General features: G+C 39.0%; 50 protein-coding genes, 1 tRNA gene and 1 pseudogene (2 of these 52 cut by a window edge). 18 read left to right on the top strand and 34 right to left on the bottom strand.

Going from position 1 to position 57671, the window contains the following annotated elements; genetic code table 11:
• Window positions 1-592, bottom strand: the 5' portion of a protein-coding gene (locus tag B554_RS0104835) for a Nif3-like dinuclear metal center hexameric protein (RefSeq protein ID WP_019457175.1). Its footprint begins 167 nt before the window's first position; 592 of the gene's 759 nt are visible here — the first part of the coding sequence; its start codon is at window positions 590-592; its stop codon lies off the left edge, out of view.
• A 194-nt stretch (window positions 593-786) separates the two neighbouring features.
• Between B554_RS0104835 and B554_RS0104830 the strand changes: the two genes are divergently transcribed.
• Entirely contained in the window at window positions 787-1962 is a 1176-nt protein-coding gene (locus B554_RS0104830) for a S1C family serine protease (RefSeq protein WP_019457174.1), read from the top strand.
• A gap of 50 nt (window positions 1963-2012) precedes the next feature.
• On the opposite strand, the gene B554_RS0104825 is transcribed toward B554_RS0104830, so the two are convergent.
• The 6 genes from B554_RS0104825 to ahcY all read right to left on the bottom strand — a co-directional run bounded on the left by B554_RS0104825 (window position 2013) and on the right by ahcY (window position 11867).
• On the bottom strand, window positions 2013-3251 hold the full coding sequence (locus tag B554_RS0104825; protein ID WP_019457173.1) for a multifunctional CCA addition/repair protein: 1239 nt from the start codon (window positions 3249-3251) through the stop codon (window positions 2013-2015).
• 91 nt (window positions 3252-3342) lie between these two features.
• Window positions 3343-5613 carry an NADP-dependent malic enzyme gene (locus tag B554_RS0104820; RefSeq protein WP_004700400.1) on the bottom strand — a complete coding sequence of 757 codons (2271 nt, stop codon included), beginning with the start codon at window positions 5611-5613 and terminating at the stop codon, window positions 3343-3345.
• Window positions 5614-5849: 236 nt separating this feature from the next.
• Window positions 5850-8702, bottom strand: a complete 2853-nt coding sequence (locus B554_RS0104815; RefSeq protein WP_019457172.1) for a putative bifunctional diguanylate cyclase/phosphodiesterase — start codon at window positions 8700-8702, stop codon at window positions 5850-5852.
• Between the two features lie 134 nt (window positions 8703-8836).
• Window positions 8837-9559, bottom strand: a complete 723-nt coding sequence (locus tag B554_RS0104810; protein ID WP_019457171.1) for a 16S rRNA (uracil(1498)-N(3))-methyltransferase — start codon at window positions 9557-9559, stop codon at window positions 8837-8839.
• 18 nt (window positions 9560-9577) lie between these two features.
• Window positions 9578-10414 carry a methylenetetrahydrofolate reductase [NAD(P)H] gene (metF, locus tag B554_RS0104805; protein WP_019457170.1) on the bottom strand — a complete coding sequence of 279 codons (837 nt, stop codon included), beginning with the start codon at window positions 10412-10414 and terminating at the stop codon, window positions 9578-9580.
• 70 nt (window positions 10415-10484) lie between these two features.
• Entirely contained in the window at window positions 10485-11867 is a 1383-nt protein-coding gene (gene ahcY / locus B554_RS0104800; RefSeq protein ID WP_019457169.1) for an adenosylhomocysteinase, read from the bottom strand.
• A gap of 221 nt (window positions 11868-12088) precedes the next feature.
• Here ahcY and B554_RS0104795 point away from each other — a divergent pair, with 221 nt between their 5' ends.
• Window positions 12089-12625 carry a cysteine peptidase family C39 domain-containing protein gene (locus tag B554_RS0104795; RefSeq protein ID WP_019457168.1) on the top strand — a complete coding sequence of 179 codons (537 nt, stop codon included), beginning with the start codon at window positions 12089-12091 and terminating at the stop codon, window positions 12623-12625.
• Between the two features lie 38 nt (window positions 12626-12663).
• On the opposite strand, the gene B554_RS0104790 is transcribed toward B554_RS0104795, so the two are convergent.
• From B554_RS0104790 to lipA, 3 genes are all read right to left on the bottom strand, one after another.
• Entirely contained in the window at window positions 12664-13047 is a 384-nt protein-coding gene (locus tag B554_RS0104790) for a carboxymuconolactone decarboxylase family protein (RefSeq protein ID WP_000043121.1), read from the bottom strand.
• Between the two features lie 103 nt (window positions 13048-13150).
• Entirely contained in the window at window positions 13151-15616 is a 2466-nt protein-coding gene (locus tag B554_RS0104785) for an acyl-CoA dehydrogenase (RefSeq protein WP_019457167.1), read from the bottom strand.
• A gap of 279 nt (window positions 15617-15895) precedes the next feature.
• Complete coding sequence (gene lipA / locus B554_RS0104780; RefSeq protein WP_004700412.1) at window positions 15896-16909, bottom strand: lipoyl synthase; 1014 nt, start codon at window positions 16907-16909, stop codon at window positions 15896-15898.
• Between the two features lie 196 nt (window positions 16910-17105).
• Between lipA and sthA the strand changes: the two genes are divergently transcribed.
• Window positions 17106-18518, top strand: a complete 1413-nt coding sequence (gene sthA / locus B554_RS0104775; RefSeq protein WP_004700414.1) for a Si-specific NAD(P)(+) transhydrogenase — start codon at window positions 17106-17108, stop codon at window positions 18516-18518.
• A gap of 244 nt (window positions 18519-18762) precedes the next feature.
• Here the strand turns inward: sthA and B554_RS0104765 are convergent, their stop codons facing one another.
• The 4 genes from B554_RS0104765 to map all read right to left on the bottom strand — a co-directional run bounded on the left by B554_RS0104765 (window position 18763) and on the right by map (window position 23991).
• Window positions 18763-19977 (bottom strand): MFS transporter, encoded by a 1215-nt coding sequence (locus tag B554_RS0104765; RefSeq protein WP_019457165.1) that lies wholly within the window; start codon window positions 19975-19977, stop codon window positions 18763-18765.
• A 170-nt stretch (window positions 19978-20147) separates the two neighbouring features.
• Window positions 20148-21494, bottom strand: a complete 1347-nt coding sequence (locus B554_RS0104760; protein ID WP_019457164.1) for an MFS transporter — start codon at window positions 21492-21494, stop codon at window positions 20148-20150.
• 411 nt (window positions 21495-21905) lie between these two features.
• A complete protein-coding gene (locus B554_RS0104755; RefSeq protein WP_019457163.1) occupies window positions 21906-22961 on the bottom strand; it encodes an OmpW/AlkL family protein in 1056 nt (351 codons plus the stop codon).
• A gap of 205 nt (window positions 22962-23166) precedes the next feature.
• Window positions 23167-23991 carry a type I methionyl aminopeptidase gene (map, locus tag B554_RS0104750; protein WP_004700423.1) on the bottom strand — a complete coding sequence of 275 codons (825 nt, stop codon included), beginning with the start codon at window positions 23989-23991 and terminating at the stop codon, window positions 23167-23169.
• A 210-nt stretch (window positions 23992-24201) separates the two neighbouring features.
• Here map and rpsB point away from each other — a divergent pair, with 210 nt between their 5' ends.
• From rpsB to B554_RS0104720, 6 genes are all read left to right on the top strand, one after another.
• Window positions 24202-24954, top strand: a complete 753-nt coding sequence (gene rpsB, locus B554_RS0104745; protein WP_001982118.1) for a 30S ribosomal protein S2 — start codon at window positions 24202-24204, stop codon at window positions 24952-24954.
• Between the two features lie 137 nt (window positions 24955-25091).
• The gene (tsf, locus tag B554_RS0104740) at window positions 25092-25967 is read left to right on the top strand and encodes a translation elongation factor Ts (RefSeq protein ID WP_019457162.1); all 876 of its coding nucleotides are present in this window, start codon (window positions 25092-25094) and stop codon (window positions 25965-25967) included.
• A 65-nt stretch (window positions 25968-26032) separates the two neighbouring features.
• Window positions 26033-26515, top strand: a complete 483-nt coding sequence (locus B554_RS0104735) for a DUF3465 domain-containing protein (protein ID WP_019457161.1) — start codon at window positions 26033-26035, stop codon at window positions 26513-26515.
• Window positions 26516-26611: 96 nt separating this feature from the next.
• Entirely contained in the window at window positions 26612-27436 is an 825-nt protein-coding gene (locus tag B554_RS0104730; RefSeq protein WP_019457160.1) for an AraC family transcriptional regulator, read from the top strand.
• A 95-nt stretch (window positions 27437-27531) separates the two neighbouring features.
• Window positions 27532-28248: an AzlC family ABC transporter permease gene (locus tag B554_RS0104725; protein WP_019457159.1), complete on the top strand. Its 717-nt coding sequence runs from the start codon at window positions 27532-27534 to the stop codon at window positions 28246-28248.
• A 1-nt stretch (window position 28249) separates the two neighbouring features.
• A complete protein-coding gene (locus B554_RS0104720; RefSeq protein ID WP_019457158.1) occupies window positions 28250-28567 on the top strand; it encodes an AzlD domain-containing protein in 318 nt (105 codons plus the stop codon).
• Between the two features lie 38 nt (window positions 28568-28605).
• Here the strand turns inward: B554_RS0104720 and B554_RS0104715 are convergent, their stop codons facing one another.
• The 11 genes from B554_RS0104715 to B554_RS0104665 form a co-directional block, all read right to left on the bottom strand.
• Window positions 28606-29058: a DUF962 domain-containing protein gene (locus tag B554_RS0104715; RefSeq protein WP_019457157.1), complete on the bottom strand. Its 453-nt coding sequence runs from the start codon at window positions 29056-29058 to the stop codon at window positions 28606-28608.
• Window positions 29059-29629: 571 nt separating this feature from the next.
• Window positions 29630-30247: a septal ring lytic transglycosylase RlpA family protein gene (locus B554_RS0104710; protein ID WP_002052473.1), complete on the bottom strand. Its 618-nt coding sequence runs from the start codon at window positions 30245-30247 to the stop codon at window positions 29630-29632.
• A gap of 289 nt (window positions 30248-30536) precedes the next feature.
• Window positions 30537-31538 carry a lytic murein transglycosylase B gene (gene mltB, locus B554_RS0104705; RefSeq protein WP_019457156.1) on the bottom strand — a complete coding sequence of 334 codons (1002 nt, stop codon included), beginning with the start codon at window positions 31536-31538 and terminating at the stop codon, window positions 30537-30539.
• A gap of 19 nt (window positions 31539-31557) precedes the next feature.
• Window positions 31558-32700 (bottom strand): rod shape-determining protein RodA, encoded by a 1143-nt coding sequence (gene rodA, locus B554_RS0104700; RefSeq protein WP_019457155.1) that lies wholly within the window; start codon window positions 32698-32700, stop codon window positions 31558-31560.
• 126 nt (window positions 32701-32826) lie between these two features.
• Window positions 32827-33477 carry a hypothetical protein gene (locus tag B554_RS0104695; protein ID WP_019457154.1) on the bottom strand — a complete coding sequence of 217 codons (651 nt, stop codon included), beginning with the start codon at window positions 33475-33477 and terminating at the stop codon, window positions 32827-32829.
• A gap of 23 nt (window positions 33478-33500) precedes the next feature.
• Entirely contained in the window at window positions 33501-34313 is an 813-nt protein-coding gene (gene queF / locus B554_RS0104690) for an NADPH-dependent 7-cyano-7-deazaguanine reductase QueF (protein WP_004700447.1), read from the bottom strand.
• Window positions 34310-35083 carry an ABC transporter permease gene (locus B554_RS0104685; RefSeq protein WP_019457153.1) on the bottom strand — a complete coding sequence of 258 codons (774 nt, stop codon included), beginning with the start codon at window positions 35081-35083 and terminating at the stop codon, window positions 34310-34312. Before B554_RS0104685 ends, queF begins: the two co-directional genes overlap by 4 nt.
• Complete coding sequence (locus B554_RS0104680) at window positions 35080-36015, bottom strand: ABC transporter ATP-binding protein (RefSeq protein WP_004700452.1); 936 nt, start codon at window positions 36013-36015, stop codon at window positions 35080-35082. The genes B554_RS0104685 and B554_RS0104680 overlap by 4 nt, the downstream gene beginning before the upstream one ends.
• Window positions 36016-36132: 117 nt before the next feature.
• Window positions 36133-36209, bottom strand: a tRNA-Arg gene (locus tag B554_RS0104675).
• A gap of 102 nt (window positions 36210-36311) precedes the next feature.
• Window positions 36312-36935 carry a hypothetical protein gene (locus B554_RS0104670; RefSeq protein WP_019457152.1) on the bottom strand — a complete coding sequence of 208 codons (624 nt, stop codon included), beginning with the start codon at window positions 36933-36935 and terminating at the stop codon, window positions 36312-36314.
• A gap of 149 nt (window positions 36936-37084) precedes the next feature.
• Window positions 37085-37771, bottom strand: a complete 687-nt coding sequence (locus B554_RS0104665) for a putative quorum-sensing-regulated virulence factor (RefSeq protein WP_019457151.1) — start codon at window positions 37769-37771, stop codon at window positions 37085-37087.
• A gap of 250 nt (window positions 37772-38021) precedes the next feature.
• Here B554_RS0104665 and B554_RS0104660 point away from each other — a divergent pair, with 250 nt between their 5' ends.
• Window positions 38022-39251, top strand: a complete 1230-nt coding sequence (locus B554_RS0104660; protein WP_019457150.1) for an alpha/beta hydrolase — start codon at window positions 38022-38024, stop codon at window positions 39249-39251.
• Window positions 39252-39358: 107 nt separating this feature from the next.
• On the opposite strand, the pseudogene B554_RS19090 reads toward B554_RS0104660, so the two are convergent.
• Window positions 39359-39436: pseudogene (locus B554_RS19090) on the bottom strand (hypothetical protein); the annotation flags it as partial.
• 60 nt (window positions 39437-39496) lie between these two features.
• On the opposite strand from B554_RS19090, the gene glyA reads away from it, so the two are divergent.
• Window positions 39497-40750, top strand: a complete 1254-nt coding sequence (gene glyA / locus B554_RS0104655) for a serine hydroxymethyltransferase (RefSeq protein WP_019457149.1) — start codon at window positions 39497-39499, stop codon at window positions 40748-40750.
• A 42-nt stretch (window positions 40751-40792) separates the two neighbouring features.
• Here glyA and B554_RS0104650 read toward each other — a convergent pair whose 3' ends face one another.
• The 3 genes from B554_RS0104650 to adeF are packed head-to-tail and all read right to left on the bottom strand — an operon-like array spanning window position 40793 to window position 46660.
• Window positions 40793-42241 carry an efflux transporter outer membrane subunit gene (locus B554_RS0104650; RefSeq protein WP_019457148.1) on the bottom strand — a complete coding sequence of 483 codons (1449 nt, stop codon included), beginning with the start codon at window positions 42239-42241 and terminating at the stop codon, window positions 40793-40795.
• 12 nt (window positions 42242-42253) lie between these two features.
• Complete coding sequence (gene adeG / locus B554_RS0104645; protein ID WP_019457147.1) at window positions 42254-45433, bottom strand: multidrug efflux RND transporter permease subunit AdeG; 3180 nt, start codon at window positions 45431-45433, stop codon at window positions 42254-42256.
• 6 nt (window positions 45434-45439) lie between these two features.
• The gene (gene adeF / locus B554_RS0104640; RefSeq protein WP_019457146.1) at window positions 45440-46660 is read right to left on the bottom strand and encodes a multidrug efflux RND transporter periplasmic adaptor subunit AdeF; all 1221 of its coding nucleotides are present in this window, start codon (window positions 46658-46660) and stop codon (window positions 45440-45442) included.
• 197 nt (window positions 46661-46857) lie between these two features.
• Here adeF and B554_RS0104635 point away from each other — a divergent pair, with 197 nt between their 5' ends.
• The 5 genes from B554_RS0104635 (at window position 46858) to B554_RS0104615 (ending at window position 51124) form a co-directional block, all read left to right on the top strand.
• Entirely contained in the window at window positions 46858-47886 is a 1029-nt protein-coding gene (locus tag B554_RS0104635) for a LysR family transcriptional regulator (RefSeq protein WP_019457145.1), read from the top strand.
• 175 nt (window positions 47887-48061) lie between these two features.
• Window positions 48062-48847 (top strand): ABC transporter substrate-binding protein, encoded by a 786-nt coding sequence (locus B554_RS0104630; protein WP_019457144.1) that lies wholly within the window; start codon window positions 48062-48064, stop codon window positions 48845-48847.
• A 91-nt stretch (window positions 48848-48938) separates the two neighbouring features.
• The gene (locus tag B554_RS0104625; protein ID WP_019457143.1) at window positions 48939-49628 is read left to right on the top strand and encodes an ABC transporter permease; all 690 of its coding nucleotides are present in this window, start codon (window positions 48939-48941) and stop codon (window positions 49626-49628) included.
• A complete protein-coding gene (locus B554_RS0104620; protein ID WP_019457142.1) occupies window positions 49625-50338 on the top strand; it encodes an ABC transporter permease in 714 nt (237 codons plus the stop codon). Before B554_RS0104625 ends, B554_RS0104620 begins: the two co-directional genes overlap by 4 nt.
• Window positions 50339-50347: 9 nt before the next feature.
• Window positions 50348-51124, top strand: coding sequence for an ABC transporter ATP-binding protein (locus tag B554_RS0104615; RefSeq protein WP_019457141.1), 777 nt, complete (start codon window positions 50348-50350; stop codon window positions 51122-51124).
• A 74-nt stretch (window positions 51125-51198) separates the two neighbouring features.
• Here the strand turns inward: B554_RS0104615 and abeS are convergent, their stop codons facing one another.
• The 4 genes from abeS to B554_RS0104595 form a co-directional block, all read right to left on the bottom strand.
• Window positions 51199-51528, bottom strand: coding sequence for a multidrug efflux SMR transporter AbeS (gene abeS / locus B554_RS0104610; RefSeq protein ID WP_004700493.1), 330 nt, complete (start codon window positions 51526-51528; stop codon window positions 51199-51201).
• 247 nt (window positions 51529-51775) lie between these two features.
• Entirely contained in the window at window positions 51776-52027 is a 252-nt protein-coding gene (locus B554_RS0104605; RefSeq protein ID WP_019457140.1) for a YfhL family 4Fe-4S dicluster ferredoxin, read from the bottom strand.
• A gap of 2 nt (window positions 52028-52029) precedes the next feature.
• The gene (gene yegQ / locus B554_RS0104600; protein WP_019457139.1) at window positions 52030-53400 is read right to left on the bottom strand and encodes a tRNA 5-hydroxyuridine modification protein YegQ; all 1371 of its coding nucleotides are present in this window, start codon (window positions 53398-53400) and stop codon (window positions 52030-52032) included.
• Between the two features lie 56 nt (window positions 53401-53456).
• On the bottom strand, window positions 53457-54923 hold the full coding sequence (locus B554_RS0104595; RefSeq protein ID WP_081400298.1) for a PLP-dependent aminotransferase family protein: 1467 nt from the start codon (window positions 54921-54923) through the stop codon (window positions 53457-53459).
• A gap of 230 nt (window positions 54924-55153) precedes the next feature.
• Between B554_RS0104595 and B554_RS0104590 the strand changes: the two genes are divergently transcribed.
• Window positions 55154-56023, top strand: coding sequence for a PhzF family phenazine biosynthesis protein (locus B554_RS0104590; RefSeq protein WP_019457137.1), 870 nt, complete (start codon window positions 55154-55156; stop codon window positions 56021-56023).
• A 55-nt stretch (window positions 56024-56078) separates the two neighbouring features.
• Here the strand turns inward: B554_RS0104590 and B554_RS0104585 are convergent, their stop codons facing one another.
• Window positions 56079-56858 (bottom strand): ferredoxin--NADP reductase, encoded by a 780-nt coding sequence (locus B554_RS0104585; RefSeq protein WP_002118187.1) that lies wholly within the window; start codon window positions 56856-56858, stop codon window positions 56079-56081.
• Between the two features lie 104 nt (window positions 56859-56962).
• Between B554_RS0104585 and tsaA the strand changes: the two genes are divergently transcribed.
• Window positions 56963-57671 carry the 5' portion of a tRNA (N6-threonylcarbamoyladenosine(37)-N6)-methyltransferase TrmO gene (gene tsaA, locus B554_RS0104580; RefSeq protein ID WP_081400301.1) on the top strand. The gene runs 20 nt beyond the window's last position, so 709 of the gene's 729 nt are visible here — the first part of the coding sequence; its start codon is at window positions 56963-56965; the stop codon falls past the right edge of the window.

Below are 57671 nucleotides of genomic sequence, written 5' to 3'. Positions count from 1 at the left end.
CAGAAATATAAGCATCACAGTTTTGTAAAGCCGCTTTAGAAATATAATCTTGAGCGCCCCCTGTACAAAAGCCTATTTTTTGAATAGTTTGTTTTTCTGCTGGTAAGTGAATGACTTTAAAATCAAAGCTATTTTGTAGTTTTGTTTTAAATTCCTCTACAGAAAGCGCTTGTTCTAAATAACCGATATTACCAATCGGATGTTTTTCGGTTAAATCAAGAGGTTCTAAATTCTGTAAATTTAATTTCTCTGCAATCGCTGCATTATTGCCCAAAGTTGGGTGCGCATCTAACGGCAGATGGTAAGCGACTAATGAAATATTATTTTGAATGAGTTTTTTAATGCGATTACCGCGCATTCCTGTAATTGGGTACGGTTCGCCTTTCCAAAAATAACCGTGGTGCACGAGTAATAAGTCTGCGTTTTGAGCAATTGCTGCATCAATAGCATCTGCGGAAGCAGTAACGGCACAAACGATACGATTTACTTCAGTTGAACCTTCAATTTGCAGGCCATTTGGTGCGTAATCTTTAAATTCTGCCGCTTTTAAGGTTTGATCACACCACTGAATAATTTCATGCAAATTCGCCATGATATTTCCTGAATTGAGTAGTAAATAATTGCTAAAGCTATAGAAACATATTTTGTTGTGTAACTAAAGCTAGACAAATCTTTTTTGACTTTTTTATGTATATCGACATATTTAATTTAAAATGCGTAATTGAAAACTCTTTTTGTTCAATATATTAATTTAATTAAAAACTTCTTTTCGTAGAGGATATGAACGTGCGCCGCACCTTTACATGGTTACCTTGGGTGTTACTTATTATTGTAATTGCCAGTTTTATCGCATGGCAAAAATACCATCGGCCGAAGCCAACTGTTGCAGTTGATGGTGTGCAAATGCCTGCTGAGAAAGTTGAACCACTGGTGGATACTTCTCGAACGGGCGGGGTGGTGTCCTATAGCGCTGCTGTAAAAGTTGCAGCGCCGGCAGTTGTGAATATTTTTACGACCCAGAAAGTTAAACAAAATCATCCTTTATTGAGTGATCCTGTCTTCCGTGAATTTTTTGGAAATCAGGTTCCTGAACAACAACAGCAAAATGAAAATAGCTTAGGATCTGGTGTTATTGTTCGTGCCGATGGTTATATCTTGACGAACAATCATGTGATTGCTCAAGCCGACCAGATTGTAGTTGCTTTACATGACGGACGTCGTGCCGTAGCTACAATTGTCGGGACAGATCCTGATACAGATTTAGCAGTGATTAAAATTGATTTAGATAAGTTACCAGTATTGCCATTTAAATTGAGTGGTAATGAAGTTGGTGATGTTGTCTTAGCAATTGGTAATCCATTTGGTGTGGGTCAAACAGTAACTCAGGGAATTGTTTCCGCAACTGGTCGCTCAGATTTAGGTATAAATACTTACGAAGACTTTATTCAAACAGATGCTGCAATTAACCCAGGTAACTCGGGTGGTGCGTTAATTGATGTCGCAGGTAACTTGATTGGTGTAAATACTGCTATTTTCTCGCAATCTGGTGGTTCATTAGGTATTGGTTTTGCGATTCCTGCTAAAGTTTGCCAACAAGTACTCAACTCTATTTTAAAAGATGGTCGTGTAGTCCGTGGTTGGTTAGGTATTAGTTTACTTCCACCTACGCAAGATGATGTATTGGCACCAAAACAACAGGTCGGAGTTGTAGTTGCTGATGTATTGAAAAATGGTCCAGCAGCTTCAGCTGGTATTAAAGTTGGTGATAAGATTGTTCAAGTAAATAATGAACAGATCACTTCAGCTTCTCACTTAATTAACTATGTGGCTTTACAAGCACCAAATAGCGAAATTAATGTACTGGTTGAACGAGATGGTAAACAACAAAACTTTGTTGTGACTGTAGGGGAGCGTAAAGCGCAAAATACCCAATCTCAGTATATTCCGCTACCAAAGCGTTAAAATCTAAATAAAAAAAGCCTCGTAAAGAGGCTTTTTTTTATGATTACTCATTAGGAATGACTAACACTTTGATGCTGATTTTTAAATTCAGTTAAAGCTTCAATTCGATATTGAATGAGCATTTCACCAATTTCAGCACCTTTAATATTTTCAGGTAAATTCTGAACTTTGATTGAGCGAACGATTTGCATAGCTTCAAGCATATATTGAGCTTGAGGATAAGGACGATCTTCTAATCCTAATCTTCCTTTTGCATCACATTCACACGCTTGTACAAAAGCTTCTACTCTTTCAGGACGACGTAAAACATCTAGGCGTTGTAGTAGACGCCATAAAGTGCCTGGTTTTAATGACATAATTTGGTGGCATTTTAAATGTTCTTTGCACACTGATAATGCCAACTGCTTGGTCTGAGTTGGAACTCGTAAGCGTTCACATAAATCAGTAACTGGTTTAATGCCACGCTCTTCATGCATGATATGACGAGGAAGCTCATCAGCAGGGGTCAATGCTTTACCAAGATCATGCACTAAAACAGCAAAACGTACATCGAGTGAATAATTGGATTTACAAGCTTGTTGTAATGACATAAGAGTATGAATACCACAATCTACTTCTGGATGATATTCAGGACGCTGAGGTACACCAAATAAAGCATCAATTTCAGGGAAAAGATGTTTTAACGCCCCACAATCACGCAGAGTTTGGAAGTAAATGTCTGCATGAGTTTCCATTAAAGCACGAGAAGTTTCCTTCCAAACACGTTCTGGCGTTAATGCATCTAGTTCACCTGACTCCGCCATAGTTTGCATAAGTTGCAAAGTCTCAGGAGCAATTTGAAAACCATATGGGAAATATCGTGCTGCAAAACGAGCTACACGTAAAACTCTTAAAGGGTCTTCAGCAAAAGCTTCTGAAACATGACGTAGAGTTTTATTCTCTAAGTCACTTTGTCCACCATATGGATCATATATTTTGCCGTCTTGATCCATGGCTATTGCATTAATGGTTAAATCACGACGAATTAAGTCATCTTCTAAGCTTACAGTGGTATCAGTAAAGAATTGAAATCCGTGATAGCCCTGACCTGACTTCCGTTCGGTTCGTGCAAGTGCATATTCTTCTTTGGTTTGGGGATGAAGAAACACAGGGAAATCTTTGCCTACAGGTTGAAAACCTTGGGCGAGCATGTGTTCCGGCGTTGCACCGACCACAACATAGTCTTTTTCTTGATAGGGATGCCCAAGTAAATAATCTCGAACAGCACCGCCTACTAAATACACTTGCATGAAAAAACCTCTATTCTTCAAGCAATCATGCTACAGAATAGAGGTTTTCTCAAGTCATTAGAAACGCTTTTCGTAAAAAGCAGTTTCTAAATTACTTTTCTTGTTGTTGAATTTCAGCAACAGTTAAAGCAGTCATATTGATAAGGCGGCGAGTCGTCGCTGTAGGTGTCAAAATATGAACTGGTTTAGCAGCACCTAGCAAAATTGGACCAATGGTAACGTTGTTACCAGAAGTTGCTTTTAGCAAGTTAAATGAAATGTTTGCTGCATCTAGGTTCGGCATAATGAGCAAGTTTGCTGAGCCTTTGAAGCGTGAACCTGGGAATGCAAATTGACGAATGCTTTCGTCTAATGCTGCATCACCATGCATTTCACCTTCAACTTCAAGCTCTGGAGCTTGCTCAGATAAAATACGATAAACTTCACGCATTTTTTGAGCGCTTGAATCAGTCTGGTCGCTGCCGAAACTTGAGTGAGAAAGTAAAGCTACACGTGGTGTAATACCAAAACGACGTACTTCTTCAGCTGCTAAAATTGTCATTTCAGCAAGTTGTTCAGCAGTCGGGTTAGTGTTTACATAGGTATCAGCAATAAACAAGTTACGGTCTTCAAGCATTAATGCATTGAGCGTGAAGAAGTTGTTCATACCTTCTTTAAGGCCAATAACGTTGCGTACGAAGTCTAGGTGAATGTTATAGCTACTGTAAGTACCACATAACATACCATCAGCTTTACCAAATTTAACCAGAAGTGATGCGATTAAAGTTGAACGACGGCGAGCTTCACGTTGAGCATATTCAACAGTAATGCCTTTACGTTGCATTGTTTGGTAGTAGTCTTTCCAAAACTCTTCGTACATCGGGTTTTGTTCTTGATCTACAATCTCAATGTTCACGCCATGTTGTAAACGTAGGCCTAATTTTTTGATGTTTGCTTCAATGACAGCAGTACGACCAACTAAAATTGGTTTAGCTAAATCTTCATCAACTGCAATTTGAACAGCACGTAATACGCGTTCATCTTCACCTTCAGCGTATGCAATACGTTTAGGATCTGTTTTTGCTTGAGCAAAGATTGGTTTCATCAAGAATGCAGAGTTATAAACAAACTCAGACAGTTTTTGACGATATGCAGCAAAGTCTTCGATAGGACGAGTTGCCACACCTGAATCCATTGCAGCTTTAGCAACAGCAGGTGCGATTTCTAAAATTAAGCGTTGATCAAGTGGACGTGGAATCAAGTAGTCACGACCAAATGAAGCAGATTTTTCGCCATAAGTAGCAGCATCAGCTTCTACGTGAGCCATACGTGCAATTGCATGTACACAAGCAATTTTCATATCTTCATTAATTGTTGTAGCACCTACGTCAAGTGCGCCACGGAAGATATAAGGGAAACATAAAGCGTTGTTTACTTGGTTCGGGTAGTCCGAACGACCAGTTGCCATGATGACATCAGGGCGTACTTCATGCGCGTGTTCAGGTAAAATTTCTGGATCTGGGTTTGCCAAAGCAAAGATAATAGGATTTTCAGCCATTAGTTTCACCATGTCTTTGGTGAGAATGCCAGCAGCTGAAAGGCCCAAGAACATATCTGCGCCAGCCATTACTTCATGTAATTGAGTCGCTTTAATGTCTTGTACATAACGTTTTTTAGATTCATCTAAGCCTTCACGTGAAGTCGTAAGAAGACCACGAGAGTCGGCAACAATGATATTTTCTTTATTTACGCCCAAAGCGCAAAGTAAATCTAAACAAGAAAGGGCAGCAGCACCTGCACCTGAAGCAACAATTTTGATTTCTTCAATTTTCTTGTTAACCAGTTGTAGAGCATTTAATAATGCTGAACCTACAATAATACTTGTACCGTGTTGATCATCATGGAACACAGGAATTTTCATGCGTTCACGAAGTTTCTTCTCGATATAGAAACATTCTGGCGCTTTGATATCTTCAAGGTTAATACCGCCGAAAGTTGGTTCTAATGAAGCAACAATATCAACGATTTTATCTGGATCGTTCTCAGCAATTTCAATATCAAATACGTCAACACCAGCGAACTTTTTGAAAAGAACGCCTTTACCTTCCATTACTGGTTTAGAAGCTAATGGACCAATATTACCTAAACCAAGAACCGCAGTACCGTTACTTACAACAGCAACTAAGTTGCCACGTGCAGTATATTTTGCAGCAGCTGAAGGATCACGTTCAATCTCTAAACATGGAGCAGCAACCCCTGGTGAATAAGCTAGAGCTAAATCTCGTTGGTTGACGAGTTGCTTACTAGGCGTGACGCTGATTTTCCCTGGATTTGGATATTCGTGGTAATTTAAAGCGGCCTGTTTTAAAGATTGATCGTCCATCTGAGTCTCTATTTGATACAAAAAAGCAAACTAGTCAAATCACTCATTTAGGGGGAGGCAATGTGATGCTCTTACTATGCTTTAATTTTTACCAATTAAGAGAATAGTAGACGAATTGCCAATAGCCCCATAGTGAGCTAAATGCTAAAGAATATAACACTACTTCTCTATTTCTCACAGTCAAAAACGCTCATTTTTGGAAAAACCAGTGCATGTAAAATAGACTGTTAAAACAATTATGAAATATGTGTATTTGATTGAAGATATTGCTTAATCTGATTTGGATGAAGTGGACGACTAAAGAAATAGCCTTGTAAAAAATCACATTGTTGTTTTTGTAGATAAATAACTTGCTCTTCGGTTTCAACACCTTCAGCCACCAGTTTTAATCCCATACTTTTGCCCATCGCAATCATGGCATTGACAATAGCTTCTTGTTTTTGATCGCCGATTTTTGAAATAAAGGCCCGATCAATTTTTAAAACATCGATTGGATATTCTGTCAGGTAAGCTAAAGATGAATAGCCTGTACCAAAGTCATCGAGTGCAATCGAAATATTGCGTTCTTTAATTGAATGCAATAATTTTTTCACATTATCAGTATTGTCTAATAAAGCCGATTCAGTAATTTCGAGTTCTAGATTTGATCCATCGAGTTGATATTTCTCTAAAACTTCATCTAAATCATTCAGTAAAAGTCCACGATGAATTTGTTGAGCAACAATATTTACAGAGACTTGAATATCTGAATAACCTGAGTTTTTCCACTCTTGTAATTGTTTGCCAACCTTATCTAAAACCACTTTACCAATATCGGAAATAAGGCTACTACGTTCGGCAAAAGGAATGAACATATTCGGCATGACTAATTCCTTGTCAGGATGTTGCCAGCGAATTAAGGCTTCAAAACCTTTAACAGATTTGTCATTTAAATTAATTTTTGGTTGATAATAAACAATAAATTCATCATTTTGGATAGCTTTGCGTAATTCTTGCTCTAAATCTGCGGTTTTATACGGATTGCTTGCTTTATTGAAATAGTAGCAAATGGTGTTACCACCTAAACGTTTTGCTTCAGATAGTGCTTGTTCGGCATGGTTATTGAGATGGTCAATTTGTCTACCGTGTTCTGGAAAGCAGGCAACTCCAATAGAGGCGGTAATAAAATACTCTTGTTGATCAATATAAAATGGAGTATTTAATGCTTGTAAAATATTTTGGCAATATTGCTCAATATTAGGATGAATTGGTGATATTTCATAAATAATTGCAAAATCATCACCATTTAAGTAAGCCACTAAAATGGCATTAATGTTGGTGAGGCGTAGACGTTGCGCAAACTGTTTTAGTAATTCGTCACCACTATCATTATTTAAAAACTCATTAAACGCTCTAAACCTATCAATATTAATACGTATTAATGCAAGATTTTTAAAGCTATAAGATGGATTAATTAAATACTGGTGTAATTGATTGTAATAATAAAAACGATTAGGAAGATGAGTTAAGCTGTCATAATTTTTTAAATAAGATAAATGTTGCTCTTGTCGCTTTTGTTCGGTTAAATCACGTGCAAAGCCAATATAATTAATAACTTGATTATGTTCATCTTTCACAGCATTAATATGGAGCCATAAGTGAACACTTTTACCTGATACAAACTTTTCATCAAACTGGCCCATATATTCGCCAGTTTTAAGTAGTTGCTGGGTAATCGAGTCATGAAACTCTTGTTGCTGTAATTTCTGATTTATTGTGATATTGAATAGTTGTTGATTTAACAATTCAGATTTAGAAAAACCAGTTAATTTTTCATAATAGGGATTAACATCAATATAATTCAGTTTATCATCTAAAATAAAAATTCCTTCTGCTGCTTGTTCAAGCACAATAGCGCAAAGTCTCAAATGTTCTTGATCTTTTTTTTCTTGATGAATATCTCTAGTCATTCCCACCATACGTAAAGCTTTATTGGTTTTAGGGTCACGGCTAATGACACGACCTACATCATGTATCCAACGCCAAGAACCATTACGCCGCAGAATACGAAAGGTAATATTGAAGTGATCAGATTTTCCATCTAAATGCTCTTTTAAACGCTCATCAAATAACTTTCGATCATTAGGATGGATACGTTCTAAAATTGTATTGAGGTGTAAAGATGTATTTTGCGTCTGCTTTTGTCGATCAAAAAAAGTAATTTCTAATTTTTGTTTTTCAATATCCCAATCCCATGGACGAATACCAGCAGTTTCATGAGCAAATGCCAAATTATGATGATGGCTTTCAAGCTTCTCATTCATTTTGGTTAAATCATAGGTTCTTTCACGTACTTTCTGTTCGAGCAAATGATTATTAAATTGAAGCTGTGCTTCAATATCTTTTGATTTATTTACTTCTTGTTGAAGTTGAATACATAATTCTTCAGCCCATTGCGTATGTTGTTCCGCAACTTGTACGAGTTGTTTATTTTTAAATAGGAGCTGAGAAATTTTTTGGTAGTTGCGTTGAGTTGCGTAAGCACAAAGTAGGGTAGCTAAGAAGGCTAAATTATACGCAAAGTAAAAGGGAAGTTGCGATGTCTGTACATGTGTAAACTGGCTAATAATAAGCGGAACTGTACTTGGAATAAAAAGTAAATAAAAATATCGGGGTTGCTGAGTTAAAAAGGTAAGGCCGATAATATGAGATGAACTAATAAATAATCCAATTAGAATATGAACATCAGAGATAGATATAATTGTAGAAGGAAGGGAGAAATGCAGAACAATTATATTCACTCCCATTAATATCCCTGATACCAAACAAATAGCTTGTAGTGTTAAATCAGTTTTTCTAATGAAATTAATGTCACGATAACGTGTTAAAAACTTTGGGATAAATAATAGACAACCAAGGCATAAAATAGTGAAACCAATTGACCAAATAAAATTTGTGATGTAAGAAGTAAAGTAACAAGTGAAAATAATGGCCGAAATTAAACAAAGTAATATTAAGCTAATCAGATACAAGCGAATATATTGAATTGAGAGTCGGAGCTGCTCAATCCTTGTTTGATGCTGTAAATATTCTTCCTGAAGGCCAGACATAAGATTTTTCTATCCTATTTTTTTACATTTATACAGAAAGAATCTGATTTATCAGTGGAAAAGAATTTAAATTAATATTCATACATTAAAAGTAAGTTAACTTTAATTGTTGATTTAATCAATGTTCAATTAGCTTATATGGATAAAAACCGATAATTTAAAATAGATAATGCAACAACAGGCGCAGTTTCGGTGCGTAATACACGGTCTCCGATACACCAGTTCATAAAACCCGCTTCATTGGCCTGCGTAATTTCATTTTCGCTTAAACCACCTTCCGGACCAATTAAGAGAGCGAGTTCTGGTTGGATCCCTGCTAATACATCTTTTTGTTCTTTTTCAGGAGCCAAAACAAATTTGGATGCAGGAAGATCAGAAGATTTTAGCCATTCATGAAGAGGGACGGGTGCTAAAACTTCGGGGACAAAGTTAAGCCCGCATTGTTCACAGGCTGCAATTGCAACAGCTTGCCAATGGTCTAATTTTTTTTGGTCGCGGTCGTATTTTAAACGCATTTCACAGCGTTCACTGGTTAAAAGCTGAATTTTGCTTACACCAAGTTCGGTGGCTTTTTGAATGGCATAATCCATTCGGTCGCCTTTACTCATGACCTGACCAAGAACAGCTTTAAAAGGGGCATTACGGTTGGCAGGATTAAAATTCTCAATGGCGACAAATGCATTTTTTTTATTAATTTCGGTGAGTGTCGCAAGATATTCGCCACCTTGTCCATTAAATAGAGTCGCTTGTTCTTGTAGTTGTGCGCGTAAAACACGCACCCAATGATGAAATACCGATTCAGTCAGTTGAATTGTTGAGCCAACTGTAAGTTCAGTTTCGATAAAAAAACGATTCATTGGGTACGCCTTACAAAATTAATTTAAACCAAGATCAACAACAAGTTGACGGGTTGGTTCGACTTGATTCATTGAATAAAAGTGTAAGCTTGGTGCACCACCTGCAATCAGGCGCTCGCATAACTTAACAACAACTTCATGACCGAAAGCTTTAATACTTTCACTGTCATCGCCGTAGGCTTGTAATTGCTTACGAATCCAACGAGGAATTTCAGCACCAGTACCATCTGCAAAGCGAATTAAGTTACTTGCATTGGTAATTGGCATAATACCAGGAGCCACTGGAAGGTTAATTCCTGCACTCTCCAAGCGCTCTATAAAGTAAAAGTACGAATCTGGATTAAAAAAGAATTGGGTAATTCCTGCATTAGCACCAGCTTGTACTTTTTCAATAAAACGTTGAATATCTGAATCAAGATTTTCAGCTTGAGGATGCATTTCTGGATAAGCCGCAACTTCAATATGAAAATGATCACCTGAGTGCTCACGAATAAAACGTACTAAATCTTGAGCATAAGGAAGCTCGCCAAGTCCAACCTGACCAGATGGTAAGTCGCCACGTAAAGCGACAATACGGTCAATACCTTGTGCCTTGTATAAGTCGAGTAGTTCAGCAATACGCGCTTTATCATCACCAATACAAGAAAGGTGAGGGGCAACAGGTGTACCTTTGCCATTGAAATCATCAATAGCAGCAAGCGTGCGTTCGCGAGTAGAGCCACCAGCTCCATAAGTAATCGAGAAAAACTCAGGGTTTAATAGCTGTAGTTCTTGGTGAACAATACGAAGTTTTTCAGCACCGGCATCAGTTTTTGGCGGGAAAAACTCAAAAGAAATAGGTGTACGTTTAGTCATGTCAAATCCTTGTAAACAGCGAAACATTTTAGAAAAAAGGGCAGTCGGTTCACCGTCTGCCCTTTAGTTCTTAGTATTTGTAAGCGTCAGACTTGAATGGTCCCTCAACAGCAACACCTAAGTAATCGGCTTGCTTTTGAGTTAACTGGGTAAGTACACCACCGAAACCTGCAACCATTGCCGCAGCAACTTCTTCGTCAAGTTTCTTAGGAAGAACTTCTACACGGATTTTTGCAGCTTTTTCGTTTGCAGGAAGGTCAGCAAATTTCTCTTGGAATAAGTGAATTTGACCTAAAACTTGGTTAGCAAAAGAACCGTCCATCACGCGTGATGGGTGACCAGTTGCATTACCTAGGTTTACAAGGCGACCTTCAGAAAGAAGGATAAGGTAGTTGTTTTCGTCTTCTGAACGATAAACTTGGTGAACTTGTGGCTTAACTTCAACCCACTTGTAACCACGTAAATAAGCTGTGTCGATTTCTGTATCGAAGTGACCGATGTTACATACAACTGCACCAGCTTTTAAGCTATCTAACATTGCAGCATCACATACGTGGTAGTTACCAGTAGTCGTTACAACAAGGTCAGTGTTGCCAAGTAAGTCTTGGTTAACATCTTCTTTTTTACCTGTTTGTACGCCGTTTTTGTATGGAGATACAACTTCATAGCCGTCCATACATGCTTGCATTGCACAAATCGGGTCAACTTCTGTTACACGAACAATCATGCCTTCTTGACGTAAAGATTGAGCAGAACCTTTACCTACGTCACCGTAACCAATCACAAGTGCACGGCGGCCAGATAACAACATATCTGTAGCACGTTTGATTGCATCATTTAATGAATGACGGCAGCCATATTTGTTGTCGTTTTTAGACTTAGTAACTGAGTCATTTACGTTAATTGCAGGTACTTTCAAAGAACCGTCTTTCCACATTTCGATAAGACGTTGAACACCTGTAGTTGTTTCTTCGGTAATACCGTGAATACGTTCTAAAAGAGCAGGGTATTTTTCATGAACAAGAGCAGTTAAGTCACCGCCATCGTCCAAAATCATGTTGGCATCCCAAGGTTGGCCATTAACATTGATTTGTTGCTCTAGGCACCATACATATTCTTCTTCAGTTTCACCTTTCCAAGCAAAAACTGGAATACCGCGAGCAGCAATTGCAGCAGCAGCGTGGTCTTGAGTAGAGAAAATGTTACATGATGTCCAGCGAACTTCAGCACCTAATTCAACAAGCGTTTCAATAAGAACCGCTGTTTGAATGGTCATGTGAATACAACCAAGAATTTTTGCGCCAGCAAGTGGTTTAGAAGCTGCATAACGTTTACGTAAGCCAATCAAAGCTGGCATTTCTGCTTCAGCAAGTTTGATTTCTTTACGACCGTAATCAGCAAGTGAAATGTCAGCAACTTTGTAATCTGTAAATGAAGCATTAACCGCGTTCATCAGGATCTCCTAGGAAAAAATAGTATTGATCATTCTGTTCGCGGATGCCGTTGTTGGTTAAAACGAGTGTTTAACCGATCGTCGAGCCTGGCAAATTGATCTTTAGTGCCGATCATTTGTCGCAGCATCCCTCGACTAGCGAAACATTGTACTTGGAAAAGCTTTTAGTGCCAATCCAGTTTTGTTTATTATCTGCTTAATTACGACTTTAGATTTAAATTATGGCCTTAAATATTCCCGAATCTTTGGCAAACCTCGAGGCAAACAGTGGTGTTTTTGCAGTTTGGATGGTACTAAAGCATTATGGGGTACAAATTGATGTTGCTGAGTTGATTAAAGTTTGCCGATATGAGCAAGATGGTACCTATACCATTGCTTTAGCTGTTGCTTTAAAAAAGTTTGGCTTTGATGTTTCATTTTATTCAGATAAAGACCCTAACATTAGCCCCAGCGAACGTATGAGTTATAAAGAGGCAAAGGTGTTGAAAATACCGACAGGGCCTGCTTTGAGCTATCAAGACATTCAAGGCGCAATTCAAAATGGGCAAATGGTAATCGTGTACTACGACACTTTAGAAGATGTTGGAAATCAGTCGCTCGTTTATTCTGTAGATTCAAACGAAATTTGCTTTTTCGATAGTTTTGAGCCGATGTCAGCAACAGTTTTTGAGAACCAGCGTAAAGCAGAAGGGATTTGTCGTCAGGCTATTGTAATTGGTGATCGTAATTTAAATATTTATTCGACTACATTAAATTAGGTCAAAGTGAGCCAGTAGAGTGCTGGCTCAGATTGAAGTTATTGTTGTTGATATTCTTGAATGACTTCTAAAGCAGCACGAAAAGCTTCTTGAGTAGCAGGCGCGCCGCAATATGGCAGACTATGCAATAAAGTTTCTTGAATCTCTTCAACTGTACAACCATTGTTGAGCGCGCCACGAACATGGCCTTTAAGTTCAGTTGGCGATTTAAGTGCTGTGAGCATTGCTAAAGTAATTAATGAGCGATATTTACGTGGAAGCACACCTTCACGTTGCCAAGTTGATCCCCATGCATGTTCATTAATCCAGTCTTGTAAAGGTTGGGTAAAGGGTACGGTATTTTCTTGGGCACGTTTTACAAAAGCTTCTCCCATCACTTCTGTGCGTACTTTTAATCCATTTTCGTAATCTTGCTTAGACATTAATTTCTCCTAAAAATAAAAGCGTCGAGTGACGCTTTTATGGCTATTTATTAATTAATGCGAATCAAAAATGATTGCAATAGTGAATTGGTGGAGGCACCAGTCACACTATTTGATGAGGGTTTGACAAAGGTAGATCCTTATCGAGTTTTTCATCAAAAACATCGGTAAGCATGCTGTCAAATCGAATTGCGTTGTATTGCAATAATTGTTGAGCTTCGTTTTCAGAAATAAAGCCTTCTTTTATCGCTTGTGCAATATTCTCTTCAAAAGTAAGACCAGTAAACTTGCCTTTGGATTCAGCTTTCTTAAACTTATCCCAAAGCGGTTCAAGGGTTCTTAAAATCTGGAACGTGTGCTCTAGACGGCCAGTAACATCGTTAGGTTCAGTTGAATAGTACACATGGCGTTTGAGTTGCTCTCTAAACGGATGTTCTTCCATCATGAGTTCAGCAACTTGCTGTTTTAACTCATCATCAGGTTTTGCAATCACACGACCTAGCGGGAAACAAATCCATTTCACTAAGGCTGCTGGAAGCTTGGCTGGGAAGTTGTCAAATAATCCCCAAAATGCTTCCTGAATATTTAAGAACGCTTTTTGTAATGCTAGTTTTGCATGCAGTTGTTCAGCTTCAGTTTTTTGTCCAGCTTCATAAAATTTTAAAATTGCAGTGGCAATAAACAAGTATGCATGAATATCAGCTAAACGTCCTGAGAGCATTTCTTTGCGTTTTAAATCCCCTGCAAGTAAACCTAGTGACATATCAGAAACAAGGGCGAAGTTGGCACTAAAACGGTTAATGGTTTTATAGTAACTTGCCGTGAATTGATCTGATGATTGAGGTGCATCACTTGAACCACCTGTCCAACCATAAGCAAATGATTTTGCGCCGCGATTAAAGGTATACGCTAAGTGTTTAAATAATAGGTCATCGAATTTTTGAACTGCATTGGCTTTGTCTTCAGACTGAAGTAATTGCAATTCTTCAAAAAGATAAGGGTGACAGCGCATTGAACCCTGACCAAAAATCATGAGTGAGCGGGTTAAAATGTTTGCACCTTCGACTGTAATTGCAATCGGGATGGCTTGATAGGTAAGGGCAAGGAAGTTACGAGGCCCAAGCTGAATACCACGTCCACCGGCAATATCCATACCGTGATTAATGACTTTACGCATAGTTTCTGTTGCATAGTATTTTGCCATGGCAGTCATCACGGCAGGAGTTCCGCCTTGATTTAGGCCACATGTTACTAAATAACGGAATGCTTCAAGCATATAGGCATCACTGGCAATTTCACTGCTTGCTTCTTGCACACCTTCAAATTTACCAACAGAAATATTGAACTGTTGACGAATTCTCGCAAAAGCACCTACGGTTAAATAGCTCATTTCACCTGCGGCTGTAGCTAATGCTGGAAGGGAAATACCACGCCCAACACCTAAACACTCCATCAGCATGCGCCAGCCTTTACCCGCATTTTCTTGTCCACCGATAATCCAGTCGATAGGAATGAAAACATCTTCACCCTCAACTGTTCCATTCATAAATGGAGAGCCTGGATAATGGCGTGCACCTATTTTTACACCCGCATGGCTTGCAGGAATGAGGGCACAGGTAATACCGTATCCGGTTTTATTTTTATCGCCGAGTAGACCTTCAGGGTCATAGAGCTTAAATGCTAAGCCAACTACTGTGGCAATCGGAGCAAGTGTAATCCAGCGTTTAGAGAAATTCATACGTAGGCCAAGGACTTGAGCGCCTTCATATTCGCCGTAGCACACCACACCCGAATCTGGAATGGCACCAGCATCTGAACCAGCTTCAGGGCTTGTTAAACCAAAACATGGGATTTCTTCACCTTTGGCAAGACCTGGTAAGTATTGTTGCTTTTGTGCATCTGTACCGTAGTGCATGAGTAGCTCACCGGGTCCCAGTGAGTTAGGAACCATACAACTTACTGCTGCAGTTAATGAGCGTGACGCAATTTTGCTCATAATGCGGCTTTGAGCAAATGAGCTAAATTCTTTACCGCCAAATGATTTTGGAATAATCAGGCCTAAGAAACCTTTATCTTTAATGAACTGCCAAACTTCAGGTGGAAGGTCTTTTAATTGATGATGAATTTCCCATTCATTGAGCATGCTACATAGCACTTCAACTTCATTATCAATAAAACTTTGTTCTTCTGATGAAAGTGTAGGATAAGGATACTTCTCAAATTGCGACCAATCTGGAGCACCCATAAATAATTCTTTTTCCCACCAACTTGTTCCTGCTTCTAAAGCCTCTTGTTCAGTGGTACTGATGCTCGGCATTGAGTTTGCCAGAGTTTTATAAGCAGGTTTTGTAATTAAACTAAACCGTAAAGGCTTAAACAAAATAATAATGCTAAGAGCAATAAGAGGAATCCCTAAAAGCAGTGACCATGGCGTTAAAATGAGTGCAGTAAGGATGGCTACAGCAATCGTAATAACACTACCAATGACTCTATTTAGGTTAAAAAAGAAAATTGCCCATATTGCAATAAGCTGAATGACAATACTTAAAACAAAGAGTAGGAAAATCATACTTGCTCCTTGCTAGATAAGCCCTCAAGTTAGACGTTACAAAAGGCGAGGAGAGATTTAAGGCTTAACTAGCTCATTTTTAATGCTGTTTAAATTTGATTTTTTATGTCGCAATTGATCTATATGCTAGAGCAGGGATATATCGTACTTTTAGGTATAAGATATTTTTGAGTGAAAGTGTAATAGCTTGTTTTATCTATTTGTCAAGAAATGTTATTGATTTTCTTATACAAATAAAAAGCCCTCAGTATTAGAGGGCTTTTTATAGAAATTTAATTTTTAAGCTTCGACAACTTGAACAGCGATTTTTTTAGCTGGATCTACTTTACGACGAACTTCTGGTACTGGCTCACCGTGGTATTGACGGTCAGCAAAGTAACTCGAACGAACCATTGGCGCAGACCAGATATTTCTAAAACCAAGTTTACGGCCATGCTCTGCATAACGCTCAAACTCTTCTGGTGTTACAAAACGGTCAATTGGTGCGTGTTGTTTTGAAGGTTGCAAGTATTGACCAATAGTCACATAGTCGACATCGTGAGCACGTAAGTCATCAAGCAATGCAATGACTTCTTCTTCAGTTTCACCAATACCTACCATCAAACCACATTTTGTCGGGATGTCAGGGCAGTATTCTTTAAACATTTTCAATAAGTTTAAAGAATGTTGGTAATCTGAACCTGGACGCATCGCTTTATAGAGACGAGGTACAGTCTCAATATTATGGTTGAAAACATCTGGCGGACATTCAGTCATAATGCGTAAAGCAATATCCATACGTCCACGGAAGTCTGGAACTAAAATTTCAAGTAGTGTGCTTGGACTAAGCGCACGAGCTTCCTTAATACAATCCACAAAATGTTGTGCACCGCCGTCAAGTAAGTCATCACGGTCAACCGAGGTAATTACTGCATATTTGAGTTTAAGATTGGCAATAGTCTCTGCCATGTGACGAGGTTCATCAGGGTCTAGTGCATTTGGACGACCATGTGCGACATCACAGAACGGGCAACGACGTGTACAAATATCACCCATAATCATGAATGTTGCTGTACCACCACCAAAACATTCTGGTAGGTTAGGACAAGCTGCTTCTTCACAAACGGTATGGAGTTTTTGAGCACGTAAAGTGGTTTTAATACGCTGAACTTCTTCTGGTGCCGTCATCTTGACACGAATCCAGTCAGGTTTACGCGGCACTTCAACCGTAGGTACAACTTTTACAGGAATTCTTGCGACTTTTTCTGCGCCACGAAGTTTTACACCCTGTTCAGGTTTACGGTGTTCTGACATATTTAACTTTTCCACTCGTTTATAGAGACATTGACATTGTATTATAGCCGAGTTCTTTGGTTAATAGCGGAAAATAACTATTCATATAATAAATGTGGTTATTCAGAAATATAGGGTTGAGAAATACATAAATTCACCGCATATTAGTCATAATCTATTATAAAATATGGTCATTCAAGAGAGGAAGGAGCTTTCAATGCCACGTAAAAAAGAGGTCGTTAGTGGGAATTTCGTTAAGTACGATGCGGTAGTTCTCGGTTCTGGACCTGCAGGTGAAGGCGCGGCAATGAAGCTTGCAAAAGCGGGTAAGCGTGTTGCAATTGTAGATGTGCGTGATCAACTGGGTGGTAACTGTGCTCACGTAGGGACTATTCCAAGTAAAGCATTACGTCAAACAGTTTCTAGTATTATTCGCTATCAACGTGACCCGATGTTTCAAAAAGTAGGTGAATGGAAACAGTTCACTATGAAACAGGTGTTGCGTAATGCTCACAAAGTGATTCAACAACAGGTTGATACACATACACGCTTTTATGACCGCAACAAAATCGGCGTATTTCATGGCCGTGCATATATTCAAGATAAAAATACAGTTTTAGTTTTTAGCCATGAAGGCATTAAAGAAACAATCATCTGTAAGCAAATCGTGATTGCGACAGGTAGTCGTCCTTATCATCCACAAGGTCTCGACTTTGACCATCCTCGTGTATTTGATTCAGACAAAATTCTTGATCTTGATTACTCAATTCAAAAAATCATTATTTATGGTGCGGGCGTTATTGGCTGTGAATATGCTTCGATCTTTATTGGTTTAGATCATAAAGTTGACTTGATTAATACTCAGCAAAAACTCTTAAGCTATTTAGATGACGAGATTGCTGATGCTTTGTCTTATCACTTACGTGAACAAGGTGTGTTAATTCGTCACAACGAACAAATGGATCATCTTGAAACATTTGATGACCACGTTGTATTACACTTACAAAGTGGTAAAAAAATCAAAGCCGATGCGATCCTTTGGTGTAATGGCCGTTCAGGTAATACAGAAGGCTTAGGTCTTGAGAATGTTGGGTTAGTACCAAACAACCGTGGTCAGCTTTCTGTAAATGATCAATACCAAACTGAAGTTGAAAATATCTATGCTGCTGGTGACGTAATCGGTTGGCCATCACTTGCTTCTGCTGCTTATGACCAAGGGCGCTGTGCTGGTGCAAACATGAGTGGTGAAGATGCGAAGCCAGTACGTGATATCCCAACGGGTATTTACACCATTCCGGAAATTTCATCTATTGGTAAAAATGAGCAAGAATTAACGGAAGAGAAAATTCCGTATGAAGTAGGTCAAGCTTCTTTCCGTCATTTGGCTCGTGCACAAATTACGGGTGATACAGTGGGTGAATTGAAGATTCTTTTCCATCGTGACACTTTAGAAATTTTAGGTATTCATTGTTTTGGTAATAACGCTGCCGAAATTATCCACATTGGGCAAGCAGTTATGCACAGCCCAAACAATACCTTGAAATATTTTGTCGAAACAACGTTTAACTATCCAACCATGGCTGAAGCCTACCGTGTAGCTGCACTTAACGGTATGAATCGCTTGTTTTGATTTTAAATAATTTTTTCAATAAAAAAGCCCGCAAATTTGCAGGCTTTTTTATTTTCATTAGACCATACGTTTTTTATATTTTTATGACAATGTACAGAGTGATTTCAGCGCGTCATCTTTCTAGTGTGCACAAAATGCTTGATTAAAATATTCAAATAAATCAGGTGTCTGTTTCCATAAAATGATGGAAATAACCAGAAGAGCTGCAATGAAGAAAGTCATAATTGTTTTCAAAAGTAAGGCATTATGCGTCATGAATAACAGCCTCCTCATTTACAAAGAAATGTACAATTACCCCTAATATACTCAAAGCTATTGAACATAGCCAAATCGCATTGTAATTACCTGTTAAGTCATGGTTAACGCCGCCAAGCCAACCACCAAAGAAAGAACCAACTTGATGGGTGAAAAACACAATACCGCTCAGCATTGAAAGGTATTTAACACCAAACATATTTGCGACAATGCCATTGGTGAGTGGAACAGTAGAGAGCCATAGAAGACCCATAACGACGCCAAAAGCATATACTGTATAAGGGTTTAAAGGTAATAGTAGAAAGGCAATGATCGCGATCCCTCGGCTACCATAAAGTGCCATTAATAATTTAGGTTTTGAGAAACGATCTCCCAGCCAACCCGCCCCATAAGTTCCCACAATATTAAATAAGCCAATTAAAGCCAGAAACACTGTACCTGTCGCCGCATCAAAGCCATGGTCGATTAAATAGCCTGGTAAATGTACCCCTAAAAATACAACTTGGAACCCGCATACTAAAAAACCTAAAGCTAACCACCAGAACGGCTTATGTTTTCTAGCAATATTCAGTACTTGTTTAAAGGTGAGCTGAGGTTGAGCGATTGCTTTTGGGGCTTGGTTGCTTGGCCCTTTTAACATCCATGCTAGAGGAATGATAAGAGCGATTAACAGCGCACTCACCATTAAAGCTGCGGACCATCCTACTGTTTTAAGTAAGAGAAGGGTGGAAGGCAGCATAATAAATTGACCAAAAGAACCTGCCGCACTGGCAATACCCATTGCCATACTTCTTTTTTCTGGTGGAGCAGCTCGGCCTACGGCACTCAGTAAAACCGTAAAAGAGGTTGCTGATAAAGCTAAACCAATAATAAGACCTAAGCTTAAATTTAAAATGAGTACACTGGAACTAAAAGCCATTAAGAGTAAGCCAAGGGCATAAAGTAATCCGCCAACAGCAACCACAATTTTACTGCCATATTTATCTGCGATCGCACCGGTAAAAGGCTGCACAGCTCCCCATATTAAATTTTGCATCGCGATTGCAAGACTAAAAACATGCTGCCCCCAACCAAAATCATGACTCATTGGAACTAAATAAAGGCCGAAACCGTGACGAACACCTAATGAAAGAGCCAAGATAAGAGCGCTACCAATTAACATGTATATAAGTGGCTGTGAGAACTGATTGCCTGTTTTAGTCATTGTGATTGGAAAATTATAGGAAAGTGATGAGTTATTGTAGAAGATGTATCGAAAGATATCGATATAGATGGTGGAATATTTAAGAAAAATTAAAAGGTAACAATGCTAGTCTCTTTATAACAAAAGCAAACCAGCAGAAATCATTTTGATTTCTGCTGGTTATAAAAAAATTAAGTTGCAGAATTACGCTCAAGTAGCGCTTGTTCAAAAAGGACTTGTTCTTTTTCTTTGTGCTCGGTTGTGAAGCGAATCAAAATCACGCTACAACCCGCAACCATAACCAGTCCACCTAAAATAAATAAGCAAGTTTGAATATCAAGTACACCTTTTAATAAAAAGCCAGCTGCAACTGCACCTGCATTACCACCCGCACCAATAATTCCTGCTACACCGCCTAATGCATTACGGTCAATAAATGGCACAAGAGCATATGTTGCGCCGCAGGCCATGTGTGTAAATAGTGCAAAAATAGTCATTGAAAGAATAGCGAGAGCGACACCATTCATTTGAGAGAAAAGGACTAAGAATAAACCTTCGCCTAAAATCATGATTACAAGTACTTTCGTGCGTCCATCTAGTCCTTTAGTAAGGGCGACTTTATCGGAAATAATGCCCCCTAGTGCACGTGCAAATAATGCAAGAAGACCAAATATTCCTGCCGTTAAACCCGCAGTTTTTAAATCCATTTTGAATTGATCAACATAGTACATGGCTGCTACATTATGAATAAAAATTTCGATACCAAAGCATGCACCATAAGCCAGAAATAAAATCCAGACACGGTAGTTACGCGCAGCCTGCATTAAAATTGCCATACCGCCTTTTTTGCCGCTGCCAACATCAATGCCTTGTGCACGAACTTCTTTAAAATCACCTTGAGGACAATCTTGAGTTAACTTCCAGTAAAGGACTCCCACAATCACCATCATCACACCCGGTACGATAAGAGCAATACGCCAGCCCATAGTTTGCTCAACACCGAACATGACAATTGCACCAAGTAATAAAGGCATTAAGGCTTGAGTTGCACCGCCGCCAGCATTACCCCAACCAGCCGCCGCTGCGTTTGCTGTACCTACAACATTAGGTGCAAACATAATACTTGTATGATATTGCGTAATAACGAAGCTTGCGCCAATTGCACCAATGAGTAAGCGGAAGAATAGAAATGATTCATAACTGTTGGCAGCAGCAACACCAAATACCGGAATACTGCCAAGTAAGAGTAGGGCTGTATAGGTAATTCGTGGACCATATTTATCGCAAAGGGGACCGACAGCGAGTCGCACTAAAATCGTAATTGCAACGGCGGCAATATTAATATTGGCAATCTGGTCTTTAGTTAAACCGAACTCACCTTTAATAACAGGCATTAAAGGAGCACAGGCAAACCATGCGAAGAAGCAGACAAAGAAAGCGAGCCAAGACATGTGAAAGGCACGCATTGCTGGAGTTGAGAAGCTGAATAATTTAATCTCAGTTGCTTTTTTTGCATCTAGATTGATATTTGAAGACATACGCCGTCCCTCTGAACTGAACGAATTTTTAATTTGCACGACAAAATAAATTGTCTATTTGCATACCGATCAGAGCGGACGTCTTTGGCCGTCTTGGTTTATCCATTGAATCGCCATTGATTCATCATGTTGTAGATAAAGCAAAGGCTGTGCCAAAAAATAATTTTTACTAAAAGGAAAATGTTAGCTTTTAATTTTATTCAGTTAGTTGGAATTTAATAAAATTAATTAACAAAATAAGATTAAGAAAAAAGCAAACCACAGAGATGGGACATGAGGTTCTCCTAATAATTTAATAAGAAATGCTCATTTTTTTAGCATATTGGTTTAAAAAAAAGCAGGATTGAACTTACCAATAAAAAAGCTATAAAAGCTTCAGTAAGGCTTTTATAGCTTGAGTATTTTAAAAAATTAGAAACGGTAGCCTACACCTACATAGGTAATAAGTGGGTCGATATCAATTTTGGTATTCGCTTTAATAAGCTCTTTACCTGTATTTTGATCTGTGACATAAATTTTTGCTTCATTATTCATTTTTGAATAAGAAACTGAACCGACGGCGAACCAGTTCGGATTGAAGTCATAGGTCGCTCCAACCGTAACAATCGGTGCGAAAGTATCGGTCGCTTCAAGTTTAACAATAGGGTTAGCTGAAGACGTTTTACCGTCTAATGCTGCACCCGCTTGACCATCATGAATATTTTGAATCATATGGCCTGCTTTGATTAAATCTGATTCAATCCCTGAATTCATTTTTAAATCATTGAAATAGGCATACATCACACCTGCACCAATGTATGGACGAAATTTATTTACACCAGATTTACCAAATTGGTAATGCAGTTCAACTGCTGGTAACCAAGCTCGTGCTGTGGCAGCTTTACCGCCTTGAGTAAGATCAGTGATATGAATATCTTCTTTTAGACCGATTGAACCAAGAGCTGTGTTTGCTGAACCAGATAATGGTGCATAAATATTTCCTTTACCTTTTATATCTACCTTTGGAGGAACGCCAGCTTTAATTTCCAGAGATAAATTATCTGTAAAATTATAATTTGCCATGATACCCAGAGTATCAACACTTTGAGCTTCTAAGCCCGTACCTTCACTTTGCCAATTCGATAACCCATTTACTGTTGCAGTACCTGTAAGAATGGATGGTAATGTATCTGTAGGTAGAATTTTAATTGCATCGTATAAGAGTGGATTGGAACTTCGATCCGCCGCATTTAAGACAGATTGTTTTGATACAGAACCTACTTTAGAGCTGGTTCCTTCAGCGACACTGGTATTAATGTTGACTGGATTTGCGCTTCCTTGTGGCATTGCATGTAACCAGCCGGCAGAGACTGAAAAGCGTTTAAAACCATCACCATCTTTTAAGCTAAAATATGGAGAAGCGGCGAAAGTGACTGTTGGCAGAGCAAAAAAGGCAGCTGTCATACAAAATAATGACTTTTTCATCATAAAGGACTCCATGTCCGACATTTGTTTACTGATTTTTATTGAGCCCACCTTAGCGCGTTTTATTAAATCGATTGTTTAATAAAAATTAATAATTGTAATTTTTTTGAAATATTTGTTTATATTTGGAAAGAATTATTAATAAAAAATACAAAATAAAAAACAAAAGGCTACTCAAAGTAGCCTTTTGTTAATGTTTATTAAATTATTAGTTGAAGCGAGAAAGGTCTTCTTCAGGACGAGCTGTCAATACTTCGATACCTGTTTGAGTCACTAAAATAGTGTGTTCATATTGAGCAGAAAGTTTATGGTCTTTAGTTACAACAGTCCATTTGTCACCAAGTAATTTGGTTTGCCAAACACCAGCATTGACCATTGGTTCAATCGTAAAGGTCATACCTGCTTCTAAGCGCATACCAGTGCCAGCTTGGCCATAATGCAACACTTGAGGTTCGTCATGGAAAACGGTACCAATACCATGACCACAATATTCACGTACTACGCTAAAACGTTCTGACTCAACATATTTTTGGATAGCATGGCCAATGTCACCTAGGTATGAACCGTCTTTAACTGTTGCCATTCCACGGTACATTGCTTCTTGAGCAACTTTACATAAACGGTTTGCCAAAATAGAAGTTTCACCTCCTACGACATACATCATGTTGGTGTCGCCGTGATAACCATCTTTAATTACGGTCACATCAATGTTAAGAATATCGCCGTTTTTTAAGATTTTATTTTCAGAAGGAATACCATGACACACGACATGGTTAACCGAAGTACAAATAGAATGTTGAAAAGCAGGGCGTCCTGGAGCACCACCATAACCCACACAAGCTGGGATAGCGTGTTGTACATTTTCAATATGATTACGGCAAATCGTATCAAGTTCGAGGGTGCTTACACCGGCCTTAATATACGGCTTGATCATCTCTAGAACTTCAGCCGCCAGTCGTCCTGCAATGCGCATTTTTTCAATTTCATCTGGAGTTTTGATTAATCGACGTGGAGCTGTATAAGTACTGTTCATGATCTCTAAAAACTTTTGGTAATTTACAAGCGTCTATGGTATAAATAGCCGCCCATTTTATCAAATGCTTTTCGTGAATATCTTTTACGAAGATTTTTGATAGGTGGAGTAAAAAATCCGCACATATATCGTCACATTACTCTGGGTGCCCGTAAAAAGGTGGAGAATGCGGATATATGGAGGCCTAACCCAACTTTTAAGGTAAAGAAAATGGCAGATTACAACGTAAGCATGCGCGACCTTCTTCAAGCAGGTGCGCACTTTGGTCACCAAACTCGTTTCTGGAACCCAAAAATGCGTCAATACATTTTTGGCGCGCGCAACAAAATTCACATCATCAACCTTGAGCACACTGTTCCTGCGTTAAATGATGCTTTGAACTTCGCTAACCAATTAGCAAGCAAAAAGAATAAAGTTTTGTTCGTTGGTACAAAACGTGCTGCTTCTAACATCATCCGTGAACAAGCTCAACGCGCTGGTCAACCATATGTAGACCACCGTTGGTTAGGTGGTATGTTGACGAACTGGAAAACACTTCGCCAATCTATCAACCGTTTAAAAGATCTTCAAACTCAATCTCAAGACGGTACTTTTGCTAAGCTTACTAAACGTGAAGCTTTAGAACGTACTCGTGAGATGGAAAAACTTGAGCGTTCTTTAGGCGGCGTTAAAAACATGGGTGGTTTACCTGACGCATTATTTGTAATCGACGTTGATCACGAAGCGATTGCAATTAAAGAAGCTAAGAACTTAGGTATTCCTGTTATCGGTATCGTTGATACAAACTCTAACCCAGACAACGTTGATTACGTTATTCCTGGTAACGACGATGCGATCCGTGCAGTAACTTTATATGCTTCAGCTATGGCTGACGCAATTCTTGCTGGTAAAGAATACGCTCAATCTCAAGCGAACGCTCAAGCAAAAGGCGATGACGCTGCGAAAGACGCTTCTGAGGCTTAATGCGTTTTGACGCAGGCTTGTCATTTTTGCGACATGTAATGGTGGCAAATTAAGCGTCGAGAGTGCAAACGGCCCAGAGTTTCTTTGGGCCGTTTTTGTTGAAAAGATTTATTTTCTACCGATTTTAGGAGATCAACATGACTGCAATTACTGCAAGCATGGTAAAAGAATTACGTGACCGTACTGGTCTTGCAATGATGGAATGCAAAAAAGCATTAACAGAAGCGAACGGTGACATCGAACTTGCTATTGATAACCTTCGTAAATCTGGTCAAGCTAAAGCTGCTAAAAAAGCTGGCAACATTGCTGCTGACGGTGCAATCACTATCGTTCAAGACGGTAAGAAAGCGATCTTAGTTGAAGTAAACTGTCAAACTGACTTCGTTGCTAAAGACGAAAACTTCTCTAACTTTGCACACGCAGTTGCTGCTGCTGCTTTAGCTGCTGGCGAAACTGATGCTGCTAAAATCGCTGAATTAAAATTGGCTGATGGCCAATCAGTTGAAGAAGCTCGTATTGCGCTTGTTCAAAAAATCGGTGAAAACATCCAAGTTCGTCGCGCGAAAATCGTTGAAGGCGAAAACTTGGCTATCTACAAACATGGTTTAAAAATCGGTGTTGTAGTTTCTTACACAGGTGATGCTGACACTGGTAAAGGTATTGCAATGCACGTTGCTGCATTCAACCCAGTAGCAGTAAGCGCTGAAGCTGTTCCAGCTGACCTTATCGCTAAAGAGAAAGAAATTGCTGAAGCGAAAGCGTTAGAATCTGGTAAGCCAGCAAACATCGTTGAGAAAATGGTAACTGGTTCTGTTGAGAAATACTTAAACGAAGTTGCTCTTGACCGTCAAATGTACGTTATCGACAACGACAAAAAAGTTGCTGACGTATTAAAAGCGACTGGTACAACTGTTGCTAACTTCGTACGTTTCGAAGTTGGTGAAGGTATCGAGAAAAAAGCAGAAATGAGCTTCGCTGAAGAAGTTGCTGCTGCTCAAGCTGCTGCGAAGTAATTCGTATCACAATAAAAAAAGCCCCATTGGGGCTTTTTTTATCTCAGTTAAATTAAGGTTATCGAATGACAAATAAAAAAAATCTAAGTATTGGCGGCATTATTGTCTTATTGATTGCTGCATATTTCGGTCTAGATTCATCTGGACATAAGAAGAATCAAACATCATTACCCACTCCTGTCACTCAGCATACTGAAACGGCGCTTTCAAATGATGGTGCGGATACCATAAAAACTGCTTATGATCGTAAACAAAGTAATGTTCAAGTGCAGGGAAGTGGTCGAGTAAAAGCAATTTTAAGAGAAGATAATGATGGGACAAGACACCAGAAATTTATTCTTGTATTAAAAAATGGTCTTTCAATTTTGGTCGCACATAATATTGATTTAGCACCAAAAATTGAAGATTTACACAAAGGGGATATTGTCGAATTTAATGGTGAATATGAATATAACGAAAAAGGTGGTGTATTGCATTGGACGCATCATGATCCACAAAATCGACATGAAAATGGTTGGCTAAAACATAATGGGCGTATTTACCAATAGAAAACGGGTATACATTTCTATCTAATAGCAATTTTGTTCTATGCATCTTTTTAAAACATGCTATGTTTTTTCTAGATAAATAGATGAGATGTATATATGTACCGCGAACAGGCTGACTACTTGCATTTGCGAGAGTTGGGCGGTTTAGAACTATTAAAAGCACATTACCACCAAACGCAATTTTCAAAGCATACCCATGAAGGATATTGTATTGGTGTGATTGAAGAAGGTGCACAGTCTTTTTTTAGGACGGGACAACTACATGTAGCCCCTAAAGGCGACATTATTTTGGTGAATGCAGACGAAATTCATACAGGTTCATCTGCTGTCGAATCGGGTTGGCGTTATCGAGCAATTTATCCTACACCAGAAATGCTTGCTGAAGTGAGTCAGGATTTTTTTGAGAATGGTCGTGGCGCACCTTGGTTTCCTCAAGCAGTTATTCAGGACTTAGGTTTGTCTCAACAACTTTGCTTGTTATTTGATTTATTAGAACAAAAAGATAATTTTTTGCTGAAAGAAACCATGTATCTGTCAACATTGGCGTGTTTAATGATGCGTCATGGGAAGTCGAGACATACCTTTTGTGAGTTACCAGAGGCTTATTCGAAAATCTTAAAAGTTAAAGATTTGTTGGCAGATATGCCTGAAAAGAATTTTTCTTTGCAGGAGTTGGCTGATATGGTTGGATTAAGCGCTTGGCATTTTTTAAGACAATTTAAAAAACATGTGGGTTTGCCACCTCATGCGTGGTTGGTACAGGCACGTTTGCAAAAAGCGAGACAGTTATTAAAGCAAGGTGATCAAATTGTGATGGTTGCACAGCAATGTGGGTTTTCTGATCAAAGTCATTTTAACCGTCACTTTAAAAAGGCAATGGGCGTTACACCTACCCAGTATGTAGCAAGCCTTAATCTCTAAAAATTTATTTTCATTTCTAACCGCAATTTTGTTCAAGAGAGTTTGGGCGAAATACAAGAAGCTCTATAAATACCTAATGTTATAGATGTCTAGAGATGAATGCTCACTTAAATCAATCTGTAAGATTTTCTAAAGGCCAACCTCCGTATCTTTTTTTACGAGGGGCGGTAGATATATTGCCATTATCTATTTCGGTTATTCCGTGGGCTATTTTGGCTGGTTCAATGGCAATTCATGCAGGTTTATCATTTTATAAAGGATTAGCAATGTCAGGAATTATTTTTGCTGGCGCTGCACAATTGGTCAGTTTGAGTATGGTGATGGAAGGTGCATCATTATTAACGATCTATATCACGATTTTCTTTCTTACTGCACAGCATTTTATTTATGCATTAACTTTAAGAAATGATATTTCTATTTTGTCTTTACCTAAACGATTAAGTTTAGGCTTTTTATTAACAGATGAATTGTTTGCTTTAAGTGCTCCGAACGAAAAAAGGCATCCTCATTATTTGTTAGGGGCGGGTATATGTTTTTATTTATTCTGGGTGGTTTTTAGTTTAGCCGGAATTTTATTGGCTACGGCGATTCCAGATTTATTGTCCTACCATTTAGATTTTTCGATTATTGCTATTTTTGTGGCCATGATTATTCCTATGTGTAAGGAAAAGCCTGTCATAGCTGGAGTTTTAATAACTTGTATTACTGGCTTTTTTCTCAAATTTTTAAACTTGGAAGGAGGTATTTTAATTTCTGGTTTATTGGGAATGCTTATTGCGGTTTTTGCAGAAAATAGAACAGGAGAAAAATAATATGTCATGGCTCATGATTTTAGGATTGGCTGCTATTGTGTTTTTTAATCGTTATTATTTTTTAGAACCGAATGTAAAAGTAAAATTACCCGTATTGATGAATAAAATGCTGAATTATTCAGCGCCTTGCTTATTAACTGCTATTTGTATACCAGTAATCTTTTTTGAGGGAAATGAACTAAGAGGTATTTTTGATAATCCTTACTTATACGCGACAATATTTTGTATTGTAATTGCTTTCTATTTAAAAAAAGTTTTACCAAGTGTGCTACTCAGCCTAGCATTTTTCTATTTTATAAATTTTCTAATAAATCAGTAAATTTAAGCTGAATCTAAAAGATTCAGCTTTTTAATAAATTATTGAGTAATCAATTTGTTCTGCCGACTTTTCCACTTTGGCAACATTTTTCCAAGATACGCATCCATACACCAAACTGGACCAATCAATAGAAATTGTAAATCTTTAAAGAAAGAAGGTTTTTTACCTTCAACTTTATGTCCGTAAAATTGTCCAATCCAAGCAATGACAAAAAGAGCAATATAAAATCCCACCCCTACAGGTAAGACATAAATAAGCCAAGCCATCACAACGAGAAGTGCAGCCATTGCTACTGCAAGTACAAGATCGAGTCGAGCATAGAAAATAAGAGTCAGTACAATGAGTAAAGCAGTGAGTAAGGCGCTAAAATGGGCGATGATTCCGATAATAGAAAACAAAATAGCTGGGACGCATACCCAGTGGATTTTCTTATTCGTTGGATTTTGATGGCTTTCACTGTATTCATCAAACCATTCACCAATAGATTTCATAGACCTTTTTCTCCATGTCTAATTTTGAATCATTCTTTTTATGCCTATATTTTAGCCTGTCGTTATGTGAGTAGACAAGAAAAGTTGCAAATCTTCCTTATCGTTCATTTATGTGATCTTAAAATTTAAGGATTCATCATCTGGAAAAAGCGGGTTGGAAAAGTTAAAAGCCGAACTTAAAAAAAGCGAATTCTATTTTAGAAAAATCTGGCTATTTATTTTTGGATTTTGAAGTCAGGAAATGACCCAAAAAAGCACTTTTTTATGAAAAGCCGGAAAATAACAGAAAAATACTCAACTCAACTGCTCTTAAAAGGCGATAAATAGCCCTTTTTAGACTAAAGTGGTACTAGGGTAGCGTAATTTTTTTAAAATGGCTCTAATCGAAAAATAGAAGAAAAAAATGAGAGGTATTAAAAAGATGTGTTTTTGGGTTAAAAATTAATCAATTTTGTAATTAAAAAAAGAGTGAAAACATAAAATTTTGAGCATGATTTTTATATTGGGGGGCTAAAAATTAAAAAGCCACAAATTAAATTGTGGCTTTTTCATGAACTCTAGGAGTAATCGCTTATGAAGTAGGACCGTCTACACGTTCAATACTTACTTTAGCAGTGCCTGCATTGGTAATACCAAGGCGTTTTGCTGCACCGTATGATAAATCAAGTACACGATTTGCATGGAATGGACCACGGTCGTTTACTTTTACTACCACACTTTTACCATTATCTTTGTTTGTCACCCGGATATAACAGTTCAATGGTAGACTGCGATGAGCAGCAGTAAGTGCATTCATGTCGAATGTTTCACCACTTGCAGTTTTACGACCGTGAAATTGACGACCATACCAAGATGCCATACCAGTTTGGCTAAACTTACGAACAGTATTTGAAGCTACTGTGTTAAGTTTTTCAATCACTGAAGGCTCATCTTCAGGGATTTCAATTTTAGCTGCGATAGCTTGACGACGAATTTGATCGCCAGAACGTTCAGTGATTGAAAGACTGTTAATGTTAGAAAAACGAGAATTAAAGCTTTGAGTATCTTTACTCAATACACGTGCAGCTAAATTTGCATTTGGACCATCTACATCACTGTTTAATGATGATGACTGCATCATTTCAGCGTGCAGTGGGGCCATGCTTAAACTAGCCGTCAGTGCAAGAATGTATTTCAGCGATAACTGCATTTATATAAACTCCTGAGAACATGCTCTTTTTCTTTTAGCAAAACGCTAAAAATTGAAGTGAACATGCCTAATTATTCACTTTTGCAATTGCTTGATTGGGGTGGATAATATTCATCGCTTACGGAGAGTGTCTAGTCTTTAACGAGAAATAGTTACAAAAAGGGCAAAAACTTACAGTTTTAGATTAAAAAATAATCAAATATGTAACAAGGTATTTAAAATGTGTGTATTGTGATCGATTTAACAAAAATATTTATTGACTTTTACAAAAACCCATCAAAAAGCTAGCCTATCGGCTAGCTACTTCTGTGCCTAACAACCATACTGCAGTCGCATACATTCGGCTTTTGTTATAAGTCGTAATCACTTGAAAATTTGGATAGGTTAAATAGTAAATCGGACCGTTATAGTCTTGTAATTGAATAACATTTACCATATCTAGATCATCAATTTTAACTAAAGGGTTTAATGGTGAAATCCCTTGAGTTTTGAGCACGCCATATGGAGAGGGCTGAGTTAGGTCTTTGGCAATGATATTTTCTGGATTTGAGCCAACATAACGAGCCATGAAGCCAATCGGTTGATCGCGTTGCCATCCTTGTTTTGCTAAGTAGTTTGCGATTGAACCAATTGCATCTTCTGCAGAGTTACGAAGATCAATGTGCCCATTACCGTCAAAATCGACTCCATACTTACTGATATTGCTTGGCATAAACTGTGGGTAGCCAATTGCTCCAGCATAAGAGCCAACAATACTATTGGTTGGATAGCCTTCTTTATAGGTCCATGCAATCAGAGCAGCTAACTCATCACTGAAATAATCAGCACGGCGCGGGTAACCAAATGCTAATGTCGCGAGCGCGTCACGAGTGATGAAAGAACCTTTATTGGCTCCATATCCTGTTTCAACACCTAAAATACCTAAAATGACAGCTTGAGAGACACCAAATTGCTGTTCAGCTCGGTTAAGTGCATCTGCATATTGGTTTTTAAAGCGGACACCACGCTGAATAGTACCTTCAACCAAAAACATAGAGCGATAGTCGTACCAAGGCTTACTTTCACCTGGGCGAGTCATAATATTTATAATGTTTGGTAAATTTTTTGCACCGCTCATCGCGGCATCTACTTGTACACTGCTTAAACCATAAGTATTCATGGCTTTTTGTTTAAAATTTAAATAATTAGGATCATTTACAAAATCATTGGCCTGAGCAAAATGACTTGTGCTCACTAGACCAGTACACAAAGCGAGTACTTTTAAAGTTTTATTAACAAATTGAGACAACATATCTTTTTTAAATTCCAAATTATCGATGTGTATGAATAGACATAACTAAACCAAAAGTGGCCATTAAAGTAATAATAGCGGTACCGCCATAACTCATAAAAGGCAAAGGAACACCCACTACAGGTAAAATACCACTGACCATTCCTGCGTTTACAAATACATAAACAAAAAAAGACAAACCAAAGGCGCCAGCAACCAAGCGTCCATAATTATGAAAGCTCTGTAAACCAATTTGGAATGTTCTAAAAATAATAGCTGAATAAAGAATAACTAATATAAGTACGCCAATCAGGCCAAATTCTTCGGAGTAAGCCGCAATAATAAAGTCAGTATGACCTTCTGGTAAAAAGTGTAAATGTGACTGTGTACCTTCAAGAAAACCTTTACCAGAGAAACCACCAGAACCAATAGCTGTTTTAGATTGAATAATGTTCCAGCCTGTTCCTAATGCATCTGCTTCTGGGTCAAGTAGCGTTAGAACACGTTGACGTTGATAGTCGTGTAAAAGGAATTCCCATGCAATTGGAATAACAATAGCGGCACAGGCTGCTGCTGCGCCGATCATACGCCAAGAAAGACCACTTAAAAATAGTACGAAAATACCACTGGCTAATACGAGTAGAGATGTTCCTAAGTCAGGTTGTTCCGCAATGAGTAAAAAAGGAACACCAATTAACATTAATGATAAAACAACTTGAGAAAAGCTAGGGGGAAGTGGTTTACGTGCTAAAAACCATGAAATCATCATTGGCATGCCAATTTTCATGAACTCACTGGGTTGCACACTTCCGAAACCAGGAATATCAATCCAGCGTTTAGCCCCCATACGAACTTCACCAAAGACCATAACTCCAATTAAGGAAAATAGTGCAAATAAATAAAAGTAGGGTGAAAAAGCTTGATAAACCTTTGGAGGAATTTGAGCCAGACCAATCATGACTAAAAAGCCAATACCAAAGCTCATAGCTTGTTTACTGACTAAGCCGACATCTTGTGCAGATGCACTATATAGTACCGTTAAACCTAACAGAGCATTTAGGAATAAAAATAGGCATAACCAAGGGTCAATATGGAGTTGCTGCCAACGTGAAGGTTGCATGGCAGTACTAAGACCATCTCGAGGAGCTTGGCGTAAAAATTTATATTGTGGACTAGGAGACATGCGGCTTTAACTAGGTCAATCAGTGCTTGGCGCATGCTAACATAAACGTGATTTATGGCAATGTATATCAATATTTTGCAATAAAAAAACCTGGCGTTTGCCAGGTTTCCGATAGTCTACTTTTTATTAGTTAAAGAATAGACCATCATGATATTCAGCCATCGCTTTCAATTCAGTGCGATTTAAACTTGGAATGAGTTTATCGATCGCGATATGAACCGCTTTAGTCACAGCAGCAGCGCCAATATCGGCTGCTTTACGCTTAATCATACCTAAATCTAATGTCTTGTTAAAATCAGACATAAAGTGTCTAACCATAGCATCACCAAACTGTTTATAGAGTTCCGCTAATGCTGCTTTATTAATGTCATTACCTGCCTGAAGCTCAGCAAAATTATGCTTCAAATTAGTCACTAAGCCAGCATCTAAAGCTACGCCAACTTTATATTGACCTTGTGGATCTTTAAATAAGCTTTTTTCTGAAAATTCAACTGACTGTTTAACAACATCATTTGGTGCTTTACCGAGTAATTGCTTTAAAAGTACGGCAACTGTAGATTTGACATAACCAGCAAGTTTTTCGGCAGTATCTCTTTTTTCACTCGCTGGGAAATGTTGTACTAACTGAATCAGTACATTATCAATAATTTCTTCATTGAGTTGTAAAGCAATTTTGTCTCGAAGTGGATATAGCGGTTCGCTAGAATTTTTATTCGCAATTCCAGTCTGCATATCGTTCAATAAGCCTTCAGAAGGGGTAAAACCAAAAAACGGCATGGTGTATCCTCAAATTATTCGTTTTATTGTCGTGCCAATCGAATCGGTTTTGGCATCCATGATAGATCCGATACTCGGCAAGGATTGATATCAAGTCCACCGCGGCGAGTATAAGTTGCATAAACCATCAGCTTTTCAGGCTGCAAATTTTGCCAAACATCTGCAAAGATTTGCTCAACACACTGTTCGTGGAAACCGTTATGCTGACGGTACGAGATAATATAAGCTAATACACTACGATAACAAGGTTTTTTGCCCTTAAAACGGATAAAAACTGTACCCCAATCCGGTTGTCCCGTGACTGGGCAGTTACTTCTCAAAAGATGAGAATACAGCTCAATTTCGACTTCTTCGTCAGACTCATCTAGTTTTAAAAGCGATGCATCGGGATGTTGTTCTAAACGTTCAGGTGTTAGATCATCAATACAAATGCCTTGTGGCTTGGAAATATCGAGATCATCTACTTGAAATAACGTGAGCTCAACTTTTGCACCTGCTGCAGCCGATAAATCTTTTTCAACTGTTTCAATGAATAACGCTTTAGAATCAAACTGAGTGAAGTTAAGACTATTGAAGTAAAGTTTTAATGACTTTGATTCAATCAAATTTGGTGAAGAAGCTGGCAAGGTAATTCTACCAATAGCAACCTGCGGAATACCGTGCGAGTTTAACCAAGATATTTCAAAAACATGCCACCAATCTTTACCTTGGGTAATGCCTTCAATATGTGAATAGTTTTCACGAGATTGAGCACGTGCAATTGGAAATAACACATCGGGTTGATAGCTAGTTGGATACTGGGTTTCTTTACCCAATAAAGACTGTTCGACACTCATTCACGCATTCCTGAACCACGAGCAAGTAAATAGTAAGCAACTCCGTAAAGTACAACACAACATAATGTCACAACGATTAAAGAGAACGTAACGTTCACATCACTGTGACCTAAGATGCCGAAACGGAAAGCATTAACCATATACACAATAGGATTAATTAAAGAAAGTTTTTGCCAAAAAGGACCAAGTGCACTAATGGCATAAAACACACCACCTAAATAGGTGAGTGGAGTAAGTACAAATGTTGGAATAATAGAAATATCATCAAAAGATTTTGCATAGACTGCATTAATGAAGCCGCCTAAGGAAAATAAAACAGATGTAATTAAGACTGTATATATAGTTACGAACCAATTATGTATAAAAAGGTCAGTAAAGAACATACTCATTGCAGTAACAATGGCCCCAACTAGAACACCACGACAAATACCACCAATCACATAGCCCCATAAAATAATATGTAATGGCACAGGGCTCATAATAAGTTCTTCAATGCTTTTTTGGAATTTCACACTAAAGAAACTGGAAGAGACGTTCGCATAACTGTTGGTAATAACAGCCATCATGATCAGGCCGGGCACAATAAACTGCATATAGCTTACGCCGCCCATTTGTCCAATACGTGAGCCAACCAAATTACCAAAGATGATAAAATACAAGCTCATGGTAATCGCAGGTGGTAATAAGGTTTGTGGCCAAATGCGAAGAAATCGTCGTACTTCTTTACGAACTAAAGTCCAGAGGGCAATTTGCAGTTGGTTAAAGTTCATTTTGCCTCTCCTTCAAGATTTTTCTCAACCATTTTGACAAATAGCTCTTCGAGGCGATTTGATTTGTTGCGCATACTACGAACACGAATACCTTGTGACTCTAAAAGTTGGAATAAGTCATTTAATGTATGAGCCTTATCCATGGTTACTTCTAAAGTGCTGCTATCAATTAAGTTGAATTTCACTCCAATAATGTTTAACTGGAGTGGGGCAATCGGTTCTGCTAAATCGAAAATAAAAGATTCTTCACTCAACTGGTTTAAGAAACTTTTCATACTGGTGTCTTCTTTGATGACACCGCGGTCAATGATGGCAATTTGACGACAGAGCATTTCCGCTTCTTCTAAATAGTGTGTCGTTAAAATAATAGAAGTGCCACTTTCGTTCATTTCGGTTAGAAAATCCCACATAGAACGACGTAACTCAATATCTACGCCGGCAGTAGGTTCATCTAAAATAAGAAGTTTAGGCTCATGCATCATGGCACGGGCAATCATTAGACGGCGTTTCATACCACCAGACAGCATGCGTGCTTGTATATTGCGTTTTTCCCACAAGCCAAGTTTTTCTAAATAATGTTCGGCACGTTTTTCGGCAATCTTTTTGTGAATGCCGTAATAGCCAGCTTGAGTGACTAAAATATCGAAGGCTTTTTCAAACTGCCCAAAATTAAATTCTTGAGGGACAACGCCAAGCTGTTGTTTTGCCAAGGATGGGTGAGTGTCGAGATTGTGCCCAAAAATCTCAACTGTTCCTGAGGTCTTTTTTGTGAGGGAGCTGATAATACCAATGGTTGTTGATTTGCCGGCACCATTTGGGCCTAACAACGCATAAAATTCACCTTCAGGCACAGTGAGGTTAATACCTTTTAACGCCTGAAAACCATTACGATATGTTTTGGACAAATCTTTTAATACCAAAGCATCAGTCATGAAATTCTCACATTATGAAAGAGGGGTATATTTTGAGCGATAATGATTAATAAACCAAGTAAAATAGTCGGAATTTTCTGAAATTGGAATAAATTTATGAAGTTATTATATATAAATTGGTGCGCCCGGCGGGGATCGAACCCACGACCCCAGGCTTCGGAAACCTGTACTCTATCCAACTGAGCTACGAGCGCACATGTGTGGGGCACATCATAGGAAAAAAACACCGGTAGGTAAAGCACGAAATACATACCAAGTGAGTTTAATGCTTATTTAAACAGCAGCTTGTTCTATTTTTAGATGCGTTGTTGAATAAGCTGAATTGAATAGTTAATAGATTGAAGTGTCTTTGCTAGCTCATGAGGTGGAATACGTGACTCTTGTAAGTGAGTAATCCATTGCATTTGACACATTTTAAGTTCTTGAAGTGTTTTGATTTGCTCTATTTTTTGAATAAGGGGTTTTGCCATAAGGCCACAGAACTGACCTAAGCTTTGTTTCATTAATAATTGTATTTCTTCAAAAGACAGTTGCTGAACTGGAATAGATGGCTGGTCATTTTCTATATTTGAAGAAGTTACAGACGTTGATTGGGGAACCTGAATCTCTCCAACTAAATCGTTACTTTTATTCTCATCAATATTTTTCGGATGTACTTCATTTGATGGTATAGATGACTCTTGCATAGATATTTGCTCGGTCAACTCTGAGTAACTTTCGTTAGAAGTAGCAATGAGTTTTAAATCAATCAGTTGTTGAATCAGCTCTGGAGGAGCAATACGCTTTTTAAACTCACTATTAAGGCTTTGAAAATCTTCATGATCAATGAGTAGAAGTAAACGTCTTTGTTTTGCATTTAACGTAATATTACGTTGTTGAAGCGCAACTCTTCCCAAATTGGTTCGATAAAAACCAGACATTGTATTTCCCCAATATAAAAATGAAGCAGACTGTTTAATTTTTATCAAACAGTACTGTTCTTAATAAAATATAAATGGGGTTAAAGATAAAACTCAAAAATGACAATATGATGAAGAATTTATGAATATCATCTATTTAAGTTAAGTCTTTAAAATGCACTTTCTAATGCCTTACGTAAATAGGCATCAAGTTCGTCTTGACGTAGAAGCCATTGAATATAATCTTTTGGCAGTTCAGCAATTGCTGTACCTTTATGCTTACCAAAGTTAATAGTCGTGGGGATACGGGCTTCTTCAGAAACTTGGTAAAGCTCTTCAATATCTTGAATATTTAAATGATAGATAATATGCATCAAAATATTGGCAGTTAAAATAATATCGGCATCGGCACGGTGTGCACCTTTGAGTAATTCTCGTGCTTTACTGCTGCCTTGAGAAATCATATAAATGAGTGCAGAAATATTATGAGCTTCTGCATCTGGCCAAGCTTTGCGTGCTAAAGCTAAAGTACAAATTGGTTTTATATGAGATACATCAACGCCACAACGAGCAATAGCTGCAATATCATAATCAATGTTGTGACCAATAATATAAGTTGTGCTATCAGGTAATTTAAATGTTTTATAGTGAGGCTGGTTTTCTAGGTCAGACTCCAAGATGTGATGCACCGCCATCGCAGCATAAGAGATCGGCGTTCCAACCTGATAGAGCTGATCAAATAATTTGCTTTTATCTAAAGTCAGTTTACCTGCATTAAGTTCAATGGGAGCGTATGCAATTTCAATAGGCAAACCATTTAGTGTATGAGTTTCTGTATCTAAAATAATGGCTTGCATCTTTTGAACCTTTAAACAATCACAAGTAACCGTCAATGTTAACAGTTGACTAGCGACTTTAAAACATAGAATAAGGTTAGATATAGCTATGAAATTTAATTTATGTTGAAAAGTAGAAAATCTCGCTACTTATTTTGATTAAATATCACTTGCGAAAAGTGAAGATTAGGCGTAATTGTTTGTAAGACATTTAAAATGTTCATTAAAAACTAAAGCACAACAAAAATCGAATTTAAGGGAAGATATACCAATGAAAATGAAACTGTTCATGACCAGTGTTCTTAGCACAAGTTTATTGTTGACGGCATGTGGTGGTGGAAGTAGTGATGACAGTCCAGCAACTACTGATCCATCTGGTACACCAGCCAATAATATTCAAAATCCAGTGGTTAAAGTCGATGCTTACACAAGTACTAACTTAGGGGCGGTTGCTGCTGAAAGTAGTATTTTGACTTATAAAATGTTAGGCCAAAGTGGACAAGAGGTTCAGGCAACAAGTTTAGTATTTACACCGACGACACCACCACCAGCAGGCGGTTGGCCAATTGTGGTTTGGGCTCATGGTACGACAGGGGTTGCAGATGCATGCGCACCAAGTAAATCGGCATTAACAGATAGTACTAAAGATTTAATTAGTAAACTTCTTGCGGCGGGTTATGTCGTTGTCGCACCTGATTATGAGGGTTTAGGAACCCCAGGTATACATCCATTCTTAAATGTTAAAAGTGAAGCTTATTCAATTACTGACGCCGTGGTTGCAACACGCAATTATTTATCTCAGCGTAATTTATTGACTTCGAATAAATGGGTCACTGTAGGTCACTCTCAGGGTGGGCATGCTGCATTGGGTGCTGCACAATATGCAAGTCGTGCACAGCTAAACTATAAAGGTACAGTAGCAGTAGCACCAGCTTCAAATCTAGGATTTATTTTAATTGCAGGTGAACAAGCCGTTGCCAATGCAACTTTGGATAAAAAGATCCCAATGTATGCACAGCTTGATACATATACTGCTTTAGTTACAGCTGGCATTCGAAATACACAACCAAGCTTTGATTATTCGCAGGTATTTACTTCACAAACCGCAAGTACTGCACAGCAGGCGGAAACAATTTGTGCAGGGCCATTGGGTCAAGCCTTTGGTGCAGGTATGACTAAGTATGCTACAGAGCATAATGGAACACTGGATGGATATACGCGTACTCAACCTAATTTTATGGCAGTACCTTTAGTTAAAACATTCTTAGATAAAGATTCTCAACCTTTACAGGCAAAAGTCACTACCCCGATTATTATTTATCAGGGCTTAGCAGATACAACAGTTCCGAAAGTAGCGACTGATATTTTGATATCTAATGCCACTGTGGTAGGTACAAAAATTAATAGCTATGTGACGGGTAACTGGGATCACGATTCAGCAATGAGTAGTAATGTAGATAACATTGTTGGAAATGTACAAAACCTATTGTCAGCTCAATAAGGGTAATGATATTTAAAGTTTTTTTGTTGCTATAAAAAGCTAAATTTAACTTTAGAAAATTATTAAATAAATGCTTTTTAAGTGTTTATAAATTATTTTAGATTTGATGGCTCATTTTTTATAAAAATTGAGCCATTTTTATTTAAAACTGAGCTAACTTGATTCTGTTTAATTATAAAGTTCATGCTACAATATGCCGCAATCTTAGCACGGCTTAAAAGCCCTAATTTATAGGACCCCCGCTAATGTTTGCCAATATTTCCATTTCTGAATTTGATCCAGAATTAGCTCAAGCTATTGCTTCTGAAGATGAGCGTCAAGAAGCACATATCGAGTTAATTGCATCTGAAAACTATTGCTCTCCTGCTGTGATGGAAGCGCAAGGATCAAAACTTACGAACAAATACGCAGAAGGTTATCCAGGCAAACGCTATTATGGCGGTTGCGAGTATGTAGATGTTATTGAGCAAATGGCGATCGACCGTGCTAAAGAACTTTTTGGTGCTGATTACGCAAACGTTCAACCACATGCTGGTTCACAAGCTAACTCTGCTGTTTATTTAGCACTTCTTAACCCAGGCGACACAGTTTTGGGTATGAGCTTGGCTCACGGTGGTCACTTGACTCACGGTGCAAAAGTAAGCTTCTCTGGTAAAACTTATAACGCTGTTCAGTATGGTTTAAACTCTGAAACTGGCGAGATCGATTACGAAGAAGTTGAACGTTTAGCGTTAGAGCACAAGCCACGAATGATCGTTGCTGGTTTCTCTGCTTATAGCCGTGTTGTAGATTGGCAACGTTTCCGTGACATCGCGGACAAAGTTGGCGCTTACCTTTTTGTTGATATGGCTCACGTTGCAGGTCTTGTTGCTGCTGGCGTATATCCAAACCCAGTTCAAATTGCTGACGTAACTACAACGACGACTCACAAAACACTTCGTGGTCCACGTTCTGGTTTAATCCTTGCGAAAGCGAATGAAGAAATCGAGAAAAAACTTCAATCAGCTGTATTCCCTGGTAACCAAGGTGGTCCATTAATGCATGCGATTGCTGCTAAAGCAATCTGCTTCAAAGAAGCAATGTCTGATGACTTTAAAGCTTACCAACAACAAGTTGTGAAAAATGCTCAAGCAATGGCTGAAGTATTAATCGCACGTGGTTATGATGTTGTTTCTGGCGGTACAGACAACCACTTATTCTTGTTATCTTTAATCAAACAAGACGTAACTGGTAAAGATGCTGACGCTTGGTTAGGTGCTGCTCACATTACTGTGAACAAAAACTCAGTTCCAAATGACCCACGTTCTCCATTTGTAACTTCTGGTATCCGTATTGGTACTCCAGCAGTAACAACTCGTGGTTTTGGTGAAGTTGAAGTTCGTGAACTTGCTGGTTGGATCGCTGACGTGATTGACAGCAAAGGTGACGAAAAAGTTATTGCTGATGTAAAAGCGAAAGTTGAAGCTGTTTGTGCAAAATTCCCTGTATATGCAAAATAATTTGTGTGTATAAAAAAAGCGCCGTAAGGCGCTTTTTTTATATCAGTTATTCCAACCCCCACCTAAAGCACGGATTAAGTTTACACTAGCAATGATTTGGCCACCTTTAAGCTGAGCTGCCAATTGTTCTTGCTGCAAAATAGTCCGGTCGGAGTCAATCACATCAAGATAGCTAATCGCACCTTCTCGATAGCGTAGATGAGACAGTTGATTTGCATGGCGAGACGATGAGAGTGCTTGGTTTTGAGCTTGAATTTGCTGATCAAGAATACGTTGATCGGACAAACCATTTTCAACTTCACGAAAGGCGTTTAGTACAGTTTGTCTATAGTTGGCAACACTTTCTTCATAAGCTGCTCGTGCTTGAGCAACACCTGCTTTATGTTGTCCGCCATCAAATAATGGTAAAGATAAAATAGTACCTGCGACTGGACCAAGCAAGAAGGTACGGCTCGACCATTTACCTAACTCGCTTAAACTTGAAGATTCATAACCTAAGGCACCCGTTAGATTAACTTTCGGGAAAAAAGCTGCACGGGCAATTCCAATACGTGCATTATCTGCTGCCATAGCACGTTCAGCAGCAGCAATGTCAGGTCGCCTTTCAAGTAAAATCGATGGTAATCCTGCTGGAAGACGAAGACTATTTGTAGTTAAAGGTTGGACAGCTAAGCTAAAGTCAGCTGGTGTTTTGCCTAACAATACTGCAAGTGCATGTTCAGCATTGGCTCTGTTACGAGCAATGCTCAGTGCATTGGTTTGAGCTGTAGCAAGTTCAGTTTGTGCACGAGAAACATCTAATTCACTGACTAAGCCATTTTTAAATCGGGTTTGAACGAGATCTCGTGTCTCACCAAGTAATTTAATAGTACGATTATAAATTGCTTGTTCAGCATCAAGCTGGCGAATGAGAAAATAACCTTGTGCAACATCGGCCTGTAACGCTAAAAGTGCCGACTGATATAACGCTTCTTGCTGTTGTAGATCCGCTGTTGCTGCATTGACACTACTAGCGATACGACCAAATAAATCGAGCTCATATGAAACATTTGCTTGAGCGCGCCATAAGGTTTGTGCAGATGTATGAGCATTGTCATCTAACCCCAATGAAGCAGGAGAGGTTTTTTGACGAGTTGGGCCAAAGCCAGCACCAATACTTGGCAAACGTTCAGCTTGTGCTGCCGAACGTATTGCGCGTGAAGCCTGAATATTAGCTGCCACCGCTTTAAGATTTTGGTTGCCGGCAATCGCTTGTTGTTCTACCTCATTCAATTGAGCATCATTAAAAACACGCCACCATTCACCTCGAACTTGCTGATCGGCAGGCTGGGCAATTTTCCAATTATTGTCTTCAAGTTTAGGGTCTGACTCTTTGAATTTGACAGGAACTATGACTTTTGCAGGTTGATATTCCGGAGCCAAAGAGCAGCCTGCAAGAAGCAGGCTCCCCATGAGTGAGGACAATAACAAGCTTTGTTTTGCTGTAGTCATTAAATGTCCTCCTTAATGATCGTGTGGGTTGGCTAATGGTGCTTCATGAACTGCTGCTGAATGCAATTTATGTTTGCTATTCAATGTACGAATCAGGACATAAAAGGCAGGGGTCAGGAATAAACCAAAGAAAGTTACCCCGATCATTCCGAAGAACACTGCAACACCCATGGCATGACGCATTTCAGAACCTGCGCCAGTTGAAGTAACCAGTGGGACTACACCCATAATGAATGCAATAGATGTCATTAAAATTGGACGTAAACGAAGACGACTTGCTTCAACTGCTGCTTTAAAAGCAGTTGCTCCTTGCATTTCGAGTTCCCGCGCAAATTCAACAATCAAAATGGCATTTTTACAGGCCAGCCCAACCAGTACCATCAGACCGATTTGGGTAAAGATGTTGTTATCTCCACTGGTGAGCCAAACACCAGTCAGAGCCGCCAAAATTCCCATCGGTACAATTAAGATGACTGCTAATGGTAAGGTTAGACTTTCATATTGAGCAGCTAAAACTAAGAACACCAGTAATACGCTAATTGGGAATACCCAGAGTCCTGCATTACCAGCCAAGATTTTTTGGTAAGTTAAATCTGTCCACTCAAACTTGATACCACGCGGCAAAGTTTGTGCAGCAATACGTTCAACCGCAGCTTCTGCTTGGCTAGATGAATAACCCGGCGCAGGACCGCCATTAATATCTGCTGCGGTATAACCGTTATAACGCACCACCATTTCAGGGCCATAGGTTTGAGTTACATTCACCAATGAAGATAATGGCACCATTTGTCCGGCACTATTACGGGTTTTAAGCTGCAAAATATCTTCAGGGTTGGCACGGAAAGGTGCATCTGCCTGTGCTCGAACCTGATAAACACGTCCAAAGCGGTTAAAGTCGTTAACGTACTGAGAACCTAAATAAATCTGCATGGTGTTGAAAACATCTGTCACGGCAACACCTTGTTGCTTAGCTTTCACGCGGTCCAAATCTACGTTGAGTTGAGGCACGTTAATTTGATAACTTGAGAACATTGGACCAAGTTCAGGAGCTGATTGTGCTGCTTTCATAAAGTTTTGAGCAGCATCATTCAAGGCTGAATAGCCTAAGGCACCTCGGTCTTCAAGTTGAAGTTTAAAGCCGCCCATAGTCCCTAAGCCCATCACAGGTGGTGGTGGGAAAACCGCAATATAAGCATCTTGAATAGCTGAGTATTTCTGGTTTAAGGCACCTGCAATAGCATTTGCAGATAAGTCTTTGGCCTTACGTTCATCGAATGGCTTTAAGGTCACAAAGACAATACCGGCACTTGAGCTATTGGTGAAACCGTTAATTGAGAGACCAGGGAAGGCAACCGCGCTTTCTACACCAGGTTGTTTAAGTGCCGTATCACTCATTTTACGAATGACAGCTTCGGTACGATCTAATGATGCGCCGTTTGGTAGCTGCGCAAAACTAATCAAATATTGTTTATCTTGAGCGGGAACAAAGCCACCCGGAACAATATAAGAAATACCAACAGTTAAACCTAAAAGTGCTGCATAGACACCCATTGCCGATGCTTTATGGGAGATAACACGACTTACGCCTTTACCATAGTTGTCTGATGCACGGGTAAATACGCGGTTAAACAGCGCAAAGAAACGTCCAAATACACGATTCATAAGGCGTGTTAATGCATCAGGTTTCGCATCATGTCCTTTTAGTAGCATGGCAGCTAAGGCAGGAGATAGCGTAAGGGAGTTAAATGCCGAAATAACCGTTGAAATGGCAATGGTCATGGCAAATTGTTTATAAAATTGCCCTGTTAAGCCTGTCATAAAGGCAAGAGGTACGAAAACGGCAACCAGCGTTAAGGCAATGGCAATAATCGGTCCGCTTACTTCTCGCATGGCACGATAAGTTGCTTCCCTTGGGTTTAGGCCTGCTTCAATATTCCTCTCTACGTTTTCGACGACGACAATCGCGTCATCGACCACAATCCCGATGGCAAGTACCATCCCGAACAGTGAAAGAGCATTGATCGAGTAACCAAAAGCAAGCATGAGCGCGAATGTACCAATAATTGAAACTGGTACGGCAAGTAATGGAATGATTGAAGCACGCCATGTTTGTAAGAATAAAATAACGACCACAACAACCAGTGCAATTGCTTCAAGTAAGGTATGAACGACTGCTTTAATACTGGCACGTACGAATTGAGTCGGATCGTACACAATGTCGTATTTAATTGAAGATGGGAAATCTTTTGAAAGTTCTTTCATTGTGCTACGCACTTGATCAGAAACTTGCAAAGCATTCGCGCCCGGTGCTTGGAAAATTGGAATGGCGACCGCTTGTTTGTTATCAAGTAATGAACGCAAGCCATATTGTGAAGCTGCAAGTTCAACGCGTGCAACATCACCCAATCGAGTGACCGCACCATCAGGAGCAGTTTTTAAAATGATATCTGCGAATTCTTGCTCAGTGGTTAAACGACCTTGAGCGTTTACCGAAAGTTGTAAAGGGGAATTACTTGGTGATGCACCAATGGTTCCTGCTGCAACTTGAATGTTTTGTTCGCGGATTGCACTGACAATTTCAGTGGCTGTGAGATTACGTTGCGCTACTTTCTGTGGGTCGAGCCACACACGCATCGCGTAGTCACCAGAACCAAATAAACCGACTTCACCTACACCTTGTAAGCGTGCCAAACGGTCTTTTACGTTTAGCACCGCGTAGTTACGTAAGTAAGTCATGTCATAGCGATTATCTGGTGAGGTCAGATGCACAACCATGGTTAAAGTCGGTGAGCTTTTTAAAGTAGTAACGCCTAAACGCTGTACGTCTTCAGGTAAACGAGGCAGGGCTTGAGATACACGGTTTTGAACCAATTGCTGTGCTTTATCTGGGTCGATACCGAGCTTAAAATTCACCGTAATGGTTAAATTACCGTCGCTGTTTGCCTGAGATTGCATATACAGCATGTCTTCAACGCCGTTAATTGATTCTTCAAGCGGAGAAGCAACAGTTTCAGCAATGACTTTTGGGTTTGCACCCGGATATTGAGCACGTACCACCACAGAGGGTGGAACAACTTCCGGATATTCTGAAATCGGTAATTTAAATACCGACAGTAAACCGGCAAGTAAAATCAGTACTGATAACACACCAGCAAAGATCGGCCGATCAATAAAAAATTTAGAGATATTCATATGTGATTAACCTTTTGCCGGAGTTGAAGTTTTTTCTGTTGGCTGAGGTTGAGGAGTAGTGCTGCTCGCAGTGATTTGTGCGTTTGGCATAGGTACAAGATGAGGTGTAACAGGGTCACCTGGACGAATCCGCTGTAAACCATTTACCACAATACGATCACCCGCTTGTAATCCGCTATTTACGATTTGCAAGCCATCTTGTTGTGCACCGAGTTTTACCTCACGGTAAGCAGTTTGATTTTTAGCGTCGACGACTACAACAAAACGTTTATCTTGATCGACACTAATTGCAGTTGGGCTAATCAGAATTGCTGAACGAGGTTGACCTCCACCTAAACGGATTCGTGCATATAAGCCTGGTAATAAAACTCCGTTAGGATTATCAAAAGTTGCGCGCACGCGAATCGTACCTGAGGTCGTATTCAGGTTGTTATCAATGGAGTTGATAGTTCCTTCACGAGAGAAACCTGTTTCATTGGCAAGCCCCATATAGACAGGAGCTTGTGCTGAATTACGTTGATTACTGATGTATTTGAGATAAGTTTGTTCATCAACGTCGAAAGAGGCGTAAAGGCGAGATACAGACACCAAGCTTGTTAAGACCTGTGCGCCATTACCTGCAGACACCACATTACCAACGGTTACTTCGGCACGGGAAATTCGGCCGCTGACTGGTGCAGTAATACGAGTGTACTCAAGATTTAAACGTGCAGACTGAACAGCGGCTTTAGCAGCTTGTAGGTTGGCATTCGCTGAACGTGCATCATTTTCAGCTAGATCCAGCTCTTGGCGTGATACAGCATTACTCTGAATTAAACGTTGAATACGAGAAAGGTTAGATCCCGTATAAGTGACTTGTGCCTCAGCCGAAGCAAGTTGAGCTTGAGCACGATTCAGTTCTGCTTGGAAAGGACGTGGGTCGATTGTAAAAAGTAAATCGCCTTTTTTTACAAGACTGCCATCTTTGAAGTGTACGGAAATGAGTTTACCTGAAACCTGTGGCCGAATATCGACTTGATCAATCGCTTCTAAACGACCGGAATATTCTTGCCAATCGGTAATCGTTTTGCTGATGACATTAGAAATATCAACTGTTGCAGCTTGTTGGGCACTGGTCGGTGCAGCTTTTGCATCGGCATTTTCATGTAAAAACATAAAACTACCCCCTGTAGCCAAAATGGCGACAAAGATGGCAGACAGTGCGAACTGTTTGCGGGAAAATGACATGAGGTGCTCCTAGTTATTTGGATACCTGTTTTCAGACTTTTAGTTGTGGTCCGTATGGGAGAAACAGGGTTTATGGGATGGACGGAGCATAAAAGTTTGTCAATCACGAATAAATATATTAAATTCGATAACACTATTCGTATTTTTATAACAATTGATGTGTTTGATTAAATAAATGCATTGATAGGAGCGTGCGTGTGGATCTATTTCATGCGATGAAAGTATTTAATAAAGTTGTCGAAACAAATAGTTTCAGTTTAGCGGCTGACAGTTTAGGACTACCGCGTGCTTCTGTGACGACAACTATTCAAGGTTTAGAAAAACATTTACAAGTTCGTTTATTGAACCGAACCACTCGTAAACTGAGTTTGACACCAGATGGCGCAGTTTATTATGAAAGGACTGCACGAATTTTAGCCGACGTAGAAGATGTAGAATCGAATTTCCATGATTCTGAACGTGGACCACGAGGTCGACTGCGCATTGATGTTAAAGCGTCAATCGGACGACTCATCCTTATTCCAATGCTTTGTGATTTTCATGCTAAGTACCCCGATATTGATTTGGTGATTGGAATGAGTGATCGTCCCGTCGATTTGGTTCAAGATGCAGTGGACTGTGTTATTCGTATTGGTCAATTGAAAGATTCAAGTTTAGTTGCACGTCGTATCGGAACAATTCAGTGTGTCACTGTTGCTGCGCCTCGTTATTTGATGGAACATGGCGAACCAAAAACCATTGAAGATTTACAAAAACATCAAGTCGTGCATTATTTTAATAGTCGTACTGGACGCAATATTGACTGGGATTTTATGGTGGATGGCGAGATTCATAGCGTTGGTGTGAAAGGGCGTGTTTCTGTCAATGATAGCGATTCATATATTGATTTGGCAGTGCAAGGTTTTGGCTTAATTCAATGTCCATATTATATGGCGGCAAAACATTTAGAATCTGGTGCGCTTAGAGAGGTATTGACTGAATGGTTACCTGCACCGATGCCAATATCAGTCGTTTATCTACAAAACCGTCATTTATCGCCTAAAGTTCGTGTATTTGTAGACTGGGTAGCTGAATTATTTGCAAGTTGTCCATTGTTGAGTGGTTGTTCAATGTCATGGGATTCGAAATGTGAATTTGCCAGCGCTAAAGAAAATAACCATGAATATACCATTCGGACTCTAGTTGAAAATGAAAATATGGCAGAAGCCTATACACTCAAAAACTAATTTAAAATTTGAGTGATTTTTCAACATTTAGATAGTTAATCCAATCCATTGTTTAGACATATTCATAAATCCTTAATTTACTGGTATAGAAATTGCAATTATTTCGGCAGAAGAGTAATTTAGAAATTGCTCAAGTTTTTATCACCTTATTTGGATTTTAAGGAGAAGCTTCAAGATGGCAAGCTTTATGAAAAAAATGTTCGTTTCAACAACCTTAGTTTTGGCTGCTGTTGCAACGAATGTTCAAGCAAAGGATTGGAAGGTGATTCGTTTTGGTACTGAGTCGTCTTATGCTCCATTTGAATATAAAACACCAGATGGCAAGTTAACTGGTTTTGATGTTGATTTAGGTAATGCCATTTGTGCAAAGCTTAAAGCCAAATGTGTTTGGGTTGAAAACTCTTTTGACGGTATGATTCCCGCACTTAAAGCGAAAAAATTTGATGGCATTCTTTCATCAATGACCGTTACTGATGAACGTGCGAAACAAATTTTATTTAGTAGCAAAATCTACAATACGCCAACGCGTATGGTTGCAAAAAAAGGCTCACCGTTATTGCCAACGCCTACTTCATTGAAAGGTAAGCGTGTGGGGGTACAACAGGGCACAATTCAAGAAACATATGCTAAAACCTATTGGGCTCCAAAAGGTGTGAGTGTTGTTCCTTATCCAACTCAAGACTTGATTTACCAAGATATGATGTCTGGTCGTTTGGATGCAACGTTACAAGATGCAATCATGGTTGATGGCGCTTTCTTAAAACAACCGAAAGGCAAAAACTTCGCTTTTGCTGGTGGCAATGTGGTTGATGTGAAAACATTGGGCGTAGGTGCGGCTATTGGTTTACGCAAAGAAGATGCAGATTTGAAAGCAAATATTGACAAAGCTTTGGCTGCAATCATTGCTGATGGAACATACAAGAAACTCGAGAAAAAATACTTCTCTTTTAGCATTTACTAATGATGTGAAAAATGTCGGCTAAGTGCCGACATTTTTAAATCTATTCTCATCTCATCAATATTAGATATTGTTTTTAAGGAGAAGATGAGTCATGTCTTTTTCTGGCTATGGGCCACTCCTTCTCAGCGGAACATGGATGACCATACAGCTTGCGCTGTTGTCACTCTTGCTTTCTGTCATTATTGGCTTAATTGGTGCGAGTTCAAAACTCTCTAATATTAAAGCTTTACGTTATATTGCGACCGCCTATACAACGCTCATTCGTAGTGTGCCTGACTTAGTGATTATGCTGCTTTTATTTTATAGCTTGCAGTTGGGTCTAAACCAAATTACTGAAGCACTGCAAATGGATCAGATTGATATCAACCCATTTGTGGCTGGTGTGATTACCTTAGCGTTCATTTATGGTGCATATTTTACCGAGACCTTTCGTGGTGCATTTCAATCGGTTCCAACGGGACAAATTGAAGCAGCAATGGCCTATGGGATGACGCCCTGGCAGGTTTTTCGACGTGTTTTATTCCCTCAAATGATGCGTTTTGCATTGCCTGGTATTGGTAACAACTGGCAAGTTTTGATTAAAGCGACCGCACTGGTTTCCATTATTGGCCTAACTGACATTGTAAAAATTACGCAAGATGCAGGTAGAAGTACCATGCAATTGTTCTTTTTCAGCATCGTCGCTGCTGCGATTTATTTGGCAATTACCACCGTGTCAAACCTGATTTTAATGTGGCTTGAACGTCGTTATTCTGCTGGTGTAAGGAAGGGGCAATTATGATTGAAATCCTTCAACAATATTGGAAGGCATACCTTTGGACCGATGGCCTACAAATGACTGGTGTCGCGATGACTGCTTGGTTATTGGTGCTTTCAATCGGTATTGGGTTTGTGCTTGCCGTGCCTTTATCACTCGCACGAGTATCAGAAAATAACTGGTTACGTGGCCCAGTTTGGCTGTTTACTTATGTGTTTCGTGGAACACCACTGTACATCCAATTGTTAATTATTTACTCGGGCATTTATAGCTTTGATTATGTCCATGAACACCAAGCACTCGATGCATTCTTTCGAGAGGGCATAAATTGCACCATTTTGGCATTTGCGCTCAATACTGGTGCATATACGACTGAAATCTTCGCTGGAGCGATTCGTTCTATTCCACATGGTGAGATTGAAGCTGCTCAAGCTTTCGGTATGTCAAAATGGAAACTCTACACACGGATTATCATTCCATCGATGTTGCGCCGTGCTTTACCGTTTTACGGCAATGAAGTCATTTTAATGTTGCATGCGACAACCATTGCATTTACTGCAACAGTTCCCGATATTTTAAAGATTGCGCGTGATGTGAATGCCGCAACCTATGACACTTTCAATGCTTTTGGAATTGCCGCGGTGTTGTATGCAGTGTTGGCATTTATTTTGATTTGGATATTCCGTAAGTTGGAAAAACGTTGGTTGGCATTTTTAAAGCCATCGAATCATTAGGAGACATAAATGGAACACGTTGCAAAACTAGTGATTCGTGATTTACACAAAACATTTGGCGATTATGAAGTACTTAAGGGGATATCACTTGATGCAAATGCTGGTGATGTAATTAGTATCATCGGTTCATCTGGTTCGGGTAAAAGTACCTTGCTGCGTTGTATTAACTTTTTAGAACAACCGAGCAATGGCACCATTAAACTCAATGGTGAAAAACTACGCACAATCTTTGATAAAAAAGGCAATTTAAAAGTTGTTGATCCAAAACAGCTACAAAAAATGCGTACTCAGCTCATGATGGTGTTTCAACACTTTAATTTATGGTCTCACATGACCGTGCTTGAAAATGTCATTGAAGGGCCAATTCATGTGCTTGGGGTGAAGCGGGCTGAAGCCGAAGAGCGTGCAAGAAAATATCTGCGTAAAGTTGGATTGCCTGAAAGTGTTGAAAGCAAATATCCAGCATTTTTATCTGGTGGGCAACAACAACGTGTAGCGATTGCTCGTGCTTTGGCAATGGAACCGGAAGTGATGCTATTTGATGAACCAACCAGTGCACTTGATCCGGAGTTGGTGGGTGAAGTGCTCAAGGTTATGCAGAGTTTGGCTGAAGAAGGCCGTACCATGATTGTGGTGACACATGAAATGGGCTTTGCACGTCATGTGTCTAATCAAGTGATTTTCTTACATCAAGGGAAAATTGAGGAACAGGGCCATCCTGATGAAGTACTCAACAATCCGAAAAGTGAGCGTTTAAAACAATTTTTGACGGGCAGTTTAAAATAAGCTGTTCATACCGAGTAAGGTGAAATTTTTTTAAAAAGAATTCGCATCTTACTCGGTTGCTTTTTAATTATATTTTATAGATGAGTATTTTTAGAAAACACATTAATAATGATAATACCTGCAATCATTAAAGTAAGACCAATACAGGCCGCCAAGTCTAAATGCTGTTTGTAAAATATCCAGCCAATTGCAGAAATTAAAATAATACCCGCGCCCGACCAAATGGCGTATGCAATTCCAATTGGGATTGTTTTTAGCGTCAGGGACAATAAATAAAAAGCAATCGCATAGCCCACAACTGTAACGATGGATGGAATGGGAACAGTAAAACCTTGAGATGCTTTTAAAGCTGAAGTTGCAATGACTTCACAAGCAATCGCAATTGCTAAATAAAGATAAGACATGGGGAAGTGCGCCAGAATGAGTTTTAATCAATCTATATGAAATGTTGAAATGGTTTGCCAGTTTTAACGATTGTGCAATTTTTTGGGTACAAAATTACCAGTAAACCAAACTGAACTGATAAATTGATTTTATCACTAGCCAATTGTTCTCAGCTATTTATTCATTTATTTAATTATTGATCTGTATAGTCACTCAAGAGGATCAGCAATTTTAGCTTGATCCTCTATAGACTTTTTAAGAAATAGATTAGCTGAGTATATTTAAACTTTTAAATTTCTCTAAAAGTTGCTCTTTATTTTCAATATGTACAGGGTCTGGTTTTATGCAATCGATTGGACAAACCGCCTTACATGTAGGCGCATCGTAAAAGCCTACACACTCGGTACAACGAAGTGGATCAATTTCATAAACTTTGTTCCCTTCAAAAATAGCTGTATTGGGGCATTCCGGTAAGCACATATCACAGTTAATACAGTCACTCGTAATCAAAAGTGCCATGTTTAACTCGCTGAATAAGCCAATGTAGAGGCAGTAATACTTTCTTTGGCATGCGGCAAATTGCGTACAAGTAGGGCATAACTGATATCAACATCTTGTGGGAGTGGAATCTCAACAAAATGCCCCGAACCTTTAGCATCTGTAATTGGGTTACCTTTTAAATCACGCATTTCGGTTAAGGTAAAGGTGATATTGCCTTGAGGTGTCATGAGTTCTAGAGAGTCGCCAACTACAAAACGGTTTTTAACTTCAATGCGAATATAATCGCCGTGACGTTCTAAAACTTCACCACAAAATTGTTGATAGTCAAAATGTGATGATCCGTCAGCATAGTTTTGATATTCGCTATGAACATGACGTCTTAAAAAACCTTCGGTATAACCGCGATTTGCCAACCCTTCGAGCTGAGTCATTAAGCTTGGGTCAAATGGTTTACCTATTAAAGCATCATCAATAGCTTTTCGATAAATTTGAGCAGTACGGGCACAATAAAAATAGGATTTAGTACGGCCTTCAATTTTCAGTGAGGCGATGCCCATTTTGGTTAAACGGTCTACATGCTGTACCGCACGTAAATCTTTGGAGTTCATAAAATAGGTGCCGTGTTCATCTTCTTCAGCAGCAAACATTTCTTCATCATTACGTTGTACCAGCAACGTTTGAGCGGAGGTTGTTTCTGATTGTTTCGATGAGCAGCAAGATTTTTCTGAGGTGTTGAGCTGAGTGACTGGAATCACATCGCCGTTCACATCTTCTTGAGCTTCATGCAACTTATAGTCCCAACGGCAAGCATTGGTACAAGCACCTTGGTTGGCATCACGCTTGTTCATATAACCAGAAAGTAGGCAACGGCCTGAATAGGCCATGCATAGAGCACCATGTACAAAAACTTCGAGTTCAATATCGGGTACGTATTGCTGGATTTCTTCTATTTCTTCTAAAGATAACTCACGCGATAAAATCACACGGCTTAGACCATAATCTTTCCAAAATTTAACAGTGGCCCAGTTAATGGCGTTGGCTTGAACAGATAGATGAATTTGTACATCAGGAAAATGCTCTCTCACCATCATAATTAAACCCGGATCAGACATAATAAGTGCATCTGGCTGCATCGCTACAATCGGTTCAAGGTCACGAATAAAGTTCTTTAATTTGCTGTTATGAGGCTGAATATTCACCACAACATAAAACTTTTTACCTAAAGCATGAGCTTCATCAATTCCGATTTTTAAGTTGTCATGATCAAAAGCATTATTACGCACGCGTAAACTATAACGTGGTTGGCCTGCATATACGGCATCTGCACCATAGGCAAAAGCATAGCGCATGTTTTTTAGTGAACCAGCGGGAGAGAGGAGTTCAGTTTTCATGAAATAAAAGGCATAAAAAATATATGGTTTTATTTTATTAACTCTATATTTTGGATTCAACCTACTGAATTAGTAGGGATTTGATCATTATCCTTTTGTACGGGCAGCATATTTTTTGCTAGTTCTCCTAAGCGCATCAAAGCATTTAACATTTTGGGATTTAGCTCAAAACAAGCTGCAATACGTAAACAATGTCTAAAACGTTTATCAGCCGAACACAAAACTCCCGGCATACATAAGATTTTTTCATCCATGGCCTGATGAAACAGTTCTAATGTATCTATTGATTCGGGTAGCTCTAACCATAAAATAAATCCTGCTTGTGGTCGACTGACTCGAGTACCGAGTGGAAAATAACGACAAATATAAGATTTGATGGTGTCAATTTGTTGTTGATAGCGTTTCTTGAGCTGCCTTAAGTGTAGGTCATAACCGCCATTCTCTAAGAAAAGTCCTAAAGTTTCCGTGAGCAAAGCCGGTTCAGCAACAGTGGTCGTAAATTTAAGTTGCTGCACAATATTACGAAAGCGCCCAGCTTCTAGCCAACCAATTCGATAGTCGGGTGCTACGGTTTTTGTATAGCTACCACACACCAAAACCCATCCATTTTGATCAAACGCCTTAATGTTGGGTAAAAGCGGTTCTGTCAGTTGCAATTCGGCGTACATCGCATCTTCAATGACAGGAACTTGAAACTGATTAGCTAACTCTGCCAAGCGACGACGGTTAGTTTCAGGCATGCTAAAACCGAGAGGATTGTGACCTGTTGGAATGGTTAATATAGCTTGTACACTTTTAGATTTTAACAGTTCTTCAAGAGCGTCAAGGCACATACCTGTATGCGGCGAAGTCGGTACTTCTACGATTTTTCGGCCTAAATTATGAAGAAGCGGGTACAGGTTATGAAAAGTAGGAATCTCAAGAGCAATGCTGTCACCTGCTTGGGTGGTTGCCATAATCGCAAGACTCAAGGCCTCCATAGTGCCATGAGTGAGTACAATATCATCTGCTGAAAGAAACATACCAAGCTGTAAACTTCGCCTCGCAACTTGAGTACGTAAACGCATAGAGCCGGGCGGTAAAGTATAGTTTTTAAAAATGTCTGGCTGCGTCCGTAAAACTTGAGCAGTTAAGCGTTTTAAGCGTTCAATTGGATAGAAGTTTTCACCTGTAGGACAAGCTAAGGCTAAATTAACATAGTCAGGATCCATCTGCTTTTTAACGATTTGTGCTAGAAAACAGCTAATTCCTGAAAGAGATACTTTTTCTTCACTGACATAACGCTCTTCGAGTTCTAATAAGTTTGAAGGCGCATGACAAACATAGTAGCCAGACTGTGGGCGAACTGAAATTAAACCTTGGTCTTCAAGCTGACGATAAGCTTCTTTTACGGTGTTAATGCTGACCTGATAATGATTTGCGCAGTCGCGAATTGATGGTAAGCGAGAGCCGATAGGCTGTCTGCCATTCTGAATTTGCAGGGTGAGGTCATCACTCACTTTTTTATATTTGTACATGTCAATTCATTAAAAAGCTAAAGCAATGGACACACTTTATAGGGATCTTATATTTAACTCAAATATAGTGATTGCTTTTGATTAGTTCATTTAACGCAAATCTAAACTGAAAAACTGTGTCTATTATTTTTTATATGAACTGATACTGTGACCATTAAAAATAAATCAGTAAGATCAAAAAATGGTAAGGATTTAAAAGCCATAATTTTTAATTACAAAATCAGTAGGAGTGGTCTATGTCTGTTGTTGCATTTAAACAAGTTGATGTTTTTACTTCACAAGCATTTAAAGGTAATCCTGTTGCAGTCATTATGGACGCCAGTGCCTTAACATCTGAACAGATGCAGGAAATTGCGAATTGGACTAATCTTTCTGAAACGACATTTGTGCTCCCTGCGACCGATTCTCAAGCTGACTATCAGGTTCGAATTTTTACTCCACAAAGTGAGTTGCCCTTTGCTGGACATCCTACAATTGGTACTGCCTATGCTTTGCTTGAAGCAGGCCTCGTGACACCTAAAGATGGTAAACTGGTACAGCAATGTGCTGCGGGTTTGGTGACTCTGACAGTAAGTGACTCAAAGCATATTTCATTTGAACTACCTAAGCCTAAAATTACTCCACTTGACACAATGCATACTGAAAAACTGGCTGAAATTTTAAAATGTCAGATTGATACTCAATGGAATGCAGCATTGGTTGATGTGGGTGCGCGCTGGATTGTATTACAAGCTGTAAACGCTAAGGCTGTTTTAGATAGCCAACCCGACTTTGCTGCTTTAAAAGAACATGATTTAGAAATGAAAGTTGGTGGAGCGACGGTTTATGGTTTTTATGAAAATAATGATGAGCAAAAACATATAGAAGTCCGCTCATTTGCCCCTTCAATTGGAATAAATGAGGACCCAGTCTGTGGGAGTGGGAATGGTAGCGTAGCTTCATTTATTCGTTACCATGGAATTTTGCCAGCACACAATGATGTGGTGCTTTCTTCACAAGGTCGGGCTTTAGGCCGAGATGGACACCTTCAACTTGAATTGCATCAAAATAAAATTTTAGTGGGTGGAACCGCTGTTACCTGTATTGATGGCAGTATCACCTTATAAAAAGAGATATAAAAAAACCGAGGACTTAGCCTCGGTTTTTTTATTTAGAAAAAGCTTATTTTTCTACGAACGCACGTTCAATTACGTAGTCGCCCATTTCACCCATACGAGGTGATTCAACTAAACCATGTTGGTCAAGTAATGCAGCAACATCTTTTAAGAATGCAGGGCTACCGCAAAGCATTGCACGGTCAGTTTCGCGGTTAAAACGTGGTAAACCAATTTTTTCAAATAAAGCACCAGTTTCAATTGCAGTTGTTACACGACCTTGAGTGTGGAAAGGTTCACGAGTAACAGTAGGGTAGTAAACAAGTTTGTCTTTAATACCTAATTCTTCAAAGAATTCATGGTTTGGTAATTCGTTCAAAATCAGGTCTTGATAAGCTAATTCAGAAATATAGCGTGTACCATGAACAACGATGACTTTTTCAAAGCGTTCGTAAGTTTCTGGGTCACGAATAATTGATAAGAATGGTGCAAGACCAGTACCAGAAGATAAAAGGTACAAGTTTTTACCTGGTAAAAGGTCATCATGAACCAATGTACCTGTTGGTTTTTTAGAAACTAAAATTTCGTCACCAACTTGTACTTTTTGCAAAATCGAAGTTAAAGGACCGTCTTGTACTTTAATTGAGAAGAATTCTAACTCTTCTTCGTAGTTCGCACTTGCAATCGAATATGCACGCATTAACGGTTTGCCATTCACTTCAAGTCCGATCATCACGAACTGACCATTTTTAAAACGTAAGCTAGTGTCGCGTGTAGTTTTAAAACTGAAAAGGGTGTCATTCCAGTGGTGCACATGAGTAATGCGTTCAACGTTAAAAGCAGCCATTAAAGGTCTCGATCACGATTAAAAGAAAACAGATTGCTATTCTAATCTAATTTCATTCCCGATAAACTGAATATATTTAATTGTGTTTATAAGAAAAAGTGATGATGAACTCTGTCACCCTCCCAATAGTCGGGCACATGTGCTCACCTTTTCGAGAAAAATTTGGTATTCCACGTCAGCCCAACTTGGTCAATATCGAGTCTTATATCGAAATGGTAGAACCTTATAATGACTTATTGGCTTTTGAGGGAATTGAGCAATTTACTCATCTCTGGCTCATCTGGCAGTTTCATGACAATAAAAATCAGGAGGCCGCAACTAAGTTTCGACCTCAGGTTCGCCCACCACGTTTAGGGGGGAATGAAAAAATTGGTGTATTTGCAACACGCAGTATGTATCGTCCAGCGCCTGTAGGTTTATCTGTAGTACGTTTAAAAAAGGTTGAAAAAGTCGGTAAGTCTTTAAGAGTGTATGTTACGGGCAGTGATTTACTAAATGGCACGCCAATTTTAGATATTAAACCTTATATTCAATATTCAGATGCCATTGTTGATGCTCAAAGTGGCTATGCACAAGCTGAACCAGAACGAAAGCAAGTCATCTGGTCGGAAAGTGCACTGACTACTCAGAAAAATCTTCTAAAAAATAAAAAAATTAACGGGCAATATCTGGATGAATTAGAGCAAGTTCTAGCTTTAGACCCAAGGCCTGCCTATCAAGAAGACCCTGTACGAGTTTATAAAATGAAGTTTTCTAATTTTGATATTCATTTTAAAGTGAATGATAATGTAATTACACTAGTTGATATGGTAG

The sequence above is a fragment of the Acinetobacter sp. GG2 genome (genome assembly GCF_000292385.1).
In the GTDB taxonomy this organism is placed as follows: Bacteria; Pseudomonadota; Gammaproteobacteria; order Pseudomonadales; family Moraxellaceae; genus Acinetobacter; species Acinetobacter seifertii.
Note: the sequence above shows the minus strand (reverse complement) of the source record. Positions and strands in the feature narration are given on the sequence as shown.

Coding starts and splice junctions, on each gene's coding strand:
- B554_RS0104715 (WP_019457157.1), bottom strand. CDS start 29,058: ATGAAATCTATTGGTGAATGGTTTGATGAATACAGTGAAAGCCATCAA.
- B554_RS0104725 (WP_019457159.1), top strand. CDS start 27,532: ATGAATGCTCACTTAAATCAATCTGTAAGATTTTCTAAAGGCCAACCT.
- metF (WP_019457170.1), bottom strand. CDS start 10,414: ATGACTAAACGTACACCTATTTCTTTTGAGTTTTTCCCGCCAAAAACT.
- adeG (WP_019457147.1), bottom strand. CDS start 45,433: ATGAATATCTCTAAATTTTTTATTGATCGGCCGATCTTTGCTGGTGTG.
- B554_RS0104650 (WP_019457148.1), bottom strand. CDS start 42,241: ATGACTACAGCAAAACAAAGCTTGTTATTGTCCTCACTCATGGGGAGC.
- B554_RS0104720 (WP_019457158.1), top strand. CDS start 28,250: ATGTCATGGCTCATGATTTTAGGATTGGCTGCTATTGTGTTTTTTAAT.
- B554_RS0104735 (WP_019457161.1), top strand. CDS start 26,033: ATGACAAATAAAAAAAATCTAAGTATTGGCGGCATTATTGTCTTATTG.
- glyA (WP_019457149.1), top strand. CDS start 39,497: ATGTTTGCCAATATTTCCATTTCTGAATTTGATCCAGAATTAGCTCAA.
- B554_RS0104815 (WP_019457172.1), bottom strand. CDS start 8,702: ATGTCTGGCCTTCAGGAAGAATATTTACAGCATCAAACAAGGATTGAG.
- ahcY (WP_019457169.1), bottom strand. CDS start 11,867: ATGAACGCGGTTAATGCTTCATTTACAGATTACAAAGTTGCTGACATT.
- B554_RS0104660 (WP_019457150.1), top strand. CDS start 38,022: ATGAAAATGAAACTGTTCATGACCAGTGTTCTTAGCACAAGTTTATTG.
- B554_RS0104695 (WP_019457154.1), bottom strand. CDS start 33,477: ATGCCGTTTTTTGGTTTTACCCCTTCTGAAGGCTTATTGAACGATATG.
- B554_RS0104760 (WP_019457164.1), bottom strand. CDS start 21,494: ATGTCTTCAAATATCAATCTAGATGCAAAAAAAGCAACTGAGATTAAA.
- B554_RS0104825 (WP_019457173.1), bottom strand. CDS start 3,251: ATGCAAGTGTATTTAGTAGGCGGTGCTGTTCGAGATTATTTACTTGGG.
- yegQ (WP_019457139.1), bottom strand. CDS start 53,400: ATGAAAACTGAACTCCTCTCTCCCGCTGGTTCACTAAAAAACATGCGC.
- map (WP_004700423.1), bottom strand. CDS start 23,991: ATGAACAGTACTTATACAGCTCCACGTCGATTAATCAAAACTCCAGAT.
- B554_RS0104670 (WP_019457152.1), bottom strand. CDS start 36,935: ATGTCTGGTTTTTATCGAACCAATTTGGGAAGAGTTGCGCTTCAACAA.
- B554_RS0104615 (WP_019457141.1), top strand. CDS start 50,348: ATGGAACACGTTGCAAAACTAGTGATTCGTGATTTACACAAAACATTT.
- B554_RS0104680 (WP_004700452.1), bottom strand. CDS start 36,015: ATGACTGATGCTTTGGTATTAAAAGATTTGTCCAAAACATATCGTAAT.
- B554_RS0104795 (WP_019457168.1), top strand. CDS start 12,089: ATGGCCTTAAATATTCCCGAATCTTTGGCAAACCTCGAGGCAAACAGT.
- B554_RS0104765 (WP_019457165.1), bottom strand. CDS start 19,977: ATGACTAAAACAGGCAATCAGTTCTCACAGCCACTTATATACATGTTA.
- B554_RS0104730 (WP_019457160.1), top strand. CDS start 26,612: ATGTACCGCGAACAGGCTGACTACTTGCATTTGCGAGAGTTGGGCGGT.
- B554_RS0104755 (WP_019457163.1), bottom strand. CDS start 22,961: ATGATGAAAAAGTCATTATTTTGTATGACAGCTGCCTTTTTTGCTCTG.
- rpsB (WP_001982118.1), top strand. CDS start 24,202: ATGGCAGATTACAACGTAAGCATGCGCGACCTTCTTCAAGCAGGTGCG.
- B554_RS0104665 (WP_019457151.1), bottom strand. CDS start 37,771: ATGCAAGCCATTATTTTAGATACAGAAACTCATACACTAAATGGTTTG.
- B554_RS0104625 (WP_019457143.1), top strand. CDS start 48,939: ATGTCTTTTTCTGGCTATGGGCCACTCCTTCTCAGCGGAACATGGATG.
- B554_RS0104630 (WP_019457144.1), top strand. CDS start 48,062: ATGGCAAGCTTTATGAAAAAAATGTTCGTTTCAACAACCTTAGTTTTG.
- B554_RS0104685 (WP_019457153.1), bottom strand. CDS start 35,083: ATGAACTTTAACCAACTGCAAATTGCCCTCTGGACTTTAGTTCGTAAA.
- B554_RS0104785 (WP_019457167.1), bottom strand. CDS start 15,616: ATGATTTTCCTACTCTTTGTTTTAAGTATTGTCATTCAGCTTATTGCA.
- abeS (WP_004700493.1), bottom strand. CDS start 51,528: ATGTCTTATCTTTATTTAGCAATTGCGATTGCTTGTGAAGTCATTGCA.
- adeF (WP_019457146.1), bottom strand. CDS start 46,660: ATGTCATTTTCCCGCAAACAGTTCGCACTGTCTGCCATCTTTGTCGCC.
- queF (WP_004700447.1), bottom strand. CDS start 34,313: ATGAGTGTCGAACAGTCTTTATTGGGTAAAGAAACCCAGTATCCAACT.
- tsf (WP_019457162.1), top strand. CDS start 25,092: ATGACTGCAATTACTGCAAGCATGGTAAAAGAATTACGTGACCGTACT.
- B554_RS0104590 (WP_019457137.1), top strand. CDS start 55,154: ATGTCTGTTGTTGCATTTAAACAAGTTGATGTTTTTACTTCACAAGCA.
- lipA (WP_004700412.1), bottom strand. CDS start 16,909: ATGTCAGAACACCGTAAACCTGAACAGGGTGTAAAACTTCGTGGCGCA.
- B554_RS0104810 (WP_019457171.1), bottom strand. CDS start 9,559: ATGAATCGTTTTTTTATCGAAACTGAACTTACAGTTGGCTCAACAATT.
- B554_RS0104620 (WP_019457142.1), top strand. CDS start 49,625: ATGATTGAAATCCTTCAACAATATTGGAAGGCATACCTTTGGACCGAT.
- B554_RS0104710 (WP_002052473.1), bottom strand. CDS start 30,247: ATGCAGTTATCGCTGAAATACATTCTTGCACTGACGGCTAGTTTAAGC.
- mltB (WP_019457156.1), bottom strand. CDS start 31,538: ATGTTGTCTCAATTTGTTAATAAAACTTTAAAAGTACTCGCTTTGTGT.
- rodA (WP_019457155.1), bottom strand. CDS start 32,700: ATGTCTCCTAGTCCACAATATAAATTTTTACGCCAAGCTCCTCGAGAT.
- B554_RS0104605 (WP_019457140.1), bottom strand. CDS start 52,027: ATGGCACTTTTGATTACGAGTGACTGTATTAACTGTGATATGTGCTTA.
- sthA (WP_004700414.1), top strand. CDS start 17,106: ATGCCACGTAAAAAAGAGGTCGTTAGTGGGAATTTCGTTAAGTACGAT.
- B554_RS0104820 (WP_004700400.1), bottom strand. CDS start 5,613: ATGGACGATCAATCTTTAAAACAGGCCGCTTTAAATTACCACGAATAT.
- B554_RS0104585 (WP_002118187.1), bottom strand. CDS start 56,858: ATGGCTGCTTTTAACGTTGAACGCATTACTCATGTGCACCACTGGAAT.
- B554_RS0104790 (WP_000043121.1), bottom strand. CDS start 13,047: ATGTCTAAGCAAGATTACGAAAATGGATTAAAAGTACGCACAGAAGTG.